Here is a 55,058-nt window from a genome sequence, read left to right as displayed (position 1 = left end):
CGAGATCCGCCGGCGGGTCGCCGGCGTGACCCAGCGCATGCTCACGAACCAGCTGCGCGAAATGGAGGCGGACGGCCTGATCACCCGGACGGTCTACGCCGAGGTTCCCCCGAAGGTCGAATACAGCCTGACCGAGCGGGGGCGGTCCCTCGAGCCGGTCATCCGCGCGCTGAAGACCTGGGGTGATCTGCACGCCGAATTGGCAGATACGGCCCAGAACGCTGCCTGATTGGGCAGACCTGTGCCGAATATGGGCGAGACAGCATAACTGGATTTTTATGACTTGGCCGGAAGGTGGCGCGTCTCCCGCCGGACGGTTCCAGAACTTCCGATGCCGATCCTCGCCTCCCTCCGCGCCCGCATCCTGGCGGTGGCGCTCGCCCCGTGCCTCGCCTTCGCGGGGGCGGCCGGCCTCGCCGTGTCGGACCAGTGGGCGCGGCGGGCCGAGATGGACCGGGTGGAGAGCCTGGTCGGCCTCGCGTCCCGGATCAGCGCCTTCGTGCACGAGGCCCAGCGGGAGCGCGGGGCCTCGAGCCTGTTCCTGGGCGCGAAGGGCGCGCAGTTCGGCCCGGAACTGGCGGCCCAGCGCGGACGCACCGACGCGGCGCTCGCCGGGCTGCCCGAGGCCGTGACCGCCGCGACGGGCTTCGGGCCGGTCTTCGCGGCCCGGAGCGAGGGCTTCGCGCAGGCGCTCACGGGGCTGGCCGCGCAGCGCCGGGCGGTCGATGCCCTGACGGCGGCCCCGCCCCAGGCCGTGGCCTACTACACGGGCCTGATCGGGGAGGGGCTCGGGCTGGTGCGGGCCATGGGCGGCGCGATCGACGAGGCCGGCCTCGCCGCCCGGGCGAACGCCTACGCGGCCTTCCTGGCGCTGAAGGAGGCGGCCGGCCAGGAGCGGGCCGTCGCCGCGTCGGTCTTCGCCTCCGGCAACCTCGACCTCGCGGCCGCCGGCCGCCTCGCGACCCTCTCGGCCGAGCAGGCGACCTATGCCGGCCTGTTCCGGGCCGGGGCCGAAGCGGGACAGGCGACCCTGCTCGACGCCGCGGAGGCGGCCGGGCCGGCCCGCGAGGTCGCGCGCCTGCGCGCGTCGGCGCAGGAGACGGTGCCGGGGACGCCCCTCGCCTTCCGCGACGCGCCGGCGTGGTTCCGCCTCGCCACGCAGCGCATCGACGCCCTGAAGGGCGTGGAGGACCGGCTCACCGCCGACCTCGTGGCGGCCGCGGGGGCGGTGCACGCCCGCGCCGAGCGGATGCTGGCCCTCTGGGCCGCCGGCGGGCTCGCCCTGTTCGCCCTCTCGGCCGGCCTCGCAATCTGGCTCGGCACGGCCATCGCCCGGCCGCTCTCCCGGATGGCCGGGGTGCTGACCGCGATCGGCCGGGACGCGGGCACGGCCGACCTGACCATCCCAACCGGCGGGCCGCGCGAGGTCCGGGCGATCGCCGCGGCCGCCCTGGCGTTCCGCGACAGCGTCGCCGAGCGCCGGGCGGCCCGGGCCGCGCAGGAGCGGCTCGCCGCCGAGACCGCGGCGGCCCGGCGCGCGGCCGCCCTCGGCCTCGCCGACAGCTTCGAGCGCCAGGTCGGCGGGATCGTCGCGGCCGTCTCGGCGGCGGCGGCCCAGTTGGAGGCCTCCGCGCACGGGATGGCCCGGGCCGCCCAGGACACGACCGATCTCAGCCGGGCGGTGGCGGTGTCGGCCGATTCGGCCGCCCGCTCGGCCGACACGGTGGCGGCGGCCACCGAGGAGCTCACCGCCTCGGTCCGGGAGATCGGCGTGCAGGTCGGGTCCTCGGCGGACCTCGCGGCGAACGCCACCCGGAGCGCCGACGGCATGGCCGGGGAAGTCCACCGCCTCGCCCAGGCGGCCGGCAGCATCGGGGAGATCGTCGCGATCATCTCGCAGATCGCCGGCCAGACCAACCTGCTGGCGCTCAACGCGACCATCGAGGCGGCGCGCGCCGGGGAGGCGGGCCGCGGCTTCGCGGTGGTGGCCGCCGAGGTCAAGCACCTCGCGGAGCAGACCGCCCGGGCCACCGAGGCGATCGCCGGCAAGGTCGGGGAGATCACCGGATCGACCGAGGCCTCGGTCCGGTCGATCGGCGGCATCACCGCGGTGATCCGCGACCTCGCCCGGATCGGCGCCGAGATCGCCGCCATGGTCGAGCAGCAGGGCGCCGCGACCGCGGAGATCGCCCGGACCACCGCGCGGACCTCGCAGGACACGCGCGGAGTCTCGCAGCACATGGCGGGCGTCGGCGCGGCGGCCGGCACCGCGAGCCAGGGCTCGGCCCAGGTGCTGCACGCGGCGGCCGACCTGTCCCGGCAGGCGGGCGACCTGCGCGGCGCGGTGGAGGACTTCCTCACCCGGGTCCGGGCGGCCTGAGGAGGGGGTTCCCGAAGGGCTCGGCCCTTCGGCGGGGTGTCGGGGCGGCGCCCCCGACAGGCGGGCCGCGCCCGCGACAGGTCCCGGACCTTTCGAAACCGGGCTTTCCCTACGCGGCGAGGCCGAGCCCGAGCAGCCGGTCGGCGTTGCGCCAGAGGGCCGCCTCCAGGGCCTCCTCGGACAGGCCGAGGCCGCGGAAATCCGCGACGCCCTGGCCCATCGGCCGGAACGGGAACGAGGAGCCGAACAGGAACTGGTCCCTCATGAACCCGTTCGCCGCCTCGACGTAGAGGCCGCCGCCCGGCGCGAACGTGTACATGTCGGGCGAGACGAGGACGTTCGCGTTGCGGAACGCCACCGTCACCATCTCGGCCACGTGCGGGTAGAACCCGTGGCAGCACACGATCGGCAGCGTCGGGAAGGCTCTGGCGACCCGGTCCACCGCCAGGGGGTCGTTGAGGCGCAGGTCCGGCGTCGTCGGGCCCGACATCACGAAGGCCGGGACCTTCAGGTCCTGGCACAGCTCGTAGAGCGGCATCAGGCGCGCGTCGTCGGCCCGCATGGCCTCGCGGTAGAAGCCGGCATCGAGGTTGATGCCCTTGAAGCCGAGTTCGGTCACGGCGCGCCGCGCCTCCGCCAGGGCAGCCTTGCGGCCGAGCTTCACCGGGTCCACCGAGGCGATGCCGATCAGCCGCCTCGGGTCGTGCCGGGCGGCCTCCGCCAGGGCGTCGTTCGAGACCCGCACCCCCGGCACCGAGCGGGCGACCATGACGGCGACGTCGATGCCGGCCCCGTCCATCTCGGCGCGGAAGCCCTCGATCGTCGCGCCGCGGGTGAAGTGCTCCACCTCCCGGCTGCCGACCCGGGCGTTCAGCCAGCGCGCGACGCCGAATTCCGGCGTGTCCGGCTCGGCGCCGAAGAATCGGTGCAGGAAGGTCGGCCGGCTGCGCATGTCCACGACGGGCATTTTGTGACTCCCCAGTGTGATCGGCGGATAGGTCGGGTTTCCGGAGGGCGGGGCCCTCTGGCGGGTCGTCAGGGCAGAGCCCCGACACGCGGCGTCGGGAACCGGCTCAGTGCGAGACGGCCTCCAGCACCTTGCCGCGGGTCTCGACGCCGAGGGTCAGGACCAGCAGGGCGGCGATCAGGAAGCCGCCCGCGCCGACCTGGAACGCGGTGGCCGGGCCGTGGTCGCGCACCAGCACCGGCACGATCATCGGCCCCAGGATGGCGCCGATCCGCCCGAAGGCCGAGGCGAAGCCGGCGCCCGTGGCCCGGGCCCGGGTCGGGTAGAGTTCCGGCGTGTAGGCGTAGAGGCAGCTCCACATGCCGAACATGAAGAACTGCATGACGAAGCCGGCGACGAACAGCCAGGTCACGGCGACGCCCGAGACGGTCAGCACCGTCCCGGCGCCGGCATTGCCGTACAGGTAGGCCGCCGCCGCCGCGCAGATCAGGAACAGGGCGGTGGTGGGCTTGCGGCCGACCCGCTCGAGCAGCACGGCCGCGGCGGCGAAGCCCGGGATGCCGCCGAGGGTGATCAGGGTCACGAAGCCCACAGAGCCGACGATCGAGAAGCCGCGCTCCTTGAGCAGCACGGCGATCCAGGAATTGAGGCCGAAGAAGCCGATCAGCGCGAAGAACCACAGCCCGAACGCCATCACGGTGCGCAGGCGGTACGCGGGCGCGAACAACGTCGCGACGGCGCCGAGTCGCGGGCCTTGCTGCGGGCCGGGCACGGCCGCCGTCGCCTCGGCCGTCACCGCGGCCGTCACCGCGGCCAGGGCCGGCGCGACCGGGGGGAGGGGGCGGCCGGTGGCGCGCTCCACGGCCCGCTCCATCGCGGCCATCGCGGATTCCGCCTCCGCCTCGCGGCCCGCCTCGGCGAGCCAGCGGGGCGATTCCGGCATCGTGCGGCGCACCGCCAGCACCACGAGCGACAGCAGGCCGACCACCACGAAGGCCCAGCGCCAGCCGAGATAGGGCAGCACGAAGAAGCTGATCGCCCCCGAGAGGACGTAGCCGACCGCCCAGAACCCCTCCAGGATCGCGATGTACTTGCCGCGCACCTGGGCCGGGACGATCTCCGAGACCATCGCCTGCGCGACCGGCGCCTCGCCGCCGACGCCGACCCCGATCAGGAACCGGCAGGCCATCAGCACGGGCAGGCTCCAGGCGGCCGCCGCCGCGAGGCTCGCCAGCCCCCAGACCACCATGGTCACCTGGAACACCGCCTTGCGGCCGAACCGGTCGGAGGCGGTGCCCGCGAGGATGTTGCCCACGAGCTGGCCCGCGAAGGTCATGGCGGCGAGCTGCCCGGCCTCGGTGGGCGTCAGGCCGAAGGCCGCCACGATCGCGCCGAGCAGGAAGGTCAGGAGCGCCACGTCGATCTGGTCGACGAGCCACGCCGAGGCGATGATCGCGAAGATCCTGCGCTGGTAGCCCGACATGGGCAGCCGCTCCAGGCGCGCCGCGATGTCGGAGGCGTGCGGCCGCGCGACCCCGGATGACGGGGCGGCCGGGCGTTCGACGGCTGGCGGCACGGTCGGCTGCTCCCTCCGCGTCCCGGACCGTACCGGGGCGGTTCCGCGGATCCGGTACATCACGCCGGGGCCCCGGACCAGGGACGGTGCGCGCCCGGCACCGTCGCGCTCCGGAGCGGGACCCGGGCAGAGGTCCCGGGCAGAGGTCCCGGGCATGATCCCGATCGGACGGGACCGGACCGCCTCCGGGTTTACCGGTTCAGTCGGGAATCGCGAAGCCGATCGACAGGCACAGGGCCGCGACGGCCGTCAGGGCCATGGCGGCCTGACGGACCTGATGCCAGCGCGCGCTGCGCGCGCGCTCCTCCGGGCTGGCGCCGAGCTGGAGCTCGTCGTCGAAGCCCGTCACGAAGGATTCGAAGCTCGGGAAGGCGCGCCGCGCGAGCCAAATCCACACGCCGACGGCGACCAGGCCGAGGGCCCAACCGCCGTAGGTAAACGCATCGTCCAACATCCGGCGCAGCCCTCGAGCCGACGCCCCCCTCACCGCATATTCTACGGGAAGTTGCGAAGATTGCCTAGGCGGAAGAGGGGGATCCGGAGCCGGTTCCGTGTTTCCGAACGTGTCGCGGCGGGACCGATCGGGTGCCGGGCCGGCCGCGTCCCGGTCGCGCGTCCGTCGCGGCCCCGTCGGGCCCCTGTCAGTCCCTGTCAGTCCCTGCTCCGGCCGAGGGCGTAGAGGGTGATGGCGGCGGCGTTCGAGACGTTGAGGCTGCGGATCGCGCCCGAGAAGGGGATCCGGGCCAGGACGTCGCAGCAGCCCCGGGTCCGCTCGCGCAGGCCCTTGCCCTCGGCACCCAGCACAATCACCAGCGGCCGCGCGACCGTCAGCGCGTCGAGGCTCTCGGGCGCGTCCGAATCGAGGCCGACCCGGGTGAAGCCGCGCTCGCCCAGTTCGATCAGGGCCTCGGCGAGGTTCCGGACGGTCACGAAGGGCACGTGCTCCAGGCCGCCGGAGGCGGATTTCGCCAGGACCCCGGTGGCGCCCGGCGCGTGGCGCGCCGTGGTGACGATCCCGGCCACCCCGAAGGCCGCGGCGGTGCGCACGATCGCCCCGACGTTGTGCGGGTCGGTGATCTGGTCGAGCGCCAGCACCAGCGCGTCGGCGGGCAGGTCGTCGAGGCCGGGGGCGGGCAGGGGCTCGGCCTCCAGGTACAGCCCCTGGTGGACGGCGTCCGGGCCGAGCAGGCGGCCGATGTCGCTCGGCCGCACCAGTTCCGGGGTGATCCGCACGGCGCCGCCGAACTCGGCCTCCAGCCGCGCGGCCGCGTTCTCGGTGGCGAGCAGCCGGTGCAGGCCCCGCCGGGCGTTGCCCAGGGCCTGCACCACGGGATGCCAGCCGTAGAGCACGGTCGGCCCGTCGCCGGCCTCCTCCCACGGGCGGGCCGCCGCGCCCGGCCGGCCTCCGGGCCTGGGGGTCGGGGGCCGGGACCCGTGCGGGCGGGGCCGGTTGGGGCGTCCGCCGGGCGGCCGGCCGTCGTCGCGGCGATCCGTCATCGGGCTTCGATCGGCGAAGGGACCCTGGCTGGGGCGAGGCTGGGCCGGGTGGATTCGGGCAAGGGGGGCATCGGCGCGCTCTTCTCTGAGGGCCCTCTCGGAAGGAGCCGAGAAACCGGGCGGCATCGCCCGCGTCAAGCCGGCATCACACCGGGACCCCGGCGCGGTCCAGGACACCACCGCGGGGATCGACGGAGCGCGGCGGCACGGCACCGGATTCCCTCGCCGATCCGTCAAGCCGGAACGATCGGTCCTCGTAGGAATGTGGAAAACCTGCTCATATTCCCTTCGAACTCTGTGCACGTGCGGGCTCGACACGGTCGTTCGTCAGAACGAACGGTCGGATCCGCAGTAGGAAGATTATCTGGATGAATCTCTCAGAGAGTCAGTTCAGCAGGTTATATGGGGCGGCGAATTCCGCATCTGTGCCAGGGCTTTGTTCCGGGTTCACGCATCCGACTCTGCGCGGGGGTGCATTGAACTCTGCGCGGTGGCGTATCCGAGTCTGCGCGCGGGCCGCCCCTCGGCGTATCGGAATCTGCGCGGCCGCGTATCTGATTCGGCGCGGATTCGAGCCCGGGTCGGTGGATAACGGGGACGGACACCGTGCGGTCGCGCGTATCGGACTCTGCGTCCGACTCTGTGTCCGACTCAGCGCCGGATCGGCGGGGACGAGGCCCGTATTGAACTCTGCGCGCCGGGGCGGGGACCGGCCGTCGAGCGACCGGCCTCGGCCCGCTTTCGGGCGCGACCGCGCAGCGGGGAAGCGTGGATTGCCGGGACAAGGCCGACCGGACGGGGGCCGCGGCGGGCGAATCGTGGCATGGCAGGATCGGGCCGTCCGTCCGCCTGCCGGATGGACGCGCCCGTGCACCGCGGGCCGAGGGGCGATGAGCATCGAGGAGAAGATCGCCGGGATCCACGACCCGGACCTGCGGGCCGAGATCGAGGCGGCGCGCGGCGGCTTCCTGTTCGCCCAGATCGTCGAGCACGTGCTGCACCGTCAGCGCGAGCGCGATGCCCAGGCCGCCCTCCTGGGGGAGGAGGAGAGCCGCCGGGCCGGGCTGTCGCGCGACCAGCGCCGCCGCGACGCGGTGCGCCTCGTGATCGAGAACGAGCCGGCCCTCCCGTCGAGCCTCCAGCACATCCACTCGGTGCTGGCTTTGTGCGGCCTGCCCTACCGCGATCCCGGGCCGGTGCGGGAATTCTCCCGCAGCTACGGCCGCAACTCGCTCAACCTGATCGCCGGCCGGATCAAGGACCCGGAGACCGGCGCCTTCGAGCCCCAGGGGCTGCCCTACGGCCCGAAGGCCCGGCTGGTCCTGCTCCACCTCTGCACCGAGGCCGTGCGCCAGCGCAGCCCCACCGTGAAGGTGGCCGAGACCCTGTCGGGCTTCATGCGCGAGATGGGCTTCGCGGTCACGGGGGGCGAGCGCGGCACCATCCGCCAGTTCAAGGAGCAGCTGAACCGGCTGGCCGCCTGCTCCATGCAGATCGGCCTCTGGGACGGGCGCGACAGCGCGACCACCCTCAACGTCCCGCCGTTCCGCAGCCTGGAACTGTGGCGCCCCCGCGCCGGGGAGGGGGACGACGAGGCCGGCCGCACGGTGCGCTTCGATCCCGAATTCTACGAGACCCTGATCCGGCACGCCCTGCCGGTGGACGTGCGGGCCGCGCGGGCCTTCTCGGGCTCGGCGCGCAAGCTCGACCTGCTGTTCTGGACCGGCTACCGCCTGCGGTCCCTGCAGCGGCCGCTCCGCCTGACCTGGGCCAACCTCCACGCGCAGTTCGGGGCCGAGAACGCCTCGATCCGCAGCTTCCGCCAGGCGTTCAAGGCCGATCTCGCGCATCTGCGCGAGGTGTTTCCGCGGCTGCCGCTGGTGCTCGACGACGGCGGCCTGACCCTGCACCCGGCCGATCCCAGCACGCTGCTCGTGCCGCCCCGCCCGGCGGGCAAGGGAATACGGAGACGCGTCAAGGAATAGGACGGTCGGCGCGCCGGTGCCGTTCCCATCACCAGGAGGAATATGATGGGAATGCGCGTTAGCGGCTATTCCCGAAGCCGATGGGAATGAGTATATGTTCCGTCCACTCGGAGGGAACATGACGTGGGCCTGTCGGAGTCCGAGATCGCGGCGCGGCTGGCCGCGCTGCGCCGCCAGCGCGAGGCGCTCGATCGGGAGATCGCCGATCTCGTCCTCTACCAGGAGCTCGGTCGCCGGCTGGCGGCCGGCGGTGCCGACGCGCGGCCGGATCCGGCCCTGAGGCCCGATCCGCCGGTTGGGCTGCGCCGAGACCCGGCCGACGGGCCGCCGCCGCGGGGTCTGGACGTACCGGAGGCCCGGCCCGGAGCGCCTGCCGACGGGGAGCGCGCGGCCCGCGGGCGGTGGGGCGCGCAGGCTGGTCCGGCGGCGCGGTCCGCGGGGGCGCCCGAGCCCGCCGTCGGCGCCGGCCCGATCCCGCCGGCGATCGCCTTCACGGAGGACGCCGCCGGCGCCCGTCGCTACGGCCGGGCCGTGGTGCAGGCGGCCTGCGCGGCGATCGCGCGGGCGGGCCGGCCGCTGCACGCGGCCGAGATCCTGGAGGTGCTCGCCGGGCAGGGCTTCACCCTGCCCGGTCGGGATCCGGTGGCGGCCCTCAACACGCGCCTGTGGAAGCGGTCGGGGCCGGGCGGCCCCCTGAACCGGGTCGCCGAGGCCACCTACGGCCTGGCCTCCCCGCCGGCCTCCACGCCGGCATTCCCGGGACCGGACCCCGCCTGAGGGGCGCGGGTCACGAAGACGTGACGCCGGACCCCGCCGCCGTCTCCCCCATAAAGGGCGCGCGCCGGGCCCGGCGATCCGCTCGGCTGCGCGCCCGCGGGCCGGGAGCGGCGTCTGGGCCGGGGAGGGCGTGCCATGGACAGGATCGGCCGCGATCGGATGACCCGGAGGGCGCGATGACCGCGGCGCTCGCCGCGCCGGTCACGCAGGTCTGCGCCTTCGTGCTCGGCTGCGCGCTGATCCACGCCGCCCGCGCCCACGCGGATCTGATCACGCGGCTGCTAGCCGTCACGGCTATCGGCGCGGCCGTGCTGGTGCTCCTCGTCGCCTCCCTCGACTACGCGCCGGAGGGCGGGACCTTCGACGAGGTCACGGTCTACGCGGACTCCTGATCCGGCCGCCGGGCCCCGCAGGCGCCGGTCGGTCCGCCTCAGTTGACCAGGCAGAAGCCCTGACCGGTGCCGACCCGGCGCTCCTGCGCGCACCAGGGCTTGGACGCGCCGGAGCCGGCCGCCGGGGCCTTCAGGCTGGCGGTCGTCTGCGCGGGGTCGGCCGCGGTGCCGCGGAGGGTGAGGCTGCCGAGGGGCGCCCGGCCGGGCTCGGGCCGGAGCGCGGCCTGATCGGGGCCGGCCTCCGGTCGCGACCCCGGCGGGACCGCGCCGTCCGGCGCCGGGGGCGCGGCGCTCGCCACCGGCGGCTGCACCGCGTCGGGCGGGCTCAGGGTCGCGAGGCCGGGCATATCCTGCGCCGCCGCGGCGCCGCACAGGACCAGGCAGGCGGCCGGGGCCGCGAGGAACCTGATCATCGACGAAGCTCCTGACGAGAACCATTCCGCCGGCAGGTCCGCGGAGCCGACCTGCCGTGGGGCGCAGTCTGGCCTTCCGCGCGTTAAAGGGGCGCGAAGATTCAAGATTAACCGGTTTTGAAGATCGCCGGGCATCCGGACCCGGAGAGCCTTGACGGCCGGGGCGGCGGGCTGCCGCCGCCCGGAGATCGGGACGCGGTGACCGGGCGCGGAAGCGGCGCGGAGCCGCTCCCGATCGCGCCGGCGTCGGGAGCGGCTCCGCACCGTTGCTGCGGGCTGGGCTTCGGCGGCCGGCCCGGGATGCGGCGCGCCCTCCGCCGGACCGGTCCCGCCGCCGGCGGAGGGCGCCGCCGGGGCCTCAGTGGGCCGGGGCCGCCACCGCGGCGGCGAGCCGGTCGTGCGGGACGCCCGAGCCGCCGACCACCGCGATCCGGCTGCCGCCGGCGCTGCGCCGGCTCGCCCAGTCGCCGATCATCTCCAGGCAGGTGTGGTCGATGGCCGCGAGGTTGTCGGTGGCGAGGCGGACCTCGCCGCCCGCCGGGGTGCGCTCCAGGGCCGCCGTGAGGCTCGGCAGCTGCAGGAAGGTCGCTGCCCCCGACAGGCGCAGCTCCGGCACGCCCGGCACTTCGGGGGCCGCCGCGTGCTCGATCCGGAGCCGTCCCTTGCGCAGGCTCGGCAGGGCCTGGAGCAGGCTCAGGGCGAGGCCGGTGAGCACCCCGGTGAGCAGGTCCACCGCCACCACGGTGGCCATCGTGGCGAGCCAGATCGCCGCGGTCAGCCAGCCGTAGCGGGCCTGCAGGTGCAGGGCGTGGGCCGGGCTCGCCAGACGCCAGCCGGTGACCACCAGGATGCCGGCGAGGCTCGCGGTCGGCACCAGGGCCAGCAGCCAGGGCAGCACGAGCAGGAAGGCCAGGATCCAGGTCCCGTGCATCACCGTGGCGGCGCGGCTGACGGCGCCCGCCTGGACGTTGGCCGAGGAGCGCACGATCACCCCGGTCATCGGCAGCGCGCCGACGAGACCGCAGATCAGGTTGCCGATGCCCTGCGCGCCGAGTTCCCGGTTGAACTGGGTGCGGGGGCCGTCGTGCATCCGGTCGACGGCGGCCGCCGAGAGCAGGCTCTCCGCGCTGGCGATCACGGCGATCACCAGAGCCATGATCAGGATCTCGGCCTCGGCGAGGCGGGCCCAGGACTCGGCGGCCGGCAGGGCGAGGCCGGAGAACAGCGCCTCCGGCACCGCCACGCGCTTGACGGCGAGATCCCCGAGCCCCGCCACCAGGCTGCCCGCCAGCACGCCGATGAGCGCCCCGGGCAGGAGCCGGAGCCGCGCCGGGCGCAGCCGCTCCCAGGCGATCATCGCCGCGATGGTGATCCCGCCGACGATCACGGCCCCGGTGCGGTCGCCCGTGCCGGAGACGAAGTTGAAGAACGCGGCCGGGATCGCCACGAGGTTGTCGAGGCCGCTCGCCCGGGGGAGGGCGTCGGTCAGGACGTGGATCTGGGCCAGCACGATCAGGATCCCGATGCCGGCCAGCATGCCGTGCACCACGGCCGGCGAGATCGCCCGGAACCAGCCGCCGACCCGCAGGGCGCCGGCGGCGAGCTGGACGAGGCCCGCCACCACCAGGACGGGGCCCAGGGCGTCGAGACCGTGCGCCTGCACGAACCCGTAGACGATCACGGCGAGCCCGGCGGCGGGCCCGCTGACCTGGAGCGGCGAGCCGGCGAGGAAGCCGACCACGATGCCGCCGACGATGCCGGTGATGAGCCCGCGCTCCGGCGGCACGCCGGACGCGATGGCGATGCCCATGCACAGGGGCAGCGCCACCAGGAAGACCACCACGGAGGCGGGCAGGTCCCGGGCGAGGCTCGTCCGGACGGCGCCGCCCGGGGCGAGGGCGCTCTGCAGGTTCGTGGTCAGGCGGCCGGGGGGGCGCATGATCAGGCCGCCTGCAGGCGGCTGCTGGCGGAGGAATCCTGCGCCACGGGCATGTCGGCCCCGGCGATCGGCCGGAAGCGCCCGCTCGCGCCGTCATAGGCCAGGAGGGCCCCGGTCTCGATCTCGAAGAACCAGCCGTGCAGCCGCAGGGAGCCCTTGGCCAGGGCGGCGGCGACGCTCGGATGGGTGCGCAGGTTGGCGAGCTGGACCACCACGTTCTCCAGGGCCAGGGCGTGGTGGCGGGCCTGCGCGTCCATCCCCTCGGGATAGGCCTCGCAGACGATCCGCTCGGCGGCCTCGGCGTGGCGCAGCCAGGCGGCGACGCTGGGCATCCGCTTGAGCAGGTCCCGGTTCATCAGCCCCTTCATGGCGCCGCAATCCGAGTGGCCGCAGACCACGATGTCGCGCACGCCGAGGGCCACCACGGCGTACTCGATCGCCGAGGAGACGCCGCCGACCACGTCGGAGGCCGGGGGCACGATGTTGCCGGCGTTGCGGCAGACGAACAGGTCGCCGGGGCCCGCCTGGGTGATGTGCTCGGGCGAGACCCGGGAATCCGCGCAGGCGATGATCAGCGCGCTCGGGTGCTGCCCGTCGCGCACCAGCTGCTGGTACATCTGCCGCTGGCCGGGGAAGACGCTGCCCTGGAAGCTGGCGATGCCCTGGATGATGTTGTTCATGAAGGGTCCCTGACGCTGGGAGAACCGGAAGCCGGAACGGGGAAGGGCGACGCGCCGGAGCGCGCCCGCCGGACGGCGGCGCGGGACGGGAGCGCGGAGCGGTGTTCGGTCGGGTCGGACCGCCCGGCCGGAGGGGCCGGGCGGTGGGTCTCGGTGTCGGCGTGCCGCGTCGGAGGCTCGGCGCCCGAAGTCTCAGCGACGGGCCCGGCGGCGCTCCGCGGTTCCGGAGGCCCAATGCGGGTCGACGACCTGGCCGCGCGCCACGGTGGCCCCGGCCCTGTCGTGAACCATCGGCGCCCCGAGGAGCTGCCCGGATCCGGAGCGCTGCGAGTGCAGCGAGCGCGGGTCGTGGTGCGGGTCGCTGATGTAGGAGCTCATATGGCCGCCGCCGGCGGCCTGGCGGCTCCCCCCGCCGCCTTCGCCCGCCTGCGCCGCCAGGGGCGCTCCGAGGATTCCGGTCAGGAGGCCGAGGGCGAGGCCGAAGGCGGGACCGGCCGTGCGGCCGCGGACCGGGAGATGTCGGGACTGGGTCATGGCGTTTCCTCGCTGTTCGACTTGTGGCGCGGGACACCGCATCCCTGCCGATAAGTCGACCCTAGTCTACATTCTCGGAATGGCATGTGCGCATCGGCACATTATATCGACGAAGTCTTTAATCCTCGGCACCTGTACTATTGTGTGCGCCCGCGCACGTCTTTGTTACACCATGAAATCATCGACGGGATTAAAGGGAGATCTGGCCTCGACGGCGCGGGTCGTGCCGCGCCGGGGCGCAGGGCCGCGCGGCCGCCGCCCCGCCGTAGAGAGGTGCGCGCGATGTCGGGTTGAGGCCGGGACGACGGTCGTTCGGGCCGGCGCGGGATCAGGCCCGTCCGGCGTTCGGACGCGGCGCGGCGGCGCGGCCGGCGGCGGGCAGGGGATTGGCCGCCGCGTAGACGAGGCCGCCGGCCTCGTAGGTGAGGCTGGCGGTCCTGCCCCCGGCGAGGCCCCGCTCGAGCAGGCGGGTGCCGAACCCCTTCCGCGACGGGGACACGACCGGCGGGCCGCCGCACTCGCGCCAGGTCAGCCGCAGGGTCTCGGTGTCCGGACCGGCCTCCACCGTCCAGGCCAGCGCGGCCCGCCCGCCCGGAACCGACAGGGCGCCGTGCTTGACCGCGTTGGTGCACAATTCGTGCAGGATCATCGTGAGCGCGAGCGCGCCCTCGGGCGGCAGCCGCAGGTCGGGGCCGTCCAGGGTGATGCGCGGAGTGTTCAAACCCGAAGTGTCCCGGTCCGAAGCCTCCCGACCGGAGCAATCCCGGCTCGACGGATCGCCGCCCGCGGGTTCTGGACCCAGGAAGGGCCGCACCGCCTGGGCGGCGATGCCGCGCAGATCCGCGCTCGCCCAGCTCTCGCGGGTCAGGATGTCGTGGGCGCGCGACAGGGCGAGGAGCCGCGCCTCGAAGGCGTCGCGCCCGGCCTCCGCGCCGGCGCCGAGATTCTTCAGGCTCTGTGCCGCCATCGCCTGAACGGTGGCGAGGGTATTCTTCACCCGGTGATTGAGTTCATCGATCAGCAGCCGGTGAGTCTCCGCGCGCCGGGCCCGCTCGTCCGCGGCCGCCGCCAGGGCGTCGGCGATCGTCGCGCCCTCGCGCACGAAGGAGCGGGGCAGCGGCGGCAGGGGCTGATCGCGGCCCAGCGTCTCGGCCGCGGCCGCGAGATCCAGCAGGGGGCGGGCGATCAGGCCGGCCAGCAGCCACGCGAGCAGCGCCGCCGCGAGCGCCACCGCGCTGCCCGTCGCCAGGATGCCCCCGCGCAGGGCCGCCACCGAGGCCAGGGCCCGGTCGGCCGTCTGCCGCACCACCACCTGCCAGCCGAGGCCCGGATAGTCGCGGTGGCCGGCCGTGGACGCGCGGGCGCTGAGATACGCGGCGCCGTCCGGCCAGGGGCCGACCCGGCTCGTGCCCTCCGGATCGAGGGGCCGGCCGCCCGCCAGGACCGACCGGGGCAGGGGGGCGCCCTGCAGGGCGGGCGGACCGAGGAGCACGGTGCCGTCGCGGGACAGGATCAGGATCTCGGCACCCTGGCGGTGGCCCCGGAGGGCGCCCTCGAGGACGCGGGCCATGTCGCGCGCCCAGGTCCAGTCGAGATGGGCGGCCAGCACCCCGAGGACGCGGCCGTCCGGCGCCCGGACCGGGGCCGCGACGTCGAGGAGCCGCAGGGGCTCGCGCGCCGCCGCGCGCGCGGCGGCCTCGTCCGGGGGCATCAGCGCCTCGAGGAGCTTGGCCGGGTGCACGTCGCCCACGTAGGGGCCGGCGCGGCCGCCGCGGAAGTAGTCGCGGCCGGAGACGTCCGCCCCCTCCAGGGCGCCGGTGCTGGTCACGGAGAAGCGCCCGCCGGCGTCGATCAGCCCGATGATCGAGTAGGCCGGGTAGGTCGCCTGGAGCCGCTCCATCACGGCGCGCTTGGCGGCCGTCCCGGCCGCGGGATCGCGCAGACTGTCGGAGGCGGCGGAGATCTGGATGTCGCGCCAGCGCTCGAACATCCCGATATCGAGACCCCGGGCCATCTGCCCGGCGATCTCGGCCAGCTGGCCGCCGACCTCCGCCTCGAGCCGTCGGGTCGCCTCCCGGCTCACCAGGGCGGCGAGCGCCAGGGTCGTCAGGAAGCCGAGCGTGCCGAAACCCAGGGCCAGCACGACGCGCAGCCGCGGCGCGCGCCGTCCGCCACGCCATCCGCCGCGGCTGGCGGCCCGGTCCGCGGGGCCGGCGCAGGGCGTCGCCGCGGGGGTGTCCGATCGCGCGACCGCTTGCATCCGATCTCCCTGGGATCGGCCGGCTCCCGGTGGAGGGAGATCGTGCCCGCGATCCCGTCACAGCACGGGCGGCAAGCCTCAGCAAGACGGAAACGGGCCTCGGCGATGCAGAATTTCTATCGGGAGTTGCAAATCTGCACGCGGTCGTCCCCCGCGTCGTCCAGGGTCCGGCCGGGATGCTGGCCGGGGCCTCAGCCCTCGAGCAGGGCGTGGGCCGCCCGGACCAGGATCCCGCCGGGCCGGCGCAGGGCGTCGAGCACCGAGAAGTGCTCGGCCCCCGGGACCGGCAGCAGGGATCCCGGGGCGTGGGCCGCCGCCCGCAGGGCGTGCAGGTTGCGGGCGTCGTGGATCAGCGCCGGCAACTCGCGGGAGCCGTAGGCGATGCAGAGCGGCTTCGCCACCGCCGGGAGGCGCAGGGGCGACAGGGTCTCGATCTCGCCGTCGGTGAGGCTCAGCTTGGCGTCCAGGTAGGTCTGGCGGATCGGCGCGAGGTCGTAGACGCCGGAGATCGCCAGGCCCGCCGCCACCGCCGGATGGCCGAGCTGCATCGCGGTGAGCAGCCCGCCCGCCGACCAGCCCGACAGGACCAGGGGACCGCGGATCCCGCGCGCGGCCCCGTGGGCGGCCAGCCAGTCGAGGGCCGCGCCGATCTCCGCCACGATCCGGGCGAGGCTCGCCTCCGGCGCCAGGGTGTAGCCGACCATCGCCACCGACCAGCCGGCGGCGTTCGTGCCCTGCGCGAAGCAGGCGAACAGCTCCCGGGCGCCCCGCTGCCAGTAGCCGCCGTGGACGAAGACCAGGCAGGGCGCCGCCGCGTCCCGCGCCGGGTAGAGGTCGAGGGCGTTACGGGCGCCGGGGCCGTAGGGCACGTCGAGGCCGGCCGGATGCGCGGCCCGGTAGGCGGCCGAGGCCGCGTCCCGGGCCGCGACCTGGGCGGCGCTGTCGGCGACCGCGCGGGTGTTGTCGTAGCAGGCGTCCCGCGCCTCCTGCGCGAGCGTGTCCCAGCGGCGGCGCGGATCCGCGGGGGTCGGATCGTCCAGGCGGAACTCCAGCACCATCGTGTCCGTCTCGGGCCGCTGCTTTCGCCCGCACCATGGCAGGCGGCCGGGCCCGGGTCGAGGCGGTTCAGAAGCCGGGCGCGGCGCCCGGGACGGTGCCGCCGTAGCCCCAGCCCGTGAGCGGCGGCGCCGCGACCCGCTCGCGCGTCGCCGGGGCGAGCATCCGGGCGAGGGGCCGGGCGAGGGGCCGGGGCCGCTGCCAGACCCGCCAGCGCGGCCGGTCGCGCGCCGCCATGCGGGCGAGGGTCAGGTCCGTGTCTGAGGCCGCGCGGTGATGCGGCCGCCCGGCGTGGGGACCGGCCTGCCGGCGGGCCTCGGCCGGGGCGGCCAGCAGCAGGGCCGTCGGCAGCAGGAGCGTCGGCGGGAGGAGCGTCAGCAGGAGGGCGGCGAGCATCGGGGCGGGACCGGCACGCATGGTCGGGGCTCCGGGACGAGCGGCCCGATGGGGGCTCACCGGCGGCTACGCCCGAGCGCCGCCCCGGTTCCGGGGCGCCGCCGGTCAAGCCGGTCAAGCCGGTCAAGCCGGTCAAGCCGGTCAAGCCGGTCAAGCCGGTCAAGCCGGTCAAGCCGGTCAAGCCGGTCAAGCCGGTCAAGCCGGTCAAGCCGGTCAAGCCGGTCAAGCCGGTCAAGCCGGTCAAGCCGGTCAAGCCGGTCAAGCCGGTCAAGCCGGTCAAGCCGGTCAAGCCGGTCAAGCCGGTCAAGCCGGTCAAGCCGGTCAAGCCGGTCAAGCCGGTCAAGCCGGTCAAGCCGGTCAAGCCGGTCAAGCCGGTCAAGCCGGTCAAGCCGGTCAAGCCGGTCAAGCCGGTCAAGCCGGTCAATGCCCGGGCATTGCCCGGGATCCCCGGAGCGCCGAAAACCCCGTAGGACTCGGCGCGCCGCCGATATCGATTCGCGCGGGTCGGCGCGCCAGCCGCGTCCCAGCCACGTCCTACCCAAACCCAGCCACGACCCAGCCACGCCATGGGACCCATGACAGAGCCCGCACAGACCGTCACGCCGCGGCCCGGCACGCCCGATCCGGCGGCGCTGCTCGCCACGCTCGTCGCCTTCGACACGGTGAGCGCCCGCTCGAACCTGCCGCTGATCGACTGGGCGGAGGCCTATTGCCGCGGCCACGGCGCCGCGGTGGAGCGGGTGCCGGATCCGACGGGCCGGAAGGCGGCGCTGCTGGTCAGCGCCGGACCGTCCGAGACCCGCCCCGGCTACGTGCTCTCCGGCCACAGCGACGTGGTGCCGACCGACGGCCAGCCCTGGTCGTCGGACCCGTTCGCCCTGCGGGAGGAGGACGGGCGGCTCTACGGGCGCGGCACCTCCGACATGAAGGGGTTCCTCGCGGTCTGCCTCGCGCTCCTGCCCGAGATGGTCGCGGCGGAGCTCGCCACCCCGATCCACCTCGCGATCTCGTACGACGAGGAGGTCGGGTGCCTCGGCGTGCGCCCGCTGATCGCCCGGATGCTCGAGCGGGTGCCGCGGCCGCTCGGCTGCTTCGTGGGCGAGCCGACCGGGATGGACGTGGTGGTCGGCCACAAGGGCAAATCGGCCGCCCGCCTCACCTTCCGCGGCAAGGCCAGCCACTCGGCCCTGGCGCCCCAGGGGGTCAACGCGGTGGAATACGCCGCCCGCTTCATCGAGCACGTCCGCCTGTCGGCGGAGGCCATCGCCCGGGACGGGGCCCGCGACCCGCTCTACGACGTGCCCCACACCACCGGCCTGTCGAGCGTGGTCCGGGGCGGATCGGCGCTCAACATCGTGCCCGACAGCTGCAGCGTCGAGTTCGAGTACCGGGCGATCGGCGCGGACGATGCCGCGGCGCTGGCGGCGTCCGCGATCGCCTACGCCACCGGGACGCTGGCGCCGCTGATGCGGGCCGGCGATCCGGCCTGCGGCGTCGCGGTCGAGCCGCTGATCGACTATCCGGGCCTCGACACCGATCCGGAGGCGGAGATCGTGACCCTGGCCAAGCGCCTCGCGGGCCGCAACGGCCACGCCAAGGTCTCGTACGGCACGGAGGGCGGGCTGTTCGAGCGGCTCGGCGGCGTGCCGGCCGTGGTGATCGGGCCGGGCTCGATCGCGCGCGCCCACCGGGCGGACGAGTACGTCACCCGGGACGAGCTCGAGGCCTGCGCGGGCTTCGTGCGGCGGCTGATCGGCGCCTGCGCGACCGGCCCCGCGTCGGCGGCCCAGGAGCCGCTCCGAGGCTGAACCGGCCTCCGCGCCGGTCGAGCGCGCCGCCGGTCCGCGGAGCGTCCGCCGCGCGGCGCGATCTCACCAGGGGATGCGGCCGAAGCGGTCGACCAGCCGCCGGTACTCGGCCTCGCTCTCGGCTCGCGACGTCCCGCCCTGGCCGACATCCGAGCTACCGGAGCCCGGATGCACGAGGCGGCACACCAGCGGCAGGACGAAGCCGTGGCGCGCGAGGGATACGCTGGGGCCGCCGAGCTGGAGGACGTTGGCGAGCCACGGACGGACCAGGACCGCGTCCTGCAGCGTGACCGGCGCCGTCGCCTCGACGAGGTGGGCGCGGCGCAGGCCGGTCTCGGCGAGGCGGCCGAGCCACTCGTTGTCGTAGTGCCACTTCGAGGCCGGGCTGATCGCGCCGACCCGCGCGAAGGTGGTCCGCCGCATCAGCCAGCCCGACGGCGTCGCGAAGTCGTTGATCCGGACCACCTCGCCGGCCTCGTCCACCTCGAGCTGGGTCGAGGAGACGAAATCGACGCTGTCCAGGGCGCGGACGGCGACGCCCAGATAGGGCGGCAGCCAGCGGTCGTCGTCCTCGAGGAAGCCGACGAGGTCCCAGCTGTCGTCGACGGCGCGGATCGCGGCGTTCAGCGCGGGGATCTGGCCCCTGTGCTCGCCGCGCGCGAAGGTGATCTGCGGGTGCGCGGCGAGCCGCGCCGGGATCTCGATCCCGGGGTCGGTCCCGACGAAGAAGTGGATCGTCGCCGGCCGGTCGAGCTCCTGGGCGTTGGCGCTCTCGACCGCGTGTTCCAGGAAGTACTGGCCGGTCTTCCCGACCAGGGTCGAGGGCTTGAGCCGCGACGGTGTGATGATCGCGATTCGCATGGTCAAGGCTCGACACTCTCACGGACACTGATCGGAGCGTGTTTCCCTCGGCCAGCGCCTTGGCAATCGTCGCCGCGGGTCGAACGGGGGGAACGTCGAGAGATCGAGCAGTGAACGGAGCTTGCCTGTCAATATCTTGGCGAATGACCGGAGTCGTTTCTGAATAATGATCGTGAAATAGCCGAGATGTCGTATGGGTCGGGATCAATCTTCTATTGGAAGATCGGTACGAATTTCCAGACCTATCCGGCGCTCCGCCACTTGCGCGAAGCGGCTTGAACCATTGTTGCCGCGATGCCACGCTCGATCCAGGAAGCGCGGCATTCCGGGCGGCACCGCCCATCCGGGGCTCGCGGCACCGGCGCGTGGCCAAGGAAACCTTTGCGCCGCTCGCGGCTTGGATCAGCGCCTTGTTTCAGCGCCCTGTTTCAGCGCCTCGAATCGGCGGACCGGGCGGGTTGAGGGAGACCGTTCAGCGCATGGCCAGCCTCAGCGTCGCGATCGCGTTCGGCGTCCGCCTGCTCCTCGTGCTGCTGTTCCTGCCGTTCAGCGCCCTCGACAAGATCCTGAACTTCAGGGGTGCGGTCGGGCAGGCGCGGCAGGCCGTGCACGCCACCGCGCCCGCGGTGGTGCTGATCCTGATCGGGCTCTGCGTCGAGATCGGGATGTCGCTGTGCATCCTGACCGGGACCGCCGACCGGGCGGCCGCCTTCGTGCTCGCCGGCTATTGCGGGGTGACGGCGCTGCTGTGGAAGCAGTTCTGGGCGCAGGGGGATTTCTGGGCCGGGGGCAAGGGCCGCGAGCTGTTCTGGGACTTCCTGAAGAACTTCGCGCTGGCGGGCGGCTTCCTGCTCATCACCTTCGGCACCGGCGCCGGGACGGTCCAGGACTTCCTCGCCGATCCGCTCGGATCGAGCCACCCCTACGCGATCGCCGACCGGGCCCGGCCGTAGCGGGGCCCGGCGCGGCGGGGCCCTCAGCCCTTCGGCACGGTGGCTTCCATGGACGGGCGGCGCTCGAACTCCGCGTACCAGGCGGCGACCGCCGGGCGGCCCTCCCGCCACGCGAGATCGGGGAAGCGCAGGTCCAGGTAGCCGAGGGCGCAGCCCAGCGCGACCGTGCCGATATCCAGCGCCGGCATCCCGCCGACCAGGCTCTCGAACCGGTCCAGCGCCGCGCGGATCTTGCCGACCTGACCGGCCTCCCAGGCGTCCCAGCGCCGGGGCTCGGGCCGCAGCGCCCGCTCGTAGCGGGTGAGCAGCGCCGCATCGAGCAGGCCGTCGGCGAGCGCCTGCCGGGTCAGCGCGTCCCAGCGGGCGGCGCCCTCGGGGAACAGGCGCGGCCCGGTCGAGAGGCCGTCGAGATACTCGCAGATCACCCGGCTGTCGTAGAGGGCGGTGCCGTCCTCCAGCACCAGGGCGGGGATCTTGCCCAGCGGGTTGTGGGCGGCGACCTCCGCGGAGGGGCCGGTCGGCGAGGCCCCCGCGGCGGTGACGGTGATCCGGTCGATCAGTCCCGTCTCGTGGGCGAGGACCAGCACCTTGCGGGCATAGGGAGAGGCGGGGGAGTAGAGGAGCTTCATCGGACCGTCCCGGTTGGTCTCAGGCGCCGTGATCGCGGCGCCGGGACCTTGCACCGATGCCGCGAGGAATCCAGTCCCCGGCGCCCCGCCCGAGGCTCAGACCTTCCGGGTCATCCTGGAGCCGGCATGGACCACCCGGCTCCGGCTCGGGCTCGGGCGACGCGCCCGCATCCGCGCGCGCCAGACGAGGATGGCGCTCGCCACCCGATCGAGGACGAGCATGCACAGGCTGCCGACGATGGCGAGCACGCAGGCGGCCCCGATCAGGACACCCCAGATCCCGGGGGCCGGGATGATCATCAGGCACAGGAGACCGAAGACGGCCGCGCCAGGAATCCACTTCGCCATCGCGCCGTCCGCCTGAACTGGAAAGGTGTCGCTCGGGCACAACCTGCACCGAGACCCTTAAGAGGGTTGGTTCGACTGACGTGTAGGCGGACAACTTTATCTTTAGAAGATGCAGATCCGCTGGTTTAGGTTTATGTGCGGTAAATACGGCTGCGAATATGGGCTGTCATTGCTGTCCCGAGACCGGATCCTAATCCACCGGCGACAAGGTCCGTCCGGCGCTGACCAGATGGTAGAAGCGGCCGTCGAACATCTGCATCACCGCCTCGGTGGCGGCGTGCGATTCCGGGCGGATCGACGAGGCGAGGCAGGCGTCCAGGGCCGCCTGGTCGGGGAAGTCCATCTCCAGGATCATGGCGATCGGCCGCGCGTCGTCGTCCTTGGAGACGAGGCGCTGGACCCGCACGGCGGTGACGCCCGGGAAGCGCCGCCAGAACGGCTCCAGCTCGTCCCGAACCCGGCGGAAGAATTCCTCCTCGTGGCCGTCGCGCACCGTGCCCTCGTAGATCGCGGTCCTCGTCAGCATCGGTCGCTCCCTGAAATCCTCCGTCAACCGACGGCGGCCGGGATCGCTCCCGGCGGTGACAACCGGGATCGGCTGTCGGCGAAATCCGTCCCGGCCGGGACGGGCGGGCTTCTCCCCGGCGGCCGACCGGCGTATCCGATGAGCAGCCCATCGCGACGATGCGGGAGAGACCGGGATCTTCCCAGCAGAGGGGACCCGGCGCCGACGGAGCAACCGCCCCGGAAACTCTCAGGCACCGGAACCGTGTCGTCAGGGCGATCTGGAGAGTGGTGCAGCGGGGGGAACCCGTGGGCACCCGCCGAAGGGGACGTCCGTGCTTCGCCTCGCCAGGGCGGGGCCGGATCAAGCTCTCAGGCATCGGGACAGATGGGGCGCGCAACCGGCCGACCGCACAGGGCGGCCTTCCCGCGTCCCGACGTCTCGGAGTCCCAAACCATGACCCACATCGCCGTGATCGGCGCCGGCATCACCGGCGTGACGACCGCCTACGCGCTCGCCCAGCGCGGCTACCACGTCACCGTCCTCGACCGGCAGCGCTACGCCGCCATGGAGACCTCCTTCGCCAATGGTGGCCAGCTCTCGGCCTGCAACGCCGAGGTCTGGAACAAGCTCTCCACGGTGATGCAGGGCCTGCGCTGGATGATGCGCCGGGACGCGCCGCTGCTGATGAATCCCAAGCCCTCCTGGCACAAGCTGTCGTGGATGGCCGCGTTCGTCCGGGAGATCGCCCATTACCGCGCCAACACCGTGGAGACGGTGCGGCTGGCCCTGAAGGCCCGGGAGGCCCTGTTCGCCATGGCCGAGGCCGAGGGGATCGACTTCGACCTGAAGGCCCGCGGCATCCTGCACTTCTACCGGGACCGGGCGAGCTTCGAGAAGGCCACCGCCGTCAACGCCCTGCTGCGGGAGGGCGGCCTGGAGCGCTACGCCGTGACCCCGGAGGAGATCCGGGCGATCGAGCCGACGCTGGCCGGGCACTATCACGGCGGCTTCTTCACGCCCTCGGACGCCACGGGCGACATCCACAAATTCACCCGGGGCCTCGCGGCCGCCTGCGCCCGCAAGGGTGTCCGCTTCGTCCAGGACGCCAGCGTCGAGACGATCGCGCCGGGGGAGGGGGGCTACGCCGTCGGCTGGCGGCAGGCGGGCCATCCGGCTGACCGCCCTGCCGAGCCCCCGCAGATCCTGCGGGCCGACGCGGTGGTGATCTGCGCGGGCTGCGCCAGCCGGCACTTCGCGGCGCTGCTCGGGGACCGGGTCAACGTCTACCCGGTGAAGGGCTACTCGATCACCGTGAACCTGCTGACGCCGGAGGCGCAGGCGGCGGCGCCGGAGGTGAGCATCCTCGACGAGGCGGCCAAGATCGTCACCAGCCGGCTCGGCGACGAGCGCCTGCGGGTCGCCGGCACCGCCGAGTTCAACGGCTTCAACCGCGACATCCGCCACGACCGGATCCAGCCGCTGGTCGACTGGACCCGGGAGCAGTTCCCGCGCGTCGACACCGACCGGGTGGTGGCGTGGAGCGGCCTGCGGCCGATGCTGCCGACCATGCTGCCCAAGGTCGGCCGCGGCCGCCGGCCCGGGGTCTTCTACAACACCGGGCACGGCCATCTCGGCTGGACCCTCTCGGGCGCCACCGCCGAGCTCGTCGCCGAGTCGATCGCCGCCGAGCACGCGCCGGAGCGGACCGTTCTGCCGCTCGCCGCCTGACCCGGGTTCCCGAAGGGCCCAAGGCCCTTCGGCGGTTGTCAGGGCGGGGCCCTGACGCGCAGCGCGGCGCGCCGTCCCATCCCCGAACTGGGGGGCGCGCCGTCGCAGATTATTTTGTATTCTCTTTCCGAACCACCCCGGAACCCGAGCCGCGATGCCCTCGTCTCCCGCCTATCTCGACCCCGCGACCGGGGCGACCTACCCGATCGAGACGCCGCGCTGGCGCTCCGAGACGGGCGGTCCACTGATGATCACCGACCTGCCGGGGATCGGGCGGGCGGAGATCGACACGGGCCAGCGCTCCCTCTGGCGCTACGCCGCCGCCCTGCCGGTGGCGGTGGCCGACCCGGTCTCGCTGGGCGAGGGCTGCACCCCGCTGGTGCGCCGACCCTGGCGGGGCGGCCACGCCCATTTCAAGCTCGAGTGGTTCGCGCCTTCGGGCAGCTTCAAGGACCGGGGCGCGTCCGTGATGCTGTCGGTCCTGCGCCAGCAGGGGATCGACGCGGTGCTGGAGGATTCCTCCGGGAACGGCGGCGCCGCGGTGGCGACCTACGCGGCCGCCGCCGGGATGCGGGCGAAGATCCTGGTCCCGGCCTCGACCTCGCCGGCCAAGACCGTCCAGATGCGGGCCGCCGGCGCCGCGGTCGAGCTGATCCCCGGCACCCGCCAGGACACGGCCGACGCCGCCGTGCGGCAGGCGGAGGAGATCTTCTACGCCAGCCACAACTGGCAGGCCCATTTCCTCCAGGGCACCAAGACGCTCGCCTACGAGCTGTGGGAGGATCTGGGGTTCACCGCGCCCGACGCCGTGATCATCCCGTGCGGGGCCGGCAGCAACATCCTCGGCTGCGATATCGGCTTCTCGGAGCTGCTGCGCCGGGGGGCGATCACGCGCCTGCCGCGGCTCTACGCGGTCCAGCCGGCCCACTGCGCGCCCCTGCACGCGGGTTTCGAGGCCGGCGCCGCGGATTTCGTGCCGGTCACCCCGCGCCCGACGCTGGCCGAGGGCGCCTCGATCGCCCAGCCGGTCCGCGGCCGGGAGGTGCTGGCGGCGCTCCGCCGGTCCGGCGGCGGCACCGTGGCGGTCTCCGAGGATGCCATCGAGGCGGCCCTGATGGAGCTCGCCCGCTCGGGCCTCTACGTCGAGCCGACCTGCGCCATGGCGGCGGCCGCGCTCACCGATCTCCACGCGCGCGGCGCGATCCGGCCCGATGAGACCACCGTGGTGGTGCTCACCGGTACCGGCATCAAGGCGACGCCGCGCATCGCCGAGCTTCTGGGCCTCGCCCCGTAACCCGGCCCCCCGCCACGAGATCCGCACGCGATCAGGAGGACACACCATGCGCAACAACATCCCCGCCGCCGTCGGGATGCCGGTCGAGGAGGTGGACACCCCCTGCCTGCTGGTCGACCTCGACGCCCTCGAGCGCAACGTCGACAAGCTCGGCCGCTTCATGAAGGAGCACGGCCTGCGCCACCGGGCGCACGCCAAGACCCACAAGTCGTCCGACATCACGGTCCTGCAGATCGAGCGGGGCGGGGCCTGCGGCGTCTGCTGCCAGAAGGTCAGCGAGGCCGAGGCGCTGGTGAGCGCCGGCATCCGCGACGTGCTGGTCTCCAACCAGGTGGTCGCGCCGAAGAAGATCGAGCGCCTCGCGGCGCTCGCCACCCGGGCGCGGGTGCTGGTCTGCGTCGACGACCTCGGCAATGTCGACGACCTCTCGGCGGCGGCGGTCAAGTACGGTGTCACCCTCGAGTGCCTCGTGGAGATCGACGTCGGCGCCGGCCGCTGCGGCGTCGCGCCCGGCGAGCCCGCTCTGGCGATCGCGAAGAAGATCGCGGCGGCGCCGGGCCTCAGCTTCGCCGGCCTGCAGGCCTACCAGGGCAAGGCCCAGCACGTGCGCGACTACGGCGAGCGCCAGGCCCTGATCCAGACGGCGATCGACGAGACGAAGCGCACCGTCGACCTGCTGAAGGGAGCGGGCCTCGACTGCCCCATCGTGGCGGGGGCCGGCACCGGCAGCTTCGCCATGGAGGGCGGCAGCGGCGTCTACAACGAGCTGCAGTGCGGCTCCTACGTCTTCATGGACGCGGACTACCAGCGGGTGAAGGACGCGGACGGGCGGCCGATCGCGGAGTTCGAGAACAGCCTGTTCATCTACACGGCGATCATGAGCAAGGCGAAGGCGGACGTCGCGATCTGCGATGCCGGCCTGAAGGCGCAGAGCATCGACAGCGGCCTGCCGGTGGTCTTCGGCCGGGACGACGTGGAGTACATCAAGTGCTCGGACGAGCACGGGGTGATCAGCGATCCCGGCAACGTGCTGACGCTCAACGAGCGCCTGAAGCTGATCCCCGGCCATTGCGACCCGACGGTTAACGTCTACGACTGGTACGTGGGCGTGCGGGACGGCCGCGTCGAGGCGATCTGGCCGGTCACCGCCCGCGGCATGACCCTGTAGGGGATTCCGAAGGGCCGAGGCCCTTCGGCGGGGTGTCGGGGCGCCGCCCCGGCATCGGGCTCTGCCCTGCACCCGCGAAAGGTCTCGACCTTTTGAAACCATGACTTGGGAGGTCCCTGAATCCATGCGCTTCATCTCTGAGGAGGAATCCGCCGCCCTGGTCGATCACGCCATGGCGTTCGACGCGGCTCGCGAGGCGCTGATCGCCGCGGTGGCGGCGGGCACCACCCTGTTCCCGGCGGTGCTCGGCCACGGCTCGGAGCCGACCAACCGGTTCTCGATCAAGTCGGGCTCCACGGCCGACTATGCCGGCCTGAAGGTCGGCTCGTTCTGGCCCGGCAACCCGGACCGGGGCCTGCCGCGGCACAATTCGGTGATCCTGCTGTTCGACCAGGCTGTCGGCCGGGTCGACACGGTGATCGAGGCGGGCCGCGTCAACGCCTACCGGACCGCCGCCGCCGACGCGGTGGCGGCGAGCGTCCTGGCGCGGCCGGATTCCGCGGTGCTGGCGGTGTTCGGGGCCGGCAACCAGGCCGAGTTCGAGTGCGCGGCGCTCGCCCGGGTCCTGCCGATCCGGACGGTGCTGGTCGTCGCACGGGACGCCGCCAAGGTCGCGGGCTTCGCCGAGCGCTTGGCGGGGCAGGGGGCGTCCGGGATCGACGTGCGGGCGGCCGCGCCCCGGGAGGCCTGCGAAGCGGCCGACGTGATCGTCACGGCGACGCCGGCCCGCGCGCCGCTGTTCGAGGCCGACTGGGTCCGCCCCGGCACGCACGTCGCCGCCATGGGCGCGGACGCGAAGGGCAAGCAGGAGCTGCCCCCCGCCCTGCTGGAGCGGGCGGGCCTGTTCTGCGACCTGCCGGAGCAGTCGCGCACCATCGGCGAGTTCCAGCACGCCTCCGCGCAGGCTCAAGGAGGCCTCACGGCGCTCGGCGACGTGCTGCGGAGCGGGGAGGGGGGCCGCGCGCATCCGGATGCGATCACCGTGTTCGACTCCTCCGGCATCGCCCTGCAGGACCTGACCATCGCCCGGGCGATCCTCGCCAAAGCCGACGCGCGCTTGTAGGGGAGGCCGGCGCCGGCCCTCCCCGCCCCGGCGGAGGACGGCATGCAGGACAGGCAGATCCGGGTCATCGGCATCGGCACGGGCGATCCCGAGCACCTGACCCTCCAGGCGGTGCGGGCGCTCGCCGACGTCGACGCGGTGTTCGTCCTCGACAAGCGCGCCGAGACCGCCGACCTCGTCGAGATCCGCCGCCGGATCTGCGCGGCCCACATCCGAAAACCCCACCGGGTCGTCACGGTCGAGGACCCGCCCCGGGAGCGCCGCCCGGCCGATTACGGGCGCACCGTCGAGGCCTGGCACGCGGCCCGGGCCGAGCGGCTGGAGGCGGCCTTCGCGGCCCATCTCGGGGCCGGGGAGGTGGGGGCGATCCTGGCCTGGGGGGACCCGGCCCTCTACGACAGCGTCCTGCGCATCCTCGACCACATCCTGGCCCGCGGGCGCGTGCCGTTCCGGCGGCTCGTCGTGCCCGGGCTGTCCAGCGTGCAGGTCCTCGCCGCCCGCCACGGCGTGCCGCTGAACGGCATCGGCGGATCGGTGCTGATCACCACCGGCCGCCGCCTCGCCGCGGGGTGGCCGGCGGAGGCGGAGAGCGTCGTGGTGATGCTCGACGGCGACCCGACCTTCGCGCATCTCGACCCGGACCTGACGATCCACTGGGGTGCCTATCTCGGCAGCCCGGACGAGATCCTGGTCTCCGGCCGGCTGGGCGACGCGGGCGACGAGATCCGCCGGGTCCGCGCCGAGGCCCGGGCCCGGCACGGCTGGATCATGGACATCTACCTGCTGCGCCGTGACCGCGCCGCCACGGACAGGGCCGGCGCGGCCGGCTAGACCGCCGCCATGCTGCGCCTGCGGGACTACCAGCGCGCCAGCCTCGACGCGCTCTCGGCCGCCTGGGCGCGGGGAGGGGCGGACGACGCGGCGCCCGGCCACCTGATCGTGCTGCCCACCGGCGCCGGCAAGGCGCTCGTGATCGCGGCCCTCTCCCGGGAGACCCTGGAAGAGAACCCCCTCGCCCGGGTGGCGATCGTCACCCACAGCCGCGAGCTGGTCGCCCAGAATTTCTCCGAGCTGACCCGGTCCTGGCCGGGGGCGCCGGCCGGGGTCTTCTCGGCCGGGCTCGGGCGGCGGGAGGCCGGGGCGCAGGTGCTGGTCTGCGGCATCCAGTCGGTGGCCGACCGGCTCGACGCGGTCGGCCCGCGCGACCTCGTGATCGTCGACGAGGCCCACCTGATCCCCCGCGCCGCCGACACCCGCTACGGCCGCTTCCTGGCGGGCCTGCGGGCGCGGACGCCCGGGCTGCGGGTGGCGGGCTTCACCGCGACGCCCTACCGCCTCGATTCGGGCCGCCTCGACGAAGGCGAGCACCGGCTCTTCTCCGGCATCGCCTACGAGGCCGACACGTTCACGCTGATCCGGCGCGGCTTCCTGGCGCCCCTCGTCTCCAAGGCGACGCTCACCCAGCTCGACGTCTCGGGCGTCGGCCGGCGCGGGGGCGACTACATCCCGGGCGAGCTGGAGGCGGCGGTCAACCGCGACTGGATCACCCGGGCAGCGGTCGCGGAGCTCGCGGAGTACGGGCGCGCCCGCCGGGCCTGGCTCGCCTTCTGCGCCGGCCTCGCCCACGCGGACGCCGTGCGCGACGCGGTGCGGGCGGAGGGGTATTCCTGCGAGAGCGTCTCGGGCGAGACACCCCGCCGGGAGCGCGACCGGATCGTGGCGGCGTTTCGCGCGGGGACAATCCGCTGCCTGACCTCGGTCGGCGTGCTCGGCACCGGCTTCAACGTGCCCGAAGTCGATCTGGTGGCGCTGCTGCGCCCGACCCGCAGCACCGGGCTCTACGTGCAGCAGGTCGGCCGCGCGCTGCGCTGCGCGCCCGGCAAGGCCGACGCGCTGATCCTGGACTATGCCGGTCTGGTGCGGATGCACGGGCCCGTGGACGCCGTCACGGTCCGGAGCGCCACCCAGGGATTGGGCGGGGCAGGGGCCTCGCGCGCGAAGCCCTGCCCCGGCTGCGGCGCCCTGATCGCGCTGAACGCCTCCACCTGCGAGGCGTGCTGGACCGAGCCGGAGGTGGACGAGGACCCCGAGGCGCCGCACGAGGCCGCCGCCGACGACGAGCTGGCGATCCTCTCGGCGGACCCCGGGCTGCCCGGGCCCGAGCCGGCGGGCCCTGCCCCGGCGGCGGAGACCGGCTGGCAGGAGGCCGCCTGGCATCCGGTCACGGCCCTGAATCTGGAGGCCGCGCCGGACGGGCTCGACCTCGTGCTCGGCTGGCGGGACGGCCCCGCCGAGGCGGCGTGGCGCGTCCGCCTGCGGCCCGAGCGCAGCGGCTACGAGCGGGAGAAGGCGGTGTCCTGGTGGCGCGGTCTCGGCGGTGGCCGGGACGCGCCGATGAGCGCCGCGGAATTCCTGGAGCGCGCCGCGCTCCTGGCCCGGCCGGCTTCAATCCGGATCCGGCCCGGCCGACAGTCGGAGCATATCGACTGTCGGACGCGGGACGGCCGGATCCTCGGCGACGTGCGCCGCCTGGCCGGGCGCGCCGCGTGAGGCCGCGTGAGGCCGCGTGAGGCCGCGTGAGGCCGCGTGAGGCCGCGTGAGGCCGCGCGGGCGGCGCGAGCCGCGGGGAGGGGGCTCGGACCGCCCTCGCCCGATCCGGAAGCCGCTGAGCCGGACGGGACCCGACGCCGAGGCCGCACCGCCCGGATCCGGACGCGGCGCGATCCATCCAGACTGTCAGCCTTCGACCCGACCGGCACGCTGCCCCTCGCCCCGTCCGACTCCCCCATTAAGTTCCATAATATATCTTATGCGAACAATGGGCAGGGGCTCGTAGGGTCGGGTTGCGGGGTCGGATTGCCCGGTGTCTGGGCGTCGCGGCCTGAAGGCCGCTGATCGGGTGAGAGGTCGAGGCCCTAGGGTTGGAAGGCCGCGCGCCGCCGGGCACGTTGAGCTCCGACCCGGGCCGCAGCGCGCGCGTCGTCGCGCGCGGCGAGGGCGCGGTGACGAAGTGGCCGAGGGGTGCCGAAGTCCGACGCTCCCGGGCAGGGCGGTCGGGCCACGGGGGGCCGGAGGCCCCTCCCCGCGGCGGATGGACCGGGACGACGCCCAGCCGATCGCCGCGGCGCTGCCCTCGGCTCGCTCAGCATCGCTCAGCGTCTCTCGACGTCTCTCGGCGTCCCTCGCGGTGGCGGCGGGAGCGGCGGTCCGGCTCTCCGGTCGTGACCGCCCACGAACCCGGCGGCGGCGATCTCCGACGTGCCCGGCGCGGTGCTGTCCGCGCGGGCGAGGGCCGCTGCGCGCCGACCCGGGCTCACCGGTCCCCCTGCCCTGCCTGACGGCTCCCGAGCCGGATGGCCGACCCGACAGGGCCGCCGCGGGCCGGCAGTGCGCGCGGCGTCAGCGCATCACCGACACGCTGGTCAGCCAGAGCCGGCAGAGTCTCGGCCAGAGGGCGACCGGCGCCTCCGACCGGCCGATCCCGAAACCGTGGCCGCCGACCGCGAAGCGGTGGTACTCGACCGGCACGCCCGCCGCGCGGCAGGCCGCGTCCAGGATGCGGCTGTGCTCCGGGCTGATGACCGCGTCGTCGTCCGCCTGCACGAGGAACAGCGTCGGGCAGCCGGACCCGATATGGGTCTGGAGCGACCAGTCCCGGCTCGCCTCCGGGCTCGGGGCCTCGCCGACGAGGGAGCGCCGGGTGGTCGTGCGGTCGTAGGGCGGCTCCAGGCTCACCACGGGGTAGATCAGCGTCGCGAAGTCGGGCCGCGCCGACAGGTCGTCGGCCGCGTCGACGGGGGCGTAGGCCCGGAACGCGGAGCGCGCGGCGATCAGGCCGCCGAGGTGCCCGCCCGCGGAGAAGCCGAGCACGCCGACGCGGGCCGGGTCGATCCGGAAGCGCGCGGCCTCGGCGCGGATCAGGCGCAGGGCCCTCTGCCCGTCCTGAAGCGGCGCCAGGGGGCCCGCCGCCCAGCCCTCGCCGGGCAGGCGGTAGGTGAGCACGAAGGCCGTGATGCCCTGCGCGGCGAGCCAGAGCGCGGCGGGGAGCGCCTCCTTGACCATCCCGATCCGGGCGTAGCCGCCACCGCCGGCGACGAGGACCGCCACGCCGGTCGGCGTCTCCGGGGCGTACACCTCCAGGACCGGCACGGCGACGTTCCTCACGGCGCCGCTGTCGTCGCGGACCGGCGGACCCTGCGGACCGCCGCCGCCCGGCGGTTCCCCCGGCCAGAGCGGGATCCGCTCCGGCGCCCCGACGGCGTCGGCGCCCCGCGCCGACAGGAAGGCCGACCCCGCGGCCAGGGTGAGGAGCAGAGAGCGGCGGTCGGGCACGAAACCGGGCATGGGCCCCCTCGCGACGGGCGCGGTCCCGTGCGGCCCGGTAGGCAAGACCGCCGTGCCGGATCGGTTCCCGGTCGGGGGTCTAGAGGGCCCGCGGCAGCAGCCGGCCGAGGAGATCCCGGCCCGGGAACCGGACCGGCGGCATCCGCAGCTCCGGCGCCGGCTCGTTCCCCGGAATCGGCCCCTCGGCGAAGCGGGCCCCGGCGGACCAGAACCCGTCCCGCCGCGTGCCGATCATGCCGAGCCCGACGGGCTCCCGCGCCGCGTCGGGGCGCAGCCGTCCCGCCGCCCAGACGCGCTGCCAGCACCGGCGCCGCGACAGGTCGGCATCCCGCCAGCCCAGCCGCGCGTAGCCGGCCGCCGCGAAAACCCGGTCCCCGGCGAAGTCTTCCGGGATCCACACCCAGCTCGAGAACACGTGGACCGTGTCGGCGCGGAAGCCGGCCGGATCCACCGCCCGCGTGTACGCGCTCAGCGCCGTCGCCCGGTGCCGACCGACGTGCCGGCGCAGGCGCCCGGACAGCGTCAGTGCCTCCGGGAAGGCGGCGGCGTCGAGGCGGGTCGGCGCCGCGCCGCGCTCCAGCGCGTAGGCGCTGTCCACGAGGTGCATCCAGGGTTCGAGGTCGACCTCCCAGGCCTGCTCCACCGGCGCGAACCGGCGGACCTGTCCCTCGATCAGCCGGTCGGCGACGCGCCGGGCCGGTTCGGGAACCCAGTCCGGCCCGGCCTCGGTCACGCGGAGCAGCGTCGAGGGCCCGTGCGCCCGGACCGCCTCGGCCAGGCGGGCGAAATCGGCCTCGGGCTCGTCGCGGCCGACCTTGCGCACCAGGATCTTCGCGCCGTCGGCGAGATCGTCCAGCATCTTGCGCTTGAGATGGGCCAGCCGGCCGTATTCCCGCTCCAGCAGCACCTCCGGCTCGATCGAGCCGGCCGGGTGCCCGGTATTCGCCCAGATGTTGTAGGCGACGCTGTGGCAGTAATAGGTGCCGCCGGAACTCACGGAGAGCCGCAGGTCCCCCGGCACGCCGAAATCCGCGAAGCCGCAGCGCAGGCCGCGGATCAGGTCCTCCATCGGCGTGTAGGAGAAGCGCAGCAGGCCGGAGGGCTCGACCCCGCCGTAGCGCTGCACGAACCCGAACTCGCAATTGTCGCCGAGGCTCCGAAAGGCGTGGAGCCGTTCGGCGAGGCGCGCCGCCGTCGTCCTGTTCTCGGTCACTGCATCCGCTCTGTCTCGCCGAGCCCGTCGCGCCCGGATCGCGACGGGGCAGGGCCCTTGTCCAGTCTCCGCCCGGTCGGGGCGCGCGCCACGCTCAGCCGGCCGGCGGCGCCTCGAGGGGCACCTCCGGGGATACGTCCAGGGGCACTTCCAGGAGCACTTCCGGGGGCACTTCCAGGCGGAAGCAGGCGCCCTTCCCCCGGGCCTGGATCGTCAGGCTGCCGCCGAGCTGGCGCGTGAGGCTGCCGACCACCCGCATGCCCAGGCTCTTCGAGCTGCGCCCGATCTCGAACCCCGCCGGCAGGCCGATCCCGTCGTCGGCAACCTCGACCACGAGCCCCTCGGGCCGGCGCTCGGCGCGGACCCGGATCTCGCCGCCCGCCGGATGCGTCTCGGGCGGGTAGGCGTATTTGAGCGCGTTGGTGACGAGTTCGTTGACCAGGAGGCCGATGGGGATCGCCCGGTCGGCCGAGATCCGCTGCGGGCAGGCCGTGCAGGTAAGCCGCTGACCCGGCACGCCGCTGGCGAGGTTGGCCAGCAGCTTCTCCAGGAAGGGCGCGAGGTCGAGCTCGCCCGGCACCCCCTCCCCTTCACCCTCTACCTTGTCACCCTGCCGCCAGAGCTGGTCGTGGACGCCCGCGATCGCCTCGACGCGGCTGCGCGCGTCCGACAGGGCGGCCTGCACGGCGGGCTCCTCGGCGGCCCGCGCCTGCAGGGCGAGGAGGCTCGCCACGATGGCGAGGCTGTTCTTGACCCGGTGGCTCATCTCGCGGGCGAGCAGGTCCTGCCGGGCGAGGGCGGCCCGCAGCAGGCTCTCGGTCCGCTGCCGCTCGATGGCGCCGCCGAGCAGGTTGGCGAAGCCCTGCATGAAGGCGATGTCGGCCTCCGCGAACATGCCCTCGCGGGTGTCGTCCACCTCCAGCACCCCGAAGGCGCCGTCCCGGTTCTCGATCAGCACGTTGATCGCCCGGCGGATGCCGTGCTCGGCCATGAGCTGCGGCGTGCGGAACCGGGTCTCGTCGGCGAGGTGGTTGGAGATCACCGGCCGGCCGGTCTTGAGGGCGAAGCCCGCCGGGGAGGCGAGGTCCGCCCCGATCCGGGCCTTGCCGATCACGTCGGGCCCCCAGCCGACGCCGGCCCGGACCAGCAGGGTGTCGGCGCCGCGCCGATATTCCAGGGCCTTGCAGAACTCGGCGCCCATGCCCTGCGCGCACAGCTCCGCGGCCCGCTGCAGCAGGTGGTCGACATCGGTGCCGCGCAGAGCCTCGACGCCGAACTCCGACAGGATCGCCTGCTGGCGCAGGCGATAGTCGAGATCGGGCGGCGCGGGCGCGCGGCGCGTCTCGGGGCTCGGTTCCACTTCGGTTTGGTCTGTCTGCGGATTCATGGAGGGCCGCAGAGTAGCAGGAAGGCGGCTCCGGCGCGAAGCGTCGCCGCTCGGAGGGGTGGACCCCTCGGTCGCACGTGTCGTCGCACCCCGGCCGCCGCCCGGACCCCCCGGCCCCGTACGGCGTTCGTCCGTCGAGCACGCTTCGAGGAACGCGCGGAGGAACGCACGCATGGCCGACGACCTGAACGGACTCTCCGACAAGGCCCTCTCGATCCTCGCCTTCGCGGCCTATCACCGCCTCGTCAGCGGCGAGACGGTCACCTCGGTGATCCGCCGGGACGGCGCCGGTCACGAGGCCGACCCGGACGGCGTGAAGGAGCTGGAGGGCCGCGGGCTCGTCACCGCCGGCGAGAGCGCCATCAATCTCGGAGAGACCGCGCAGGCGGCGGTCGAGACGATGGTCGCCGCCCTGCGCCGAGAGGTCGGGCGCTGAGTGCGGCATTCCGGCCGTGGATGCCCGGGAACGCGCCCGCCCCCGGGCGCCTTTCCCCGCATCCACGCCCTCATCCACGACGGAGACGCGCATGACCGCCAAGGCGAAGGTGAAGACCGGGGACGACGTCACCTACAAATGGGGCAAGGGCACCGTCTCGGGTGAGGTGACCAAGGTCCACACGCGGGACGTCGAGAAGACCATCAAGGGCAACACGGTGAAGCGCGAGGCCTCGAAGTCCGAGCCCGCCCTCGAGATCGAGACCGCCAAGGGCAAGACGGTGCTGAAATCCGCCTCGGAGGTCCGGGTCAAGTCGGCGTAAGCGCGCAACCCTCGCGTGCCGTGATCTTGCGCACATCGCTTTCCGCTTAAGGTCTCGCCGGGGGCGTGGCGGCGGCTATCTGTAACGGTTCCAGCCTTGGAAGCCGGGACCCCCGCATGACCATTCCCCTCAGGCTCACCCTGAACGGGCAGCCGCGCGAGATCGCCCTCGACGATCCGCGCGTCACCCTCCTCGATCTCCTGCGCGAGCGCCTCGGTCTGACGGGCGCCAAGAAGGGCTGCGACCGCGGCCAGTGCGGCGCCTGCACGGTCTTGGTGGACGGGCGTCGGATCAACAGCTGCCTGACGCTCGCCGCGAGCCTCGACGGCGCCGAGGTGCTGACCATCGAGGGGCTCGCCGAGGGCGACCGGCTGCACCCGGTCCAGGCGGCCTTCATCGCCCATGACGGCTTCCAGTGCGGCTTCTGCACCCCCGGCCAGATCATGAGCGCGGTCGGCCTGATCCGCGAGGGTCATGCCGGCACCGATCCGGAGCGCATCCGCGAGGGCATGAGCGGCAATCTCTGCCGCTGCGGCGCCTACGCGGGCATCCTGGACGCCGTGCAGGACGCGGCCGCCCGGACCTCGGAGCAGCGGGAGGACGCGGCGTGAGGACCTTCGACTACATCCGCCCCGCGAGCGTGCCCGAGGCCGTGGCGGCCGGCCAGCAGCCGGGCACGGCCTATCTCGCCGCCGGCACCAACTTGGTCGACCTGATGAAGGGCGGCGTCGCCACGCCGGAGCGGGTCGTCGACATCACCCGCCTCCCCGGCCTCTCGGCGATCGAGCGGCTGCCGGACGGCACCGCCCGGGTCGGCGCCCTGGTGCGCAACAGCGACCTCGCCCACGACCCGGCCTTCGCCAAGGCCTACCCGATGGTGGCCGAGGCCCTGCTGGCCGGCGCCTCGGCGCAGCTGCGCAACGCCGCCACGGTCGGCGGCAACCTGATGCAGCGCACCCGCTGCCAATACTTTACCGACGCGGTCTCGCCCTGCAACAAGCGCGCGCCCGGCTCCGGCTGCGCGGCGCTCGGGCACGCCACCCGGATCCACGCGGTACAGGGCTGGAGCGAGCACTGCATCGCCACCCACCCGTCCGATTTCTGCGTGCCGCTCGCCGCCCTCGACGCGGTGGTCGAGATCGCCGGGCCGGACGGCGCCCGGGAGGTGCCGCTCACCGCCTTCCACCTCCTCCCCGGCGGCCACCCGGAGCGGGAGACCGACCTGCGGCCCGGCGAGCTGATCACCGCCCTGCGCCTGCCCCCCGAGGCGGCGTCCTTCCGGGGCAACGCCCGCTACCTCAAGGTCCGCGACCGCACCTCCTACGCCTTCGCGGTCGTCTCGGCGGCGGCCGCCCTCACCCTGGAGGCCGACGGCCGGATCGGGCAGGCCCGGCTCGCCCTGGGCGGTCTGGCGCTCAAGCCCTGGCGGGTGGCGGAGGCCGAGGCGGCGCTCGCCGGACAGGCGCCCTCCCCCGAGGCCTACGCGAAGGCCGCCGCCGCGGCGCTGTCCGGCGCCGAGCCCACCGGCGAGGCCAACGCCTTCAAGATCGAGCTCGCCCGCCGGGTGGCGATCCGCGCCCTCGCCCAGGCCGCCGCCGGGACGCCCGCCCGGATCCCGGCGCTCCCCGCCTCCCCGTTCGGCATCGTCTGACACGCCGGTCGATGGCTTGGCACCGCCGTCCCCGCGAGCGGAGCGAAGCATCCCAGTCGGCGCCACGACCTGCGATGTCGCGCTGCCCTGGGTCACTTCGCTCCGCTCGTGACGACGGCGGGAGCCACGTTGACCAGAAGCTCCAACCGGAACCCGTCTTGAGGAGACCCGCATGACCGCGACCTCCACGCCCGCCTCGAACCTCCCCGCCGGCGCGATCCGCCACGGCTCCAGCATCGGCCAGCCGCTGACGCGGCGCGACGGTCCCCTCAAGGTGACGGGCCAGGCCCGCTTCTCCGCCGACAACCTGCCGCCCGGCACGCTCCACGCGGCGCTCTGCATCGCCCGGATCGCGAAGGGCCGCGTCACCGGCCTCGACGTGGCCGCCGCCGAGGCGCATCCCGGCGTCGTGGCGGTGATGACCCCGCAGAACGCCCCGACGCTCGCCAAGGACCCGGACGCCAAGGACGGGCCGTTCACGTTCCGCCTGGACCTCCTGCAGAACGACCGCGTCCGCTACGCCAACCAGCCCATCGCCGTGGTGATCGCCGAGACCCTGGAGGCGGCGACCGAGGGGGCCCGGCTGCTCGCCCCGACCTACGCGGCCGAGACGCCGCGGATCGGGCTCGATTCCGGCGAGGCCTTCACGCCGGATTCGGTCGGCGTCGGCGCGCCGCCCGTCGAGACGGACGGCGACGTCGAGGCCGGGCTCGCGGCCGCGTCGAAGACGATAGCCGCCACCTACGAGACGCCGGCCCAGTACCACAACGCCATGGAGCCGCACGCGGCGGTGGCGAGCTGGGACGGGGACCGACTGACGCTGCACATGCCGACCCAGGCGCTCGCCATGTCGCAGGCCCGGCTCGCCGGGCTCTTCGGCATCGGCCCCGACGACATCCACATCGAGAGCCCCTATCTCGGCGGCGGCTTCGGCTCGAAGGGCGTCCCCGCCGGGCCGCAGGTGCTCGCCTGCATGGCGGCGAAGCTCGTGGGCCGTCCGGTGAAGCTCGTGCCGACCCGCACCCAGATGTACGGCCCGATGGGCCATCGCGGACCGACCCGGCAGACACTCCGGCTCGGCGCCGACGCGTCCGGCAAGCTGACGGCCCTCGACCACCACATCCGCACCGCCTCGTCGAGCTTCGACGACTTCTTCGAGCCGGCGGGCCGGGCGACCAGCACCCTGTACGCGAGCCCGGCCATCGCCATCCGGCACGAGGCCGTGCGCCTCGACACCGGCACGCCGCTGTTCATGCGGGCGCCCGGCGAGGCCACCGGCAGCGTCGCCCTGGAGAGCGCGCTGGACGAGATGGCCCACGAGCTCGGCATGGACCCGCTGGACTTCCGGCTCGCCAACTACGCGGAGGTCGAGCCGATCACCGGCAAGCCGTTCTCCTCGAAGGCCCTGCGGGACTGCTACCGGCGCGGCGCCGAGGCCTTCGGCTGGGCCGGGCGCCCGCTGCAGCCCCGCCAGACCCGCGACCGGGACGGGTTCCTGGTCGGCACCGGCATGGGTACCGCCACCTTCCCGGCGCTGATCTTCGAGGGCATGGCCCGGGCCGAGATCCGCGCCGACGGCACCGGCACGGTGGAGCTCGGGGCGATCGACATGGGCCAGGGATCCTGGACGGCGCTCGCCCAGATCGCCGCCGACGGGCTCGGGATCGGGATGGACGCCCTCACCTTCCGGATGGGCTCCTCCGATCTGCCGAATGCCGGCATCGCGGGCGGCTCGGGCCACACCGCCACGGCGGGCGGCGCGGTCCACGCGGCGGCCGGCGACGTGATCCGGCAGCTCGCGGAACTGGCCACCAACGACCCCGCCTCCCCGCTCTACGGCGCCGGCAATGCCGGCGTGACCGCCGCGGGCGGGCGTCTGACCCGGCGCGACGATCCGGGCCGGAGCGAGTCCTTCACCGACATCCTCCGGCGGGCCGGCCGGTCGAGCATCGAGGGCCAGGGCAAGGCCGGCGCCGATCCGGCGGCGCAGGCCTCCTACGCCATGCACGCCCACGGCGCGGTCTTCGCCGAGGTGAAGGTCGATCCCGATCTCGGCCAGATCCGCGTGAGCCGCCTCGTCGGCGCCTTCGCGGCCGGCCGGGTGATCAACCCGCGGCTGGTCCAGAGCCAGTATTACGGCGGGATGATCTGGGGCCTGTCCTTCGCGCTCCACGAGCGGGCCGAGATGGATCCGCGCACCGGCCGGTTCCTCAACGACAACCTCGCCGAGTACCACGTGCCGGTGAACGCCGATGTGCCCGCCATGGAGGCGATCCTGGTCCACGAGGACGACGCGGTGGTGAACAACCTCGGCGTGAAGGGGGTCGGCGAGATCGGCATCACCGGCACGGTGGGCGCCATCGCCAACGCGGTCTGGCACGCCACCGGCGTGCGGGTCCGTGAGATGCCGATCACCCTCGACAAGCTGCTGGGCTGATCGAGCGGGTCGGGCGCACGGAACCGGTCCCGGGCGCGTCGCGTCGCCCGGGATTTTTTAGTATGGGGCATGCCATCCGGCGGCTGGAGAGGCCGCCGCAGCAGCGCGGAGACCGGCATGCCTCTCACCAGCGACATCGGCGGCGTCGTCCCGATCGCGCCGACGCCGTTCCATCCGGACGGCCGGATCGACGAGGTCTCCCTCGACCGGATGACCGACTTCTTCGGGGCGGCCGGCGTCGACGGCCTGACGATCCTCGGCCAGCTCGGCGAGGCCGGCAAGCTCGACCACGCGGAGGGCCTCGCGGTCGCCAAGCGCGTCCTCGGGCGCACCCGGCTGCCGGTGATCGTCGGCGTCACGGCGCCGGGCTTCGCGGCCATGCGGTCGCTCGCCCGGGAGGTGATGGCGCTGGGCGCGGCCGGCGTGATGATCGCGCCGCCCAACACGCTCCGCACCGACGACCAGGTGGTCGGCTACTTTCGGAACGCCGCCGAGGCCGTGGGCCCGGACGTGCCCTTCGTGCTTCAGGACTATCCCCTCACCTTCTCGGTCCAGATGACCCCCGGCGTGATCCGCCGGATCGTGTCGGAAAACCCCTCCTGCGTGATGCTCAAGCACGAGGACTGGCCGGGGCTGGAGAAGATCTCGACGCTGCGCGGCTTCGAGGCGGACGGCTCGATGCGCCACATCTCGATCCTGGTGGGCAACGGCGGCCTGTTCCTCGACTTCGAGACCGAGCGCGGCGCCGACGGGGCCAATACCGGCTACGCCTTCCCGGAGATGCTGGTCGACGTGGTCCGCCTCGGCCGGGCCGGCGAGCGCGACGCCGCCCACGACCTGTTCGACGCCCACCTCCCCTATCTCCGCTACGAGCAGCAGCAGGGCCCGCTGGGGCTCGCGGTGCGCAAATACGTGTTCATGCGGCGGGGCATCTTCGCCTCGGACGCGCAGCGCAAGCCCTCGCAGGCGCTGACCGCCACCGCGAAGGCCGAGGTCGAGTACCTGCTGGCGCGGCTCGCCCGCACCGACGCGCGGGCGCGGCTCGAAGGTTAGGACGCCCCTGCCCCGGCCGGGCGGCCGGGGCCGCCGCAAAGCCGCTCCGCCGCGAGGCCGGCGATCCTCGGGCTCGCGACAGGCGCGCGGTGGCTCACTCGAGCCTGAAGGCGATGACCGAGTCGCCCGGCGTGGTGCCGAGCGAACCGTGCCCACCCGCCGCGATCACCACGTATTGCCGGCCGTCCCTGCCGCGATAGGTCATCGGGGTGGCCTGGCCGCCGGCCGGCAGCGGCTTGGTCCACAGGACCTCCCCGGTCTGCATGTCGTAGCCGCGGATGCGGTCGTCGAGCGTGGCGGCCGTGAAGGCGACGCCGCCCGCCGTGGTCAGGGTGCCGCCGTGGGCCAGCATGCCCATCTCCAGGGGAAGCGGGACCGCCAGACCGCCGACCTTCTGCCCCGCGACCGTGCCGTTGCGGCGCTTCCAGGCAACGGTTCCGTCGGCCAGATTCACGCCGACCCGCACGCCCCAGGGCGGCGCGCTGCAGGGGATGCCGAGGGCGGAGCGCATGTGCGCGATGGAGACCGCATAGGGACCGCCGAGATTCTCGTTGCCCGGGGTGGAATCCGGATCGGGGGAGACGAGGCGCTTCTCCGGGTTGCCCGGCGGGCGCAGGAGCAGGCGGTAGAGGTAGGGCAGGTATTGCGGCGTCGCGATCATCCAGTGATGGACCGGGTCGACGGCCACCGAGCCCCAGTTGAACACCCCGATATTGCCCGGCCAGATGAGCGCGCCCTCCGACGCCTGGGGCGGCGTGAACGGGTTGCCGTCGTAGCGGTTCGACCGGAAGGCGAGGCGGCACTGGATCTGGTCGAAGGGCGTGACGCCCCACATGTCGGCCTCCGTCAGCGCCGCGGGCGCGAAGCTGAGCGACGACATCGGCTGGACCGGAGACGGCGCCTCCCCCGGGATGTCGGTCCGGGTCGAGACCGAGACCTCGGAGACCGGCCGGATCGGGGTGCCGGTGCGGCGGTCGAGGACCCAGAGGTTGCCGACCTTGGTGGGGATCAGGATTGCGGGCACTGTCCCGTCGCCCTGCGGCAGGGTCAGGAGGACCGGCTGGGACGGGTTATCGCGGTCCCACAGGTCATGATAGGTGGTTCGGAACGCCCAGGTCAGCCTCCCGGTCTCCAGGTCCAGCGCCGCCAGGGCGTCGACCAGGGCCTCGTCCGCCTTCGACCGGGACACGCCCACCTGATCGGGCGCCCGGTTTCCGAAGGGCACGTAGACGAGCCCCAGTGCCTCGTCGGCCGAGAACTGCGTCCAGGCCACCGCCGAGTTGGGCTCGTACGAATCGCCGGGCCGCAGCGGCGCGGTTTCGCCGGGCTTGCCGGCGTCGAATTTCCAGACGATCGCGCCGGTGCGCACGTCGAAGGCGCGGATCACGCCCGAGGGGTTGTCCGCGTAGTAGTTGTCGGCGATCGCGCTGCCGAGGACGATGAGGTTCCGGGTCACCAGCGGCGCCGAGGTCTGCTGATAGGCGGCGCGCCGGAGGTTCGGCATCTGCGCCCTCAGATCGACGAACCCGTCCGCCCCGAAGGTCCTGCACAGGGCGCCGGTCTCGGCGTTCAGCGCGTAGAGGCGCGCGTCGACCGAGGTTGCGATGATCCGGCGCGGACATTCGGCGATTGCGGTTGCGACGGCCCCGTCCGCGTCGGTCTCCGCCGGCGGCGTGTACCCGGTCGAGTCGTTGTAGGACACGCCGCGGCAGGTCTGATGCTGGTACTGGCCGTCCCGCGCCATCTTCGGGTCGAAGGCCCAGACCAGCCGGCCGGTCTCGGGCTCCAGGGCCTGGACGATGTTGTGCGGCGTGCAGAGGTAGAGCAGCCCGTTCACCTTGATCGGCGTGGCCTCGAAGGTGAACTCCTTCGAATCCGTCCGGCTGTCGCCGCGCAGGTCGCCGGTATGGTGCTCCCAGGCCACGGCGAGGCCCCGGACATTGGCGGTGCCGATGTCCGCCAGCGCCGAGTAGCGCTGGCCGAGATTGGTGCCGCCGTAGGCGACCCAATCGTCGGCCGGATAGGGAACGCCGCTCGGATCGACGGCGGCCGGCCCCGCCCCCGCGACCTTCGGCAGGCTGCCCCGCGTCTCCACCGGGTCGACGAACCAGGACGCGGCGCCCGAGGCCGCGATGAGCAGCACGACGACCCGGAGGGCGAGCGGGCCGTTCCCGAGGCCGGGCCTCCAGGGCCGCTCGGGTGCGTCGCGCAGGCGCCGCACCACGAAGGGCAGACAGAGCGCGAGCCCCACGAGGAGGAGCAGGGCCCCGCGCGGGATCCATTGCCACTTGTCGAGCCCGACCTCGCCCACCGTCCAGGCGAACGCCGCCGCCAGCACCAGCGCGTAGATCCCGAGGCCGCGCTGGCGCCGCCGGGCCAGATCGACGCCGGAGGCCAGCAATCCCGCGCCGAGGGCGACGTAGAACCAGGATCCCCCCGCGAGGGCCAGCGTCAGACCGAGGATCGCCAGGGCGAGCCCGAGCAGCGCGATCGACAGCGCTATCGTTCCGAGTACCACGGCGGTGATATCCGCTTCCTGAGCCGGCCGGTCACGGCGGCGCCGGGGTCTGCCCCCGCGTCGGCCGCCGCGTGCCCGACGCTTATCGCCGCCGGAGCTGTCCCAGGGCTGGACACGGCGGCCGCACGGCGTCGCCCCGTTCCCGCACCGCGCGTCTGGCCGCCGCTCACACCGCCGCTCACACCGCCGCTCAAAGCGCGGCTCACGCCCCTGCCCGGTCCTCCGGACGCAGGGTGACCCTGTCGCCGTCGCGCAGCGAGGCCGGCGGGCCCACGACGACGCGCTCGCCGCCGCTCAGGCCGTCGCGCAGTTCCAGCAGCGTGCGGGTCTGGCGGAAGATCGTGACCGGGCGCATCCGCACCACGCTGCCCCCCTCCCCGGCCGCCTCGACCACGGCCACGCGGGTCCCGTGCTGGTCGAAGATCAGCGCGTCGTTCGGCACCGTCACGGCGGGCGAGACGCGCGGGATCTCCAGGGTGATGGTGATGTAGAGCCCCGGCCGCAGCGCGCCGTCTGGATTGGGGATGTCGACCTGCGTGACCAGCGTGCGCGCGGCCGAGAGCAGCGTCGTCGACGAGCGCGAGACCGTGCCGGGGAAGATCCGGCCCGGCATCTGCGCCACCTCGACCTTGGCGGCCAGCCCGTCGCGGACGCCGTCGGCGGCGTAGAGCGGCACGTTCACCGCCATGCGCAGCACGTCGTCGCGGTTCAGCGTGAGGAGCGGCGCCCCCGTATTCGTGTCCGCCGTGACCGCGTCGCCGACATCGTTGTTGCGGGCGGTCACCACCCCGTCGAAGGGCGCGCGGATCTCCTCGAACCCGGTCAGGACCTTGAGCCGGGCGACCTGCGCCTCCTGGGCGGCGATGTTGGCCTCCGCGACCTTCACGGCGGCCTTGGCGGCGTCGACGTTGGCGGTCTGCGCCAGCACCCCGGCCTGGGAGGTGTCGGCGTTCTGCCGGGTCTCGACCCCGGTGCCGGCCAGCGTCGAGGTCCGCCGGTTGGTCACGTCGGCGAGGTGACGGTTGGCCTCGGCCTGGTCCACCATCGCCCGCGCCTGGATCAGCGCCGCCCGGAGCTGCAGCACCTGCGACTGGGCCTGGACCAGCTGCTGGTCGAGGTCGGGCGCGCTGATCCGGAACAGCAGGTCGCCCGCCTTCACGTGCGAGCCGATATCGACCTTGCGCGCGACGATGTAGCCGGTCGCCCGCGGGTAGAGGTTCGCGGTGTCGAATGCCTGGGTGGTGCCCGTCTGGGTCAGGCTCAGGGTGTCGGAGGCCCGGGCCGCGGCGGCGACCCGCACGGTCGGCGGCTTCGCCTCGGCGGCGGCGGGCGGACTCGCCGCGCGCGACGCTTCCGGCCACAGGCGGTATCCGAGGGCGCCGAGGCCCGCCAGCGCCAGCAGGGCGATCCACCGGCGGCCGCCGCGGGCGGGCGGCACGGTTCCGTCCGCGGCTGAACTGTCCCGGTCCGCCATCCTCGCCCTCGGGTCGCGCCGCGCCTGAACCGCCGCCTCGGCGCCCGGCCGGGACGCGTCGGGTGCCGTATTCAATGCATAGACCGCGCGCGGGCTCCGGGCGAGATGCCGCAGCGCACAGCGCGGCTCGTCCCCGGATCCTCCGAGCGCGCGACCGGTTTTCCTGCCACTGACTCAGGGACCGATCCACGATGACCGAGATCTCCAGGCGCGCCGTCATCGCAGCCGGCGGCGCGATGGTGGCGTCCTCCGCCGCGGCGCAATCCGCCGGGACAGCCGCGCCCCGCCCCGAGCGCGGCGGCAAGGGGGCCGACATCCTGGGTCCGCAGAACCGGCCCCGCGCCGCCGAGGAGCCGTTCACCCTGGCGCCGCCCGCCACCGATCACGGCACGATGCCGAACCTGAAATGGTCCTTCGCGGACAGCCACATGCGGCTGGAGGAGGGCGGCTGGGCGCGCCAGACCACGGTCCGCGAGCTGCCGGTCTCCAAGGCCATGGCCGGGGTCAACATGCGGCTCAAGGCCGGCGCGGTGCGCGAGATGCACTGGCACAAGGAATCCGAGTGGGCCTACATGATCAAGGGCAAGGCCCGGATCACCGCGGTCGACCAGGACGGGCGCACCTTCGCGGACGATGTCGGCGAGGGCGACCTCTGGTACTTCCCGGGCGGCATCCCGCACTCGATCCAGGGCCTCGCGTCCGACGGGGTCGACGGCTGCGAGTTCCTGCTCGTGTTCGACGACGGCGGCTTCTCGGAGGATTCCACCTTCCTGCTGACCGACTGGCTGGCGCACACGCCGACGGACGTGCTCGCGAAGAACTTCGGCCTGCCCGAGAGCGCCTTCGCCAAGGTTCCCCAGAAGGAACTCTACATCTTCCCCGGTCCCAAGCCCGGCCCGCTCGCGGCCGACAAGATGGGCGGCTCCGGGCCGGTGCCGAAGACCTTCAGCCACCGCATGCTGGCGCAGGAGCCGGTCCGCACCCGGGGCGGCAGCGTGCGCATCACCGATTCCACGGTGTTCCCGGCCTCCGTGACGATCGCGGCGGCGCTGGTCGAGGTCGAGCCCGGAGGGCTGCGCGAGCTGCACTGGCACCCGAACAGCGACGAGTGGCAGTACTATCTCTCCGGCCAGGGCCGGATGACGGTGTTCGGCTCGGAATCGAAGGCCCGCACCTTCGACTACCGGGCCGGCGACGTCGGCTACGTGCCCTTCGCCATGGGGCACTACATCGAGAATACCGGCGACACGACCCTGACCTTCCTGGAGATGTTCAAGAGCCCGCGCTACGCCGACATCTCCCTGACGCAGTGGCTGGCCCTGACCCCGCACCCCTTGGTCCAGGCCCATACCGGCCTGGATCCCGAGCGCGTCGAGGCCCTGCCGGAGACGAAATCCCCCGTCGTGCCGGGTTGACGCGCCCGGGAACCCGGACCGATCCTGGCGCGTCGACTTCGGACAAGCGTTTCCGAAGACCGCTCGAATCCCGCACGGAGGGACCCATGCGTGCCGCGTCCCGCGCGCTCCTCGCCCTGGCGCTCGCCCTCGCGGCGGGCTCCGCCCGGGCGCAGGTGCAGCAGAACGACCCGAACGCCGCCAACGCCTCGTTCGCCCTGCAGGGCCAGATCCGGTCGCTCAACCAGCAGCGGGTCTCGGACTTCAACACGCTGAACCAGACGTTCCAGCGCAACGTCCAGGCCGATTCCTTCGGGCCCTACCTGCCCTATCGGGGCGTCCGCGGGGACGTGTACCGGGGCCGCCATATCGGCCGCAACGGGATCGTGCGGCGGGGTGGCGGCCTCAACACGAGCGTCTGCACCGGCTGCTGACATCGGTCTCCGCGCCGCCGGGATATCCGCGCAGAGCGGGGAAAGCCCGAAAAAAACCTTTTCCCGCGGGCACGCTTCCCCCAGAAGCTGGGCCCATGGTGGCGTGCGCATGAATATCCTGCTGATCGGCTCCGGCGGCCGCGAGCACGCCCTGGCCTGGCAACTGGCCCAGAGCCCGCTCTGCACCCGGCTGTTCACGGCGCCGGGCAATCCCGGCACGGCCCGCCACGGGACCAACCGGCCGGACCTCAAGGTCACGGACCACGCGGCCGTCGCCGCCTTCTGCGCGGCGGAGTCGATCGGCCTCGTGGTGGTCGGGCCCGAGGCGCCCCTCGTCGCCGGCCTGGTGGACGACCTGAAGGCCGCCGGGATCCGCGCCTTCGGGCCGACCCGCGACGCCGCCCGGCTCGAGGGCTCGAAGGGCTTCACCAAGGATCTCTGCGCCGCCTGCAACATCCCGACCGCCGCCTTCGCGCGCTTCACCGAACTGGAGCCGGCGCTGGCCTATGTCCGCCAGCAGGGCGCCCCGATCGTCGTGAAGGCCGACGGCCTCGCCGCCGGCAAGGGCGTCACCGTGGCCGAGACGGTCGATCAGGCCGAGGACGCGCTGACCGGCCTCTTCGCCGAGCCCGGCGCCGAGGTCGTGGTCGAGGAGTGCCTGTTCGGCGAGGAGGCGAGCTTCTTCGCCCTGTGCGACGGCACGCGGGCGATCTCCCTCGGCACCGCCCAGGACCACAAGCGGGTCTTCGACGGCGACCGCGGTCCCAATACCGGCGGCATGGGCGCCTATTCCCCGGCCCGGGTGGTCACCCCGGAGATCGAGGCCCGGGTCATGGCCGAGATCATCGCGCCGACGCTCGCCGGCATGCGGGCCCGCGGCTGCCCGTTCACCGGCATCCTGTACGCCGGCCTTATGCTCACCGCCGACGGCCCCAAGCTGATCGAGTACAACACCCGCTTCGGCGACCCCGAGGCGCAGGTGCTGATGCCGCGCCTCGCCTCCGACCTCGTGCCGGCCCTGCTCTCGGCCTGCGACGGCGACCTCTCCGGCGTGAGCCTGGAATTCGATCCCCACCGGGCGGCCCTCACCGTGGTGATGGCGGCGGCGGGCTATCCGGGCGCCGTGGTCCGGGGCTCGGTGATCCGGGGCGTCGACGCCGCCGAGGGCGACGGGGTTCACGTGTTCCAGGCCGGCACCCGCGCCGAGGACGGGCAGCTGCTCGCCGATGGCGGCCGGGTCCTGGCGGTGACGGCTCTCGGCGACAGCGTCACCGACGCCAAGGCCCGCGCCTACGCGGCGGTGGCCCGGATCGACTGGCCGGAGGGTTTCTGCCGGCGCGACATCGGGTTCCGCGCCGTGGCGCGGGAGGCGGGAGAGGGCTGAGCGGCGCCCGTGTTCGACCCCGCGAAGGCTGATCCGGGACCCGAGCCCGCGCGGTGCCGCGCAGCGGCCGGGAACCTCCCCTACTCCCCCACCGCCGCGCCGGCCGGCCGGCGGTTGTCGTTGGCGCCGTAGAGCAGGCCTGGCCGCATCCGCTCCGTGCGCGAGGCGTCGTTGCCCGACGACACGGCCCCCGGAAGCACGGGCGCCGCGGCGCGGACCGCGATGAGTTCCTGTGCGCCCCAGGGCTTCTGCTCGACGATCGTGTGGCCCATGCCTCGCAGAAGGCCCTGCGTGTCCGCCGAGAGCGCGAACGGCTCGGCGTAGACCGTGTCGGGCAGCCACTGGTGGTGGATGCGCGGGGCGTCCACCGCCTCCTGCGGCTCCATGCCGAAATCGAGCATGTTGATCAGCGTCTGCGCGTTGATCGTGATGATCCGCGAGCCCCCCGGCGAGCCCGCCACCATCGCGACCTTGCCGTCGCGCAGCACGATCGTGGGCGCCATGGACGAGAGCGGGCGCTTGCCCGGCTGGATCGCGTTCCTCGTCCCCTGCACGAGCCCGAACAGGTTCGGCACCCCGGTCTTGACCGTGAAGTCGTCCATCTCGTCGTTGAGGAAGAACCCCGTGTCGCCGGCGATCACCCCGGCGCCGAAGTAACCGTTGATCGTGTAGGTCAGCGCGGCCGCGTTGCCGGCCTTGTCCATCACCGAGATGTGGGTGGTCTCGGGCCGTTCCCGCGTCTCCGGGCCCGGATCCGGGCGGATCTCCGCCGACGGGGTCGCCCGGTCCGGGCGGATCGAGGCCCGGAGCGTCTCCGCGTAGGCCGGCGACAGCAGCCGGTCGACCGGGTTCTCCACGAAGGCCGGGTCGCCGAGCAGCAGGTTGCGGTCCGCGTAGGCGCGCCGCATCGCCTCGACCATCAGGTGCACGGTCCGGGCCGAGTTGAACCCGGCGGCCCGCAGGTCGTAGCCGTCGAGGATGCTGAGGATCTCGCAGAGCGTGGTCCCGCCCGACGAGGGCGGGGGTGCCGACAGGATCGTGGCGCCCCGGTAGCGGCAGGTCAGCGGCTCGGACTGCGTCACCGTGTAGGCGGCGAAGTCGGCCGCCGTCAGCAGGCCGCCGCCCGCCCGGGAGGCCGCCTCCACGGCCTGCGGGATCGCGCCCTTGTAGAACGCGTCCGCGCCGTGCTCGGCGATGGCCTGGAGAGTGCGGGCGAGGTCGGCCTGGACCAGCCGGTCCCCGGGCCGCCAGGGGCTGCCGTCCGGGCGCAGGAAGATCCGGGCGACGTTCGCTTGGCCCGCGAACAGCTTCGTGCCGGATTCGAGGATGTCGGTGTCGCCCCGGGTCAGCACGAACCCGTCCCGGGCGAGCGCGATCGCCGGCGCCATCACCCGCGCCAGCGGCAGGGTCCCGTACGCGGCGAGCGCGGTGTTGAGGCCGAGCACTGTCCCGGGTACGCCGGCCGCCTTCCAGCCGCGCAGGCTCGCGCCCTTCACGACGGTGCCGGCGGCGTCGAGGTACATGTCCCGGGTGGCGGCCGCCGGGGCGGTCTCGCGGAAATTGACGAAGCGGCTGCGCCCGTCGGCGCTGTGGAGCACCAGGAAGCCGCCGCCGCCGAGATTGCCGCAGCAGGGGTTCACCACCGCCTCGGCGTAGGCGACCGCCACCGCGGCGTCGACGGCGTTGCCGCCGGCCCTCAGTATGTCGGCGCCCACCTGCGAGGCGAGGCGCTGGGACGAGACCACCATCCCGTTCTCGGCCTCGACGGCCGGCCCCGAGGCGGCCCAGGCCGGTGGGCCGCCGAGGGCGAGCAGGGCCGTCAGGAGCAGCGCGCGTGCCGGTGCGATCATCGTGCCCTTTCCGGTGCGGGTCCCGCGCCGTTGCTGGCGCTGGCCGCCATATAGGGCGGGACGACGCGGGCGCCTGCCGACATTCCCACGCGCGACCTCATCCTGAGGCGCCGGAGCGCACGCAGGCTTCGAAGGAGGCTTCCAGACGACTCGCGATCCCTGGAAGGCGCCTTCGAGACGGCTTCGCCGCACCTCGGATGAGGGGGGAGCGAAGGGAGGTGAGGGATCTGACCGATCTGCCTCACTCGGTTTCGCTTGAACGCTTCGATTGAGGTGCCCCTCTCCGTCATCACGAGCGCAGCGAAGTGACCCAGGGTCGCGCCACGTCATGAAGCGTGGCGCTGTCTGGATTGCTTCGCTCCGCTCGCAAAGACGGCGGTGCCGAAGGCCTTGACCGGAAGCGGTATCAACCGTTGCGGAACGTGTAGCTGTAGCCGTTCAGCGCCGGCGCGCCGCCGAGATGGGCGTAGAGCACCTTCGAGCCCTTCGGGAAGAAGCCCTTCTTCACGAGGTCGATCATGCCCTGCATCGACTTGCCCTCGTAGACCGGGTCGGTGATCATCCCCTCGAGCCGGGCCGAGAGCCGGATCGCCTCAACGGTCTCCTGCGAGGGCACGCCGTAGACCGGGTAGGCGTAATCCTCGTTGAGCACCACGTCGTCGGCGACGATGTCGCCCGCGCCGACCAGGGCGGCGGTGTTCTGGGCGATGTCGAGGACCTGGGCCTTGGTCTGGGCCGGGGTGCAGGAGGCGTCGATGCCGATGACGTTGCGGGCGCGCCCGTCGGCCGAGAAGCCGACCAGCATGCCGGCATGGGTCGAGCCCGTCACCGTGCAGACCACCACGTAGTCGAAGCGCAGGCCCATCTCGGCCTCCTGCCTGCGGACCTCCTCGGCGAAGCCGACGTAGCCGAGCCCGCCGTACTTGTGCACCGAGGCGCCGGCCGGGATCGCGTAGGGCTTGCCGCCCTCGGCCTCGACCTCGGCGAGCGCCCGCTTCCACGAATCGCGGATGCCGATGTCGAACCCGTCATCCACGAGCTGCGTCTGCGCGCCCATGATCCGCGACAGGAGGATGTTGCCGACCCGGTCGTAGACGGCGTCCTCGTGGGGCACCCAGGCTTCCTGGATCAGCCGGCACTTCATCCCGATCTTGGCGGCGACCGCCGCGACCATGCGGGTGTGGTTCGACTGCACGCCGCCGATCGACACCAGCGTGTCGGCGCCGCTCTTGATCGCGTCCGGCACGATGTACTCGAGCTTGCGGAGCTTGTTGCCGCCGTAGGCGAGGCCGGAATTGCAATCCTCGCGCTTGGCGTAGAGCTCCACCTCGCCGCCGAGATGCGCGGTCAGGCGCTTGAGCGGCTCGATCGGCGTCGGGCCGAAGGTCAGGGGATAGCGCTCGAATTTGTCCAGCATCGGGTCTCTCCGGGTCTCGGGGCGCGGCCGGAGGAAGGAGCGGTCTCCGTCCCGCCCGGCCGCGTCGAAGCGAGGCCTCGGGGACGGCCCGGCGCGAGGCCCGGCTCCGTCTTCGAGGCGCAGGGAAAACTACCCGATCCGCGATGAAAGGTGCTCTCGATCTTCGGCCTCAGATGGACGCTGACTTGCGCATCTGTGCCTCCTGGCGCCAGATACATCCGGATTAAATACTGGGCCTGAAAGAATCGTCCATGTCCGCAGGGCTCGACCGGATCGACCAGAAGATCCTCCGCCTCCTCCAGGCGGACGGGCGCATGGCGAACGCCGAGATCGCCGAGCGGGTCGGCACCAGCGCGGCCACCTGCCATCGCCGGATCCAGCGCCTGTTCGCGGACGGGTTCGTGCGGGCGGTCCGGGCGCTGATCGACCCGATGCGGGTCGGGCGCGGCACCTTGGTCTTCGTCGGCGTGGTGCTCGACCGCTCCACCCCCGAGAGCTTCTCGGAGTTCGAGGCGGCGGTGCGGGCGATCCCGGTGCTCCTCGACTGCCACCTCGTGGCCGGCGACTTCGACTACATGCTGAAGATCCGGGTCTCCGACATGGCCGACTTCAACCGCCTCCACAGCGTCACGCTCATCGGCCTGCCGGGGGTGCGCCAGACCCGGACCTTCTTCGTGATGAAGGAGGTGATCGACAACGCGCCCCTCGATCTTTGATACGGCTTCGGTTGAGGCGGCCCACGCCGTCATCACGAGCGCAGCGAGGTGACCCAGGGCAGCGCGGCGTCAGGAATCGTTGGGCTGCTGGATTGCCTCGCTCCGCTCGCGATGACGGCGCCGGAGCTATCAACCAGAAGCAGGGTAAGCCCCCTACCCCTCCCCGCGGCGCGCCTTCCGCAGCGCCTCCCACCGGTCCAGCCGCTCGGCCAGGCGCGTCTCGTAACCCCGTTCCGTGGGCTGATAGAGGTGCTGGCGTCCCAGCGCGTCGGGCCAGTAATCCTGCCCCGAGAAGGCATCGGGCTCGTCGTGGTCGTAGCGGTAGCCCTCGCCGTAGCCGATCCGCTTCATCAGCTTGGTCGGCGCGTTGAGGATGGTCCGCGGCGGCGGCAGGGAGCCCGCCTCCTTGGCGAGGCGCGTCGCGGCCTTGTAGGCCTCGTAGACCGCGTTCGATTTCGGCGCGCAGGCGAGGTAGATCGCCGCCTGGGCGAGGGCCAGCTCGCCCTCCGGGCTGCCGAGGAAGTCGAAGGCGTCCTTGGCGGCGTTGGCCACCGCCAGCGCCTGCGGGTCGGCGAGTCCGATGTCCTCCACCGCCATGCGCACCAGCCGGCGGGCGATGAACAGCCGGTCCTCGCCGGCATCGAGCATCCGGCAGAGATAGTAGAGCGCCGCGTCCGGATCCGAGCCGCGCACGGTCTTGTGGAGCGCCGAGATCAGGTTGTAGTGGCCCTGCTGCGCCTTGTCGTAGATCGGCGCGCGCCGCTGCACGATCGCTTGCAGCGCCTCGGCATCGAGGGTCTCGCCGGGCCGGGCCGAGCGCCAGACCTCCTCCGCCAACGTCAGGGCCGCGCGGCCGTCGCCGTCGGCCATGCGGACCAGAACGCCGCGCGCCTCCTCGGTGAGCGGCAGGACCTGGCTCGTCAGCGCCTCGGCCCGGACCAGCAGCCGCGCGACGGCGCCCGGATCGAGCGCCCGGAACAGCAGCACCCGGGCGCGGGACAGGAGCGCGGCGTTCAGCTCGAAGGACGGGTTCTCCGTGGTCGCGCCCACCAGCGTGACGGTCCCGTCCTCCATCACCGGCAGGAAGGCGTCGAGCTGGGCCCGGTTGAACCGGTGGATCTCGTCGACGAACAGCAGGGTCCCCTGCCCGGTCGCCCGGCGCTTGCGGGCGGCCTCGAACACCTTCCGCAGGTCGGGCACGCCGGAGAAGATCGCCGAGATCTGCTCGAAATGCAGGTCGGTGCCCTGGGCGAGCAGCCGCGCCACCGTGGTCTTGCCGGTGCCGGGCGGTCCCCAGAAGATCAGCGAGCCGAGCGTCCGTCCCCGCAGCAGGCGCGTCAGCGCCCCGCCCTCCCCGGTCAGGTGTTCCTGGCCGACGACCTCGGCGAGGGTCTGCGGGCGCAGCCGGTCCGCCAGCGGGCGGGCGGCCTCGGCGCCGGGGGCGCGGCCGGAATCCGGCGCGGGAGGCGGTTCCGCGGAGGCGAACAGGTCGGACATCCGCGCATCAACACCGGGCGCGGCCGGGGGCGCAAGCCGGGAGCCGGGGCTTGCCCACGGCCACGGACTTGGCTCCCTCCGGACTTGGCGCCCCCGGACGGGATCAGCCGCCGAACACCGAGGTCAGGACCTCGCCGTTGCGGTTGATCGCGACCTCCCACGAATTGAGGCTGTTGCGGGTGACTCGGTCGAGATCCTTGGTGGTCGCCATCGGCACGCCGTTGACCGCCACGATCACGTCGCCCTTCTGCAGCCCGACCCGGGCCGCGATGGAGTTCTCGTCCACCGCCTGCACGGCCACGCCCTCGGCCGGGAAATCCACCTGCATCTCCTCGGCCACCGCCGGCGAGGTGTTGACGAGGGTCGCGCCGACGAACGGCGAGCGGGTCTTCACCTTGAGCGCGTCCCGCGGGCGCGTCTCGGGTGCCGGCGCGAGCTTGACCGGGACCGTCTGCCGGGTCGTGCCGCGCAGGATCCCGAACCGGGCGTGGCCCTGCACGCCCTTCAGGGCGAAGCGGTAGCCGAAGGCCTCCGGGTCGGCCACCTCCTGGCCGTCGACCGTGAGGATCAGGTCGCCGCGCTTCAGGCCCGCCTCCTCGGCCGGGCTCTTGGGCTGGAGGCTCGCCACCAGCACGCCGGTCGGGTGGTCGAGACCCATGCTGTCGGCGATGTCGGGGGTCACGCTCTGGATCCGCGCCCCGAGCCAGGGCCGGCGCACCACGCTCGCGCCGTCGCGGGCGGCGTCGACCACCGCCTTGACCATGCCCACCGGGATCGCGAAGCCGATGCCGTGGCTGCCGCCCGATTGCGAGTAGATCGCCGTGTTGATGCCGACGAGCTGGCCGCGCAGGTCCACCAGCGCGCCGCCGGAATTGCCCGGGTTGATCGCTGCGTCGGTCTGGATGAAGTACTGGTAGTCCGCCGAGCCGACCTGCGTGCGCGCCAGCGCCGAGACGATGCCCTGCGTCACCGTCTGGCCGACGCCGAACGGGTTGCCGATCGCCATCACGAAGTCGCCGACCTCCAGGGCGTCGGCATCGCCGAACGGCATCGGCACGAGGCCCTTCGGCGGCTCCTTGAGCTTGAGCACCGCGAGGTCGGTGCGGGTGTCGCGCATCACGATCGTGGCCTCGAACTCGCGGCGATCCGCCAGGGCGATCCGGACCTCGTTCATGTTGTCGATGACGTGGTTATTGGTGATCACGAGCCCGTCGGCATCGACCAGGACGCCCGAGCCCAGGGACCGCTGGGCCCGGTCACCCCGGGGACCGCGACCGCCCTCCGGCTCGCCGAAGAAGCGGCGCATGAACTCCTCCATGGCGCTGGTGCGCGCGCTGGAGCGCTTGTCCACGTGGGAGGCGTAGACGTTCACCACCGAGGGCGCGGCCCGCTTCACCACGGGGGCGAAGGAGAGCTGCACGTCGGCCTTGCTGAGCGGCACGACCTTCGCGGTGCCGTCCTTCGCAGGCTCCCGGGTCTCCGTCCGCGCCATCTGCGCCGTGGCCGGGCTGGCGGCCAGCAGGGCTGCGACGAGGGCGGGCAGGGTGAGGCGGGTCAGCATGCAGGGCTCCGGCGTCTGGGCGGGCGCGCCGTCCAGGCCGAGAGAGGGCAGGCGCACCGTGCAGCCTCACGCTATCGAGGCCGATTGCGGCAGGTCGACGACACCTTCGCCGCAGGCGGGGCGCGCCGCCGTCAGACGGCTTCCTTGCTGCGGGCCCGCCGCTTCCCGGCGGGCTGCGGCGCGGGCTCGGGAGCCGGCGCGTCGGCGGCGACGGCGCGCGGCTGCCCGAGGCCGAGGGAGCGGGCGAGCTGCGAGCGCTGCTCGGAATAGCTCTGCGCCGTCATCGGGTAGTCCGAGGCGAGGCCCCACTTGGCGCGGTAGGCTTCCGGCGTCAGGCCGCGCAGGGTGAGATGCCGGCGCAGCGTCTTGTAGGGCTTCCCGTCCTCGAACGAGATCAGGAAGTCCGGATTGATCGAGCGCCGGATCTCCTGCGCGGTCGCCTTGGCGATCGGCTGGCTCTGGCCGGCGTCGCAGATCCCCCGAATCGCCGCGTGCACCTCGTTGAGGAGGCCGGGCAGATCCGCGCTCTGCACGTGATTGTGGCTCACATAGGCCGAGACGATCTCGGAGGCGAGCGTGACGAAGCGGAGAGAGCCGCCGTTCGACTGAGCCATGTCTCGTGCGTTGCCTTCTCGTGATGACGAAACTCGCCAGAACGCAAGCACTGCGTCGCGATTCGGACGCCTGATACAATCGCATTCGGAAGATGGGTCAAGTCTTAAATTCGGAATTGGGGTATACGATCCCAAATAGCGTAA

49 protein-coding genes and 2 riboswitches (1 of these 51 cut by a window edge) are annotated in these 55,058 nt (G+C 73.4%); of the genes, 23 read left to right on the top strand and 26 right to left on the bottom strand.

Going from position 1 to position 55,058, the window contains the following annotated elements:
• Together LOK46_RS08415 and LOK46_RS08410 are read left to right on the top strand one after the other, a co-directional pair.
• On the top strand, positions 1-229 hold the 3' portion of the coding sequence (locus LOK46_RS08415; protein WP_273563350.1) for a winged helix-turn-helix transcriptional regulator. It extends 131 nt beyond the left edge of the window; the window shows 229 of its 360 coding nt (coding positions 132-360); the start codon falls outside the window, past its left edge; it ends in the stop codon at positions 227-229.
• Between the two features lie 102 nt (positions 230-331).
• Positions 332-2,380 carry a methyl-accepting chemotaxis protein gene (locus tag LOK46_RS08410; RefSeq protein WP_273563349.1) on the top strand — a complete coding sequence of 683 codons (2,049 nt, stop codon included), beginning with the start codon at positions 332-334 and terminating at the stop codon, positions 2,378-2,380.
• A 109-nt stretch (positions 2,381-2,489) separates the two neighbouring features.
• Here the strand turns inward: LOK46_RS08410 and LOK46_RS08405 are convergent, their stop codons facing one another.
• The 4 genes from LOK46_RS08405 to LOK46_RS08390 form a co-directional block, all read right to left on the bottom strand.
• Positions 2,490-3,347, bottom strand: a complete 858-nt coding sequence (locus tag LOK46_RS08405) for an amidohydrolase family protein (protein ID WP_273563348.1) — start codon at positions 3,345-3,347, stop codon at positions 2,490-2,492.
• Positions 3,348-3,453: 106 nt separating this feature from the next.
• Positions 3,454-4,983: an MFS transporter gene (locus tag LOK46_RS08400; RefSeq protein WP_443192893.1), complete on the bottom strand. Its 1,530-nt coding sequence runs from the start codon at positions 4,981-4,983 to the stop codon at positions 3,454-3,456.
• A gap of 139 nt (positions 4,984-5,122) precedes the next feature.
• Positions 5,123-5,377, bottom strand: coding sequence for a hypothetical protein (locus LOK46_RS08395; RefSeq protein WP_273563346.1), 255 nt, complete (start codon positions 5,375-5,377; stop codon positions 5,123-5,125).
• Between the two features lie 197 nt (positions 5,378-5,574).
• Entirely contained in the window at positions 5,575-6,420 is an 846-nt protein-coding gene (locus LOK46_RS08390) for a TrmH family RNA methyltransferase (RefSeq protein WP_273563345.1), read from the bottom strand.
• 890 nt (positions 6,421-7,310) lie between these two features.
• Between LOK46_RS08390 and LOK46_RS08385 the strand changes: the two genes are divergently transcribed.
• The 3 genes from LOK46_RS08385 (at position 7,311) to LOK46_RS08375 (ending at position 9,574) form a co-directional block, all read left to right on the top strand.
• Positions 7,311-8,405: a replication protein RepA gene (locus tag LOK46_RS08385; RefSeq protein WP_273563344.1), complete on the top strand. Its 1,095-nt coding sequence runs from the start codon at positions 7,311-7,313 to the stop codon at positions 8,403-8,405.
• 123 nt (positions 8,406-8,528) lie between these two features.
• Positions 8,529-9,182 carry a hypothetical protein gene (locus tag LOK46_RS08380; protein WP_273563343.1) on the top strand — a complete coding sequence of 218 codons (654 nt, stop codon included), beginning with the start codon at positions 8,529-8,531 and terminating at the stop codon, positions 9,180-9,182.
• Between the two features lie 176 nt (positions 9,183-9,358).
• Positions 9,359-9,574, top strand: a complete 216-nt coding sequence (locus LOK46_RS08375; RefSeq protein ID WP_273563342.1) for a hypothetical protein — start codon at positions 9,359-9,361, stop codon at positions 9,572-9,574.
• Between the two features lie 38 nt (positions 9,575-9,612).
• Here LOK46_RS08375 and LOK46_RS08370 read toward each other — a convergent pair whose 3' ends face one another.
• The 8 genes from LOK46_RS08370 to LOK46_RS08335 all read right to left on the bottom strand — a co-directional run bounded on the left by LOK46_RS08370 (position 9,613) and on the right by LOK46_RS08335 (position 17,415).
• The gene (locus LOK46_RS08370) at positions 9,613-9,987 is read right to left on the bottom strand and encodes a hypothetical protein (RefSeq protein WP_273563341.1); all 375 of its coding nucleotides are present in this window, start codon (positions 9,985-9,987) and stop codon (positions 9,613-9,615) included.
• Between the two features lie 358 nt (positions 9,988-10,345).
• Entirely contained in the window at positions 10,346-11,926 is a 1,581-nt protein-coding gene (locus LOK46_RS08365) for a SulP family inorganic anion transporter (protein WP_273563340.1), read from the bottom strand.
• A gap of 2 nt (positions 11,927-11,928) precedes the next feature.
• A complete protein-coding gene (locus LOK46_RS08360; RefSeq protein ID WP_012318536.1) occupies positions 11,929-12,606 on the bottom strand; it encodes a carbonic anhydrase in 678 nt (225 codons plus the stop codon).
• A gap of 192 nt (positions 12,607-12,798) precedes the next feature.
• The gene (locus LOK46_RS08355) at positions 12,799-13,140 is read right to left on the bottom strand and encodes a hypothetical protein (RefSeq protein ID WP_273563339.1); all 342 of its coding nucleotides are present in this window, start codon (positions 13,138-13,140) and stop codon (positions 12,799-12,801) included.
• Between the two features lie 328 nt (positions 13,141-13,468).
• Positions 13,469-15,400: a sensor histidine kinase gene (locus LOK46_RS08350; RefSeq protein WP_273563338.1), complete on the bottom strand. Its 1,932-nt coding sequence runs from the start codon at positions 15,398-15,400 to the stop codon at positions 13,469-13,471.
• Positions 15,401-15,591: 191 nt separating this feature from the next.
• Positions 15,592-16,458, bottom strand: coding sequence for an alpha/beta hydrolase (locus LOK46_RS08345; RefSeq protein WP_273563337.1), 867 nt, complete (start codon positions 16,456-16,458; stop codon positions 15,592-15,594).
• Between the two features lie 67 nt (positions 16,459-16,525).
• Entirely contained in the window at positions 16,526-16,873 is a 348-nt protein-coding gene (locus tag LOK46_RS08340) for a hypothetical protein (protein WP_273563336.1), read from the bottom strand.
• A 35-nt stretch (positions 16,874-16,908) separates the two neighbouring features.
• Positions 16,909-17,415: a hypothetical protein gene (locus LOK46_RS08335; protein WP_273563335.1), complete on the bottom strand. Its 507-nt coding sequence runs from the start codon at positions 17,413-17,415 to the stop codon at positions 16,909-16,911.
• 12 nt (positions 17,416-17,427) lie between these two features.
• Here LOK46_RS08335 and argE point away from each other — a divergent pair, with 12 nt between their 5' ends.
• Positions 17,428-18,660, top strand: a complete 1,233-nt coding sequence (argE, locus tag LOK46_RS08330; protein ID WP_273564563.1) for an acetylornithine deacetylase — start codon at positions 17,428-17,430, stop codon at positions 18,658-18,660.
• Positions 18,661-18,723: 63 nt separating this feature from the next.
• Here argE and LOK46_RS08325 read toward each other — a convergent pair whose 3' ends face one another.
• Positions 18,724-19,521, bottom strand: a complete 798-nt coding sequence (locus tag LOK46_RS08325) for a glycosyltransferase family 2 protein (protein WP_273563334.1) — start codon at positions 19,519-19,521, stop codon at positions 18,724-18,726.
• A gap of 479 nt (positions 19,522-20,000) precedes the next feature.
• On the opposite strand from LOK46_RS08325, the gene LOK46_RS08320 reads away from it, so the two are divergent.
• The gene (locus LOK46_RS08320) at positions 20,001-20,474 is read left to right on the top strand and encodes a DoxX family membrane protein (protein ID WP_273563333.1); all 474 of its coding nucleotides are present in this window, start codon (positions 20,001-20,003) and stop codon (positions 20,472-20,474) included.
• A gap of 23 nt (positions 20,475-20,497) precedes the next feature.
• Here the strand turns inward: LOK46_RS08320 and LOK46_RS08315 are convergent, their stop codons facing one another.
• The 3 genes from LOK46_RS08315 to LOK46_RS08305 form a co-directional block, all read right to left on the bottom strand.
• Positions 20,498-21,103, bottom strand: coding sequence for a glutathione S-transferase (locus LOK46_RS08315; protein ID WP_273563332.1), 606 nt, complete (start codon positions 21,101-21,103; stop codon positions 20,498-20,500).
• Between the two features lie 96 nt (positions 21,104-21,199).
• Positions 21,200-21,451 carry a hypothetical protein gene (locus LOK46_RS08310; protein WP_273563331.1) on the bottom strand — a complete coding sequence of 84 codons (252 nt, stop codon included), beginning with the start codon at positions 21,449-21,451 and terminating at the stop codon, positions 21,200-21,202.
• Between the two features lie 190 nt (positions 21,452-21,641).
• A complete protein-coding gene (locus LOK46_RS08305; RefSeq protein WP_273563330.1) occupies positions 21,642-21,977 on the bottom strand; it encodes a hypothetical protein in 336 nt (111 codons plus the stop codon).
• 151 nt (positions 21,978-22,128) lie between these two features.
• Positions 22,129-22,231, top strand: a riboswitch (glycine riboswitch).
• Positions 22,232-22,234: 3 nt separating this feature from the next.
• Positions 22,235-22,345: riboswitch (glycine riboswitch) on the top strand.
• A gap of 67 nt (positions 22,346-22,412) precedes the next feature.
• Here LOK46_RS08305 and LOK46_RS08300 point away from each other — a divergent pair.
• From LOK46_RS08300 to LOK46_RS08275, 6 genes are all read left to right on the top strand, one after another.
• Positions 22,413-23,687 (top strand): D-amino acid dehydrogenase, encoded by a 1,275-nt coding sequence (locus LOK46_RS08300; RefSeq protein WP_273563329.1) that lies wholly within the window; start codon positions 22,413-22,415, stop codon positions 23,685-23,687.
• 154 nt (positions 23,688-23,841) lie between these two features.
• Positions 23,842-24,981 carry a threonine synthase gene (locus tag LOK46_RS08295; protein ID WP_273563328.1) on the top strand — a complete coding sequence of 380 codons (1,140 nt, stop codon included), beginning with the start codon at positions 23,842-23,844 and terminating at the stop codon, positions 24,979-24,981.
• A 46-nt stretch (positions 24,982-25,027) separates the two neighbouring features.
• On the top strand, positions 25,028-26,149 hold the full coding sequence (locus LOK46_RS08290; RefSeq protein ID WP_273563327.1) for a DSD1 family PLP-dependent enzyme: 1,122 nt from the start codon (positions 25,028-25,030) through the stop codon (positions 26,147-26,149).
• A 124-nt stretch (positions 26,150-26,273) separates the two neighbouring features.
• The gene (locus tag LOK46_RS08285; protein WP_273563326.1) at positions 26,274-27,212 is read left to right on the top strand and encodes an ornithine cyclodeaminase family protein; all 939 of its coding nucleotides are present in this window, start codon (positions 26,274-26,276) and stop codon (positions 27,210-27,212) included.
• A gap of 42 nt (positions 27,213-27,254) precedes the next feature.
• Positions 27,255-28,043, top strand: a complete 789-nt coding sequence (gene cobF, locus LOK46_RS08280; protein ID WP_273563325.1) for a precorrin-6A synthase (deacetylating) — start codon at positions 27,255-27,257, stop codon at positions 28,041-28,043.
• A 9-nt stretch (positions 28,044-28,052) separates the two neighbouring features.
• The gene (locus tag LOK46_RS08275) at positions 28,053-29,762 is read left to right on the top strand and encodes a DEAD/DEAH box helicase (protein WP_273563324.1); all 1,710 of its coding nucleotides are present in this window, start codon (positions 28,053-28,055) and stop codon (positions 29,760-29,762) included.
• 849 nt (positions 29,763-30,611) lie between these two features.
• Here LOK46_RS08275 and LOK46_RS08270 read toward each other — a convergent pair.
• From LOK46_RS08270 to LOK46_RS08260, 3 genes are all read right to left on the bottom strand, one after another.
• Entirely contained in the window at positions 30,612-31,556 is a 945-nt protein-coding gene (locus LOK46_RS08270; RefSeq protein ID WP_273563323.1) for an alpha/beta hydrolase, read from the bottom strand.
• A 79-nt stretch (positions 31,557-31,635) separates the two neighbouring features.
• Positions 31,636-32,769, bottom strand: a complete 1,134-nt coding sequence (locus LOK46_RS08265; RefSeq protein ID WP_273563322.1) for a hypothetical protein — start codon at positions 32,767-32,769, stop codon at positions 31,636-31,638.
• Between the two features lie 94 nt (positions 32,770-32,863).
• Positions 32,864-34,156 (bottom strand): sensor histidine kinase, encoded by a 1,293-nt coding sequence (locus LOK46_RS08260; protein ID WP_273563321.1) that lies wholly within the window; start codon positions 34,154-34,156, stop codon positions 32,864-32,866.
• A gap of 172 nt (positions 34,157-34,328) precedes the next feature.
• Between LOK46_RS08260 and LOK46_RS08255 the strand changes: the two genes are divergently transcribed.
• The 6 genes from LOK46_RS08255 (at position 34,329) to LOK46_RS08230 (ending at position 40,055) form a co-directional block, all read left to right on the top strand.
• Entirely contained in the window at positions 34,329-34,592 is a 264-nt protein-coding gene (locus LOK46_RS08255; RefSeq protein WP_273563320.1) for a hypothetical protein, read from the top strand.
• Between the two features lie 91 nt (positions 34,593-34,683).
• The gene (locus tag LOK46_RS08250) at positions 34,684-34,914 is read left to right on the top strand and encodes a DUF2945 domain-containing protein (RefSeq protein WP_273563319.1); all 231 of its coding nucleotides are present in this window, start codon (positions 34,684-34,686) and stop codon (positions 34,912-34,914) included.
• Positions 34,915-35,030: 116 nt separating this feature from the next.
• Positions 35,031-35,525, top strand: coding sequence for a (2Fe-2S)-binding protein (locus tag LOK46_RS08245; protein WP_210035279.1), 495 nt, complete (start codon positions 35,031-35,033; stop codon positions 35,523-35,525).
• Positions 35,522-36,565: an FAD binding domain-containing protein gene (locus LOK46_RS08240; protein WP_273563318.1), complete on the top strand. Its 1,044-nt coding sequence runs from the start codon at positions 35,522-35,524 to the stop codon at positions 36,563-36,565. Before LOK46_RS08245 ends, LOK46_RS08240 begins: the two co-directional genes overlap by 4 nt.
• A gap of 172 nt (positions 36,566-36,737) precedes the next feature.
• A complete protein-coding gene (locus LOK46_RS08235) occupies positions 36,738-39,002 on the top strand; it encodes a xanthine dehydrogenase family protein molybdopterin-binding subunit (protein ID WP_273563317.1) in 2,265 nt (754 codons plus the stop codon).
• A 117-nt stretch (positions 39,003-39,119) separates the two neighbouring features.
• The gene (locus LOK46_RS08230; RefSeq protein ID WP_273563316.1) at positions 39,120-40,055 is read left to right on the top strand and encodes a dihydrodipicolinate synthase family protein; all 936 of its coding nucleotides are present in this window, start codon (positions 39,120-39,122) and stop codon (positions 40,053-40,055) included.
• A 94-nt stretch (positions 40,056-40,149) separates the two neighbouring features.
• Here LOK46_RS08230 and LOK46_RS08225 read toward each other — a convergent pair whose 3' ends face one another.
• Positions 40,150-42,573 (bottom strand): membrane-bound PQQ-dependent dehydrogenase, glucose/quinate/shikimate family, encoded by a 2,424-nt coding sequence (locus LOK46_RS08225; RefSeq protein ID WP_273563315.1) that lies wholly within the window; start codon positions 42,571-42,573, stop codon positions 40,150-40,152.
• Between the two features lie 202 nt (positions 42,574-42,775).
• The gene (locus LOK46_RS08220) at positions 42,776-44,047 is read right to left on the bottom strand and encodes an efflux RND transporter periplasmic adaptor subunit (RefSeq protein ID WP_443192879.1); all 1,272 of its coding nucleotides are present in this window, start codon (positions 44,045-44,047) and stop codon (positions 42,776-42,778) included.
• 191 nt (positions 44,048-44,238) lie between these two features.
• Here LOK46_RS08220 and LOK46_RS08215 point away from each other — a divergent pair, with 191 nt between their 5' ends.
• From LOK46_RS08215 to purD, 3 genes are all read left to right on the top strand, one after another.
• Positions 44,239-45,462, top strand: coding sequence for an oxalate decarboxylase family bicupin (locus tag LOK46_RS08215; RefSeq protein ID WP_273563313.1), 1,224 nt, complete (start codon positions 44,239-44,241; stop codon positions 45,460-45,462).
• Between the two features lie 86 nt (positions 45,463-45,548).
• Positions 45,549-45,875: a hypothetical protein gene (locus LOK46_RS08210; protein WP_273563312.1), complete on the top strand. Its 327-nt coding sequence runs from the start codon at positions 45,549-45,551 to the stop codon at positions 45,873-45,875.
• A gap of 109 nt (positions 45,876-45,984) precedes the next feature.
• Positions 45,985-47,259: a phosphoribosylamine--glycine ligase gene (gene purD, locus LOK46_RS08205; protein WP_273563311.1), complete on the top strand. Its 1,275-nt coding sequence runs from the start codon at positions 45,985-45,987 to the stop codon at positions 47,257-47,259.
• 80 nt (positions 47,260-47,339) lie between these two features.
• Here the strand turns inward: purD and ggt are convergent, their stop codons facing one another.
• Positions 47,340-49,109: a gamma-glutamyltransferase gene (gene ggt / locus LOK46_RS08200; protein WP_273563310.1), complete on the bottom strand. Its 1,770-nt coding sequence runs from the start codon at positions 49,107-49,109 to the stop codon at positions 47,340-47,342.
• A gap of 406 nt (positions 49,110-49,515) precedes the next feature.
• A complete protein-coding gene (locus tag LOK46_RS08195; protein WP_149313429.1) occupies positions 49,516-50,526 on the bottom strand; it encodes a 1-aminocyclopropane-1-carboxylate deaminase in 1,011 nt (336 codons plus the stop codon).
• Between the two features lie 251 nt (positions 50,527-50,777).
• Between LOK46_RS08195 and LOK46_RS08190 the strand changes: the two genes are divergently transcribed.
• Complete coding sequence (locus LOK46_RS08190) at positions 50,778-51,242, top strand: Lrp/AsnC family transcriptional regulator (RefSeq protein WP_273563309.1); 465 nt, start codon at positions 50,778-50,780, stop codon at positions 51,240-51,242.
• Between the two features lie 153 nt (positions 51,243-51,395).
• Here LOK46_RS08190 and LOK46_RS08185 read toward each other — a convergent pair whose 3' ends face one another.
• The 3 genes from LOK46_RS08185 to LOK46_RS08175 form a co-directional block, all read right to left on the bottom strand.
• On the bottom strand, positions 51,396-52,739 hold the full coding sequence (locus LOK46_RS08185; RefSeq protein WP_273563308.1) for a replication-associated recombination protein A: 1,344 nt from the start codon (positions 52,737-52,739) through the stop codon (positions 51,396-51,398).
• A gap of 103 nt (positions 52,740-52,842) precedes the next feature.
• Entirely contained in the window at positions 52,843-54,300 is a 1,458-nt protein-coding gene (locus LOK46_RS08180; RefSeq protein WP_273564562.1) for a Do family serine endopeptidase, read from the bottom strand.
• Positions 54,301-54,431: 131 nt separating this feature from the next.
• Complete coding sequence (locus LOK46_RS08175) at positions 54,432-54,914, bottom strand: MucR family transcriptional regulator (protein ID WP_273563307.1); 483 nt, start codon at positions 54,912-54,914, stop codon at positions 54,432-54,434.
• Positions 54,915-55,058: the final 144 nt, after the last annotated feature.

The sequence above is a fragment of the Methylobacterium sp. NMS14P genome (assembly GCF_028583545.1).
Classification (GTDB): domain Bacteria; phylum Pseudomonadota; class Alphaproteobacteria; order Rhizobiales; family Beijerinckiaceae; genus Methylobacterium.
The sequence above is the reverse complement of the archived record's forward strand: the minus strand, read 5'-3'. Positions and strand labels throughout refer to the sequence as shown.

What these genes read in the sequence shown, in the direction of transcription:
- LOK46_RS08400 (WP_443192893.1), bottom strand. Translation starts at nt 4,983, where the DNA reads ATGTACCGGATCCGCGGAACCGCCCCGGTACGGTCCGGGACGCGGAGG.
- LOK46_RS08180 (WP_273564562.1), bottom strand. Translation starts at nt 54,300, where the DNA reads ATGCTGACCCGCCTCACCCTGCCCGCCCTCGTCGCAGCCCTGCTGGCC.
- LOK46_RS08345 (WP_273563337.1), bottom strand. Translation starts at nt 16,458, where the DNA reads ATGGTGCTGGAGTTCCGCCTGGACGATCCGACCCCCGCGGATCCGCGC.
- LOK46_RS08370 (WP_273563341.1), bottom strand. Translation starts at nt 9,987, where the DNA reads ATGATCAGGTTCCTCGCGGCCCCGGCCGCCTGCCTGGTCCTGTGCGGC.
- LOK46_RS08320 (WP_273563333.1), top strand. Translation starts at nt 20,001, where the DNA reads ATGGCCAGCCTCAGCGTCGCGATCGCGTTCGGCGTCCGCCTGCTCCTC.
- LOK46_RS08350 (WP_273563338.1), bottom strand. Translation starts at nt 15,400, where the DNA reads ATGCAAGCGGTCGCGCGATCGGACACCCCCGCGGCGACGCCCTGCGCC.
- LOK46_RS08195 (WP_149313429.1), bottom strand. Translation starts at nt 50,526, where the DNA reads ATGCTGGACAAATTCGAGCGCTATCCCCTGACCTTCGGCCCGACGCCG.
- LOK46_RS08285 (WP_273563326.1), top strand. Translation starts at nt 26,274, where the DNA reads ATGCGCTTCATCTCTGAGGAGGAATCCGCCGCCCTGGTCGATCACGCC.
- LOK46_RS08390 (WP_273563345.1), bottom strand. Translation starts at nt 6,420, where the DNA reads ATGACGGATCGCCGCGACGACGGCCGGCCGCCCGGCGGACGCCCCAAC.
- LOK46_RS08325 (WP_273563334.1), bottom strand. Translation starts at nt 19,521, where the DNA reads ATGCGAATCGCGATCATCACACCGTCGCGGCTCAAGCCCTCGACCCTG.
- ggt (WP_273563310.1), bottom strand. Translation starts at nt 49,109, where the DNA reads ATGATCGCACCGGCACGCGCGCTGCTCCTGACGGCCCTGCTCGCCCTC.
- LOK46_RS08310 (WP_273563331.1), bottom strand. Translation starts at nt 21,451, where the DNA reads ATGGCGAAGTGGATTCCTGGCGCGGCCGTCTTCGGTCTCCTGTGCCTG.
- LOK46_RS08295 (WP_273563328.1), top strand. Translation starts at nt 23,842, where the DNA reads ATGCCCTCGTCTCCCGCCTATCTCGACCCCGCGACCGGGGCGACCTAC.
- LOK46_RS08250 (WP_273563319.1), top strand. Translation starts at nt 34,684, where the DNA reads ATGACCGCCAAGGCGAAGGTGAAGACCGGGGACGACGTCACCTACAAA.
- LOK46_RS08340 (WP_273563336.1), bottom strand. Translation starts at nt 16,873, where the DNA reads ATGCGTGCCGGTCCCGCCCCGATGCTCGCCGCCCTCCTGCTGACGCTC.
- LOK46_RS08395 (WP_273563346.1), bottom strand. Translation starts at nt 5,377, where the DNA reads ATGTTGGACGATGCGTTTACCTACGGCGGTTGGGCCCTCGGCCTGGTC.
- LOK46_RS08385 (WP_273563344.1), top strand. Translation starts at nt 7,311, where the DNA reads ATGAGCATCGAGGAGAAGATCGCCGGGATCCACGACCCGGACCTGCGG.
- LOK46_RS08185 (WP_273563308.1), bottom strand. Translation starts at nt 52,739, where the DNA reads ATGTCCGACCTGTTCGCCTCCGCGGAACCGCCTCCCGCGCCGGATTCC.
- LOK46_RS08210 (WP_273563312.1), top strand. Translation starts at nt 45,549, where the DNA reads ATGCGTGCCGCGTCCCGCGCGCTCCTCGCCCTGGCGCTCGCCCTCGCG.
- LOK46_RS08220 (WP_443192879.1), bottom strand. Translation starts at nt 44,047, where the DNA reads ATGGCGGACCGGGACAGTTCAGCCGCGGACGGAACCGTGCCGCCCGCC.
- cobF (WP_273563325.1), top strand. Translation starts at nt 27,255, where the DNA reads ATGCAGGACAGGCAGATCCGGGTCATCGGCATCGGCACGGGCGATCCC.
- argE (WP_273564563.1), top strand. Translation starts at nt 17,428, where the DNA reads ATGACAGAGCCCGCACAGACCGTCACGCCGCGGCCCGGCACGCCCGAT.
- LOK46_RS08255 (WP_273563320.1), top strand. Translation starts at nt 34,329, where the DNA reads ATGGCCGACGACCTGAACGGACTCTCCGACAAGGCCCTCTCGATCCTC.
- LOK46_RS08405 (WP_273563348.1), bottom strand. Translation starts at nt 3,347, where the DNA reads ATGCCCGTCGTGGACATGCGCAGCCGGCCGACCTTCCTGCACCGATTC.
- LOK46_RS08235 (WP_273563317.1), top strand. Translation starts at nt 36,738, where the DNA reads ATGACCGCGACCTCCACGCCCGCCTCGAACCTCCCCGCCGGCGCGATC.
- LOK46_RS08355 (WP_273563339.1), bottom strand. Translation starts at nt 13,140, where the DNA reads ATGACCCAGTCCCGACATCTCCCGGTCCGCGGCCGCACGGCCGGTCCC.
- LOK46_RS08315 (WP_273563332.1), bottom strand. Translation starts at nt 21,103, where the DNA reads ATGAAGCTCCTCTACTCCCCCGCCTCTCCCTATGCCCGCAAGGTGCTG.
- LOK46_RS08175 (WP_273563307.1), bottom strand. Translation starts at nt 54,914, where the DNA reads ATGGCTCAGTCGAACGGCGGCTCTCTCCGCTTCGTCACGCTCGCCTCC.
- LOK46_RS08260 (WP_273563321.1), bottom strand. Translation starts at nt 34,156, where the DNA reads ATGAATCCGCAGACAGACCAAACCGAAGTGGAACCGAGCCCCGAGACG.
- LOK46_RS08190 (WP_273563309.1), top strand. Translation starts at nt 50,778, where the DNA reads ATGTCCGCAGGGCTCGACCGGATCGACCAGAAGATCCTCCGCCTCCTC.
- LOK46_RS08300 (WP_273563329.1), top strand. Translation starts at nt 22,413, where the DNA reads ATGACCCACATCGCCGTGATCGGCGCCGGCATCACCGGCGTGACGACC.
- LOK46_RS08305 (WP_273563330.1), bottom strand. Translation starts at nt 21,977, where the DNA reads ATGCTGACGAGGACCGCGATCTACGAGGGCACGGTGCGCGACGGCCAC.
- LOK46_RS08270 (WP_273563323.1), bottom strand. Translation starts at nt 31,556, where the DNA reads ATGCCCGGTTTCGTGCCCGACCGCCGCTCTCTGCTCCTCACCCTGGCC.
- LOK46_RS08410 (WP_273563349.1), top strand. Translation starts at nt 332, where the DNA reads ATGCCGATCCTCGCCTCCCTCCGCGCCCGCATCCTGGCGGTGGCGCTC.
- LOK46_RS08215 (WP_273563313.1), top strand. Translation starts at nt 44,239, where the DNA reads ATGACCGAGATCTCCAGGCGCGCCGTCATCGCAGCCGGCGGCGCGATG.
- LOK46_RS08290 (WP_273563327.1), top strand. Translation starts at nt 25,028, where the DNA reads ATGCGCAACAACATCCCCGCCGCCGTCGGGATGCCGGTCGAGGAGGTG.
- purD (WP_273563311.1), top strand. Translation starts at nt 45,985, where the DNA reads ATGAATATCCTGCTGATCGGCTCCGGCGGCCGCGAGCACGCCCTGGCC.
- LOK46_RS08275 (WP_273563324.1), top strand. Translation starts at nt 28,053, where the DNA reads ATGCTGCGCCTGCGGGACTACCAGCGCGCCAGCCTCGACGCGCTCTCG.
- LOK46_RS08365 (WP_273563340.1), bottom strand. Translation starts at nt 11,926, where the DNA reads ATGCGCCCCCCCGGCCGCCTGACCACGAACCTGCAGAGCGCCCTCGCC.
- LOK46_RS08360 (WP_012318536.1), bottom strand. Translation starts at nt 12,606, where the DNA reads ATGAACAACATCATCCAGGGCATCGCCAGCTTCCAGGGCAGCGTCTTC.
- LOK46_RS08230 (WP_273563316.1), top strand. Translation starts at nt 39,120, where the DNA reads ATGCCTCTCACCAGCGACATCGGCGGCGTCGTCCCGATCGCGCCGACG.
- LOK46_RS08375 (WP_273563342.1), top strand. Translation starts at nt 9,359, where the DNA reads ATGACCGCGGCGCTCGCCGCGCCGGTCACGCAGGTCTGCGCCTTCGTG.
- LOK46_RS08245 (WP_210035279.1), top strand. Translation starts at nt 35,031, where the DNA reads ATGACCATTCCCCTCAGGCTCACCCTGAACGGGCAGCCGCGCGAGATC.